The organism is Ruegeria jejuensis (assembly GCF_041537905.1).
In the GTDB taxonomy this organism is placed as follows: domain Bacteria; phylum Pseudomonadota; class Alphaproteobacteria; order Rhodobacterales; family Rhodobacteraceae; genus Ruegeria_C.
Window position 1 is genome coordinate 172,323 of the sequence record NZ_JBGRUO010000007.1, and the last position, 54,588, is coordinate 226,910.

A 54,588-nucleotide genomic window follows, 5' to 3' on the forward strand; every position below is an offset into this window, starting at 1 on the left:
ACGCTCGGGCGCGCCGGCCTTCGGGACACCCGAAAACACCAAGGCCAACATTATTGCAGGACAACTGGCCCGGAGATACGGGATTCCGTACCGTACCTCGAACGCAAATGCCTCGAACTGCGTCGACCTGCAAGCTGCTTACGAGACGATGATGTCCACATGGGGTGCGGTTCTGGGGCAGGCCAATCTGGTTTATCACGCCGCCGGTTGGCTGGAAGGCGGCCTGACGGCATCGTTTGAGAAGTTCATCCTTGATGTAGAAATCATTCAGAACATGAAAGAATTCCTGCGCCCATTGGACTTCTCGGAAGAGGAACTGGGACTGGACGCGATCAAGGCAGTTCCAACCGGCGGGCATTTCTTTGGCGAAGCGCACACAATGGCGCGCTACCAGACCGCATTTTACCAACCGATCCTGTCCGACTGGCAGAATTACGAGAACTGGCAGAAGGCGGGTTCCAAGGATGCTCTGACGCGTGCGACGGAAATCTGGCAGCAGGCTCTGAAAGATTATGAAGCCCCGCCTATGGACGAAGCTGTTCGCGAGGAACTCGAAGCATACGTCATAACCCGCCGCGAGCAGATTGGCACACAGGAACCCTAGGGCGATGAACACGCAAGTCGCCAACACGATTGAAGAGTACAGGAAAGTCTCGCCAAGCAAGCCACAGCATGAAAGGCCGGTGCAGGTGACAATGCTGTTGCTGCCAGGGTTTTCGATGTTGGCCACCAGCGGGTTCTGCGAAACTCTGGCCACAGCAAATCGCATTTTGGGGCGTGCGCAGTTCAGCTGGCTGATGGCGTCTGAGGATGGCGCGCCCGTGCATTCATCCTGCGGCATGGCCATACCAACCAAGCCTATGGCAGAGCGGGTATCTGGCCAGGCCACTTTGATCCTGAGCGGCGCGGGTCCGCAGAATTCCGATGCCAGCGCCAGCTTCTGGATACGCAGCGCTCTGCATCGCTTCGTGCGCCACGGCGGTCGGATCGGCGCCCTAGGTGAGGCCATCGAATTTCTGACCATGGCGGGCTGCACTCAAAACAGAACTATTGCGGTCCACTGGCGCTATCGCGCCGGGTTCACCGAAAAATACCCCGATCAGGATCTGTGCCAGCGCCCATTTGTCGTTGATGAACGGGTGATGTCTGCTGTGGGCGCGACGTCGGGCATCGATCTGGCTCTGTGCTTGATTGAAGAACAGTGTGGCGAGGACATCGTCCGGGTGTGCGCCGACGAATTGTGTTATGCCGCGCAGCAGCGACTGCAACGCCTGACTGAGAGCACGCATCCGGCTCTTTCCCATCTCGGTCATGACAAGTTGCGCAAAACAATTGCCGAGATGGAGAAATGCATCGATGATCCGCCAAGTATCGAGTATTTTGCCGACCTCCTAAGCCTTTCTCAGCGTCAGCTCGAACGTCTGTTCGCACGGTATCTAGACACCTCACCAAAACGCTATTTCGACAACATGCGCCTGGAGCGTGCCCATGAGTTGTTGTTGCAGACCGATATGCGTTTGTCGGAAATCGCGATTGCCACAGGATTTGGATCAAACAGTTTGCTGTCCAAACACTTTCGCCGCCGGTTCAACGCCACGCCGCAGGCATTGCGACAAGGTAATGCAAAGCCTGCGACAGAAAGGGTCACGCGCGCATGATTGAAGCGACATCATCGAAGCGAGCGTCGATTTCGCCTGAGTTGCGCGGACAGATCGTTACAGCGGGATAACACAATGGGTCCAGTTCAATCGTTCCTGACAAACACCACGTATGAGGCGTTACCCGAAGAGATCAAGGTCTGGGCACGGCGCTGGCTGTTGGATTTGCTGGGCGTGGCTGCCGGAGGTCGCGGCACGCAGTTGTCACAGATCATATGCGATCACGCAGCCGCGCAGTTCGGTCCGGGCCATCGCTCGGCGCGCATACTGTTTGATGGCCGCGCCGTCAGTCCTGCAGGCGCCGCATTGGCTGGGGGCATGACGATCGACGCGCTGGACGGTCATGACGGTCACAAGTTGACCAAGGGCCATACCGGCTGCGGTGTTTTGCCCGCGCTGCTTGCCCTGACCGAGGCCGAAGGGCTGGAGGATGACCGCGCGTTTCTGACCTCGTTGGTCATTGGATACGAGATCGGAACGCGCGCCGGGATTGCGCTGCATCGGTCGGCGCCGGATTACCACACTTCAGGCGCATGGATTGCACTGGCTACCGCCGCTCTGGGCGCGCGGATACTGAACCTGACCCCGGAACAAACCCGCCATGCGATTGGCATAGCCGAATATCACGGACCCCGCAGTCAGATGATGCGGTGCATTGATCATCCGACGATGCTGAAGGACGGGTCGGGCTGGGGCACGATGGCGGGCGTCTCTGCGGCCTATCTGGCGCAGGCCGGTTTCACCGGCGCCCCTGCGGTAACGGTCGAAGCCGCCGATCTGTCCGATCTGTGGGATGATCTGGGTCAGACCTGGCGCATTTCGGAGCAGTATTTCAAGGCCTACCCGGTTTGCCGCTGGGCCCAGCCACCCGTACAGGCGGTGCTGAACCTGCGCGCCCAACACGGGCTAAAGTCAAGCGACATAGAACGGATCGACATCACCACCTTTCATCAGTCGCTTCGCCTTGCCACGCGGCACCCGAAATCCACGGAAGAGGCACAATACTCGACCGCCTACCCGGCCGCCGTGGCCGCCGTGCGCGGGGATGTGACACCCGCAGACCTGACGCAGGAGAGTTTCTCCGACCCCGAGATACTGCGGCTGTCCAACACCATGGGCGTCTGCGAAAGCGCAGAGTTCAACGAGGCATTCCCGGCGCGCCGCATCGCCAGCGCGACCCTGACATTGAAGGACGGGCGCACGGTTGTCTCTGGCCCAACCGAAGCCATCGGTGATCCCGAAGCGCCTATCAGTCAAGAACAGGTCGAAGCCAAATTTGACGCCTATGCCATTCCGACCCTGGGGCCTGATCGGGCAGGGGCCATAAAGGCCGCTGTCTCGCGTCTGGGCGAAGGCAGCGGAATCTCCGAACTTATCGATCTCACATCAGCACCTCGAAACATCGCCTAAGCGATCAAGCCCAAGACATCGCAGCAAGGAAGCGACGCGCCATGACTCAGACCAAGACATCAGAAACCAAATTGCCAAGCCATGCGCAGGCTGTCGTCATCGGTGGCGGCGTGATCGGATGCTCGATCCTGTACCACCTCGCAAAACTGGGGTGGACGGATGCCGTGTTGCTGGAACGTTCAGAGCTGACCTCGGGGTCGACTTGGCACGCGGCGGCGAACATCCACGGCCTGCATGACAGCAGCAATATCAGCCGCATGCAGCACTACACGATGTCGCTGTACAAGGAACTTGAGGCTGAGACAGGCCAAAGCTGCGGCGTTTTTCAGCCCGGTTCCCTGTACCTGGCCCAGACCGAGGCGCGCGAACAACAGTTGCGCCTGCAAGAAGCCAAGGCGCGACGCTATGGCATGAACTTCCATGAGGTCAGCCGCGATGAGGCTGAGCGCCTGCACCCGCTCGTTGATTTTGACGGTGTGCGCTGCATCATGTTCGAACCAGATGGCGGGAACGTCGATCCCTCGGGTGTCACCAACGCTTACGCGGTGGGTGCGCGGCAATATGGTGCGGCCATCCATCGTTTCACTCCCGTGACCGGCACCGAACCGCAACCTGATGGCAGCTGGATCGTACGGACCGATGCCGGTGACATTCGCACGCCTTGGGTGATCAACGCCGCAGGGCTTTGGGCCCGCGAAGTCGGCGCGCTGGCCGGGCTGGAACTGCCGCTGCTGCCAACAGAACACCAGTATTTTGTGACCGAAACGATCGACGCGATCGCAGCAATGGATCGTCGTCTCCCGTCGGTCGCTGATCGCGATGGTGAGTATTATCTGCGCCAGGAAGGGCAGGGCCTTTTGGTGGGTGCCTACGAAAAGGATGTACGGTTCTGGGCAGAGCAGGGCACGCCCCAGGGCTTTGGGCATGAGCTGTTCCCCGACGATCTTGAACGGATCGAAGACAACATGATGCGCGCCATCGCGCGCGTGCCCGCGCTTGAAACGTCGGGCATCAAACGGGTGATCAACGGGCCGATGATCTGGTCGCCGGATTCCTCGCTGCTGTTGGGCCCGGTGCCAGAGAAACCCGGCTATTTCTGCGCCTGCGGCATGATCCCGGGATTCAGCCAATCGGGCGGTGTGGGCAAGCTGGCCGCCGAATGGATGGTCGAAGGCGAGCCGACGCTCGATCTGTTCGCGTGGGATGTGGCGCGCTTTGGCAGCTGGGCTGGCAAGGGCTTCACCAAGGCGCGGGTGGCCGATCAATATGCCAACCGCTTCAAGATCCACTTCCCGGGAGAGGAACGCGAGGCCGGTCGCCCGGTACGCGCGCGACCCGTCCACGCCATGCAAAAGGAACTGGGCGCGACCTTTGGTCTGAACTACGGCTGGGAACACCCGCTCTACTTCGATGCCGATACGCCGGATAGTGCCGGGTTTACCCGCCAGCCCTGGTGGGACAGTGTTGGCCGCGAGGCGCGCATGCTGCGGCAGAATGCAGGCATCATCGACATCTCGAACTTTGCCAAATACGAGGTCGCGGGACCGGGGGCCGAAGACTGGCTGAACGCTGTTTTCGCCAACCGGATGCCGCGTCTTCCGGGCCGGTCCTGCCTGACACCGCTGATTGGGCGCCGTGGGGGCATTGCCGGAGATTTCACCGTCACACGTCTGGACGAAGAAACCTTTATTGTGATCGGTTCGGGCATGGCCGAGCGGTATCATCAGGGCTTTTTCCGCGAGGTGCCCCTGCCAGAGGGGACCCGGTTTGAAAGCAAGACCGAGCAGATGGCCGGGTTCAATGTCGCGGGCCCCCAAGCGCGTAGCATACTGCAACGCCTGACAAATGCGGATCTTTCCAACGCAGCATTCCCGTTCTTCCGTTCCCAGCGTATTACGGTCGCAGGTGTGTCTTGCACCGCGCTACGGGTATCGTTTACCGGCGATCTGGGATGGGAGGTGCATTGCGATGTGTCCGACCAGATGACGCTCTATTCGGCGTTGCTGGAGGCAGGGCGTGATGTTGGGGCCGGTCCGGTCGGCAGCCGCGCCCTAATGAGCCTGCGTGTCGAAAAAGGCTACGGGTCGTGGGGACGCGACTATTCACCTGAATGGTGGCCACAGGAATCCGGCCTTGACGGGCTGATCCGCGCTGACAAGGATTTCCTGAACAAGGACGCATGGTTGACGGTTCGCGACCAGCCAGCGCGCGAGGTGATGACCCTGATCGAAATCGACGCAACCACCGCCGACGCGACGGGTGGAGAGCCGGTGTTCTTGCCGGACGGCACGCCAATCGGGCAGGTGACTTCGGGTGCTTTCGGGTATCACGTCGAAAAATCGCTGGCCATTGCCTACCTGCGCCCTGATTGCGTTACACCCGGCCAAGCGGTCGAGGTAGCGGTCCTTGGCAAGGCGCACCAAGCGAAAGTCCTCGGCGACCCGCCGCTTGACCCTGAGGGCACCCGGTTGCGCGGCTAGGGCCGATGGGATCGAAGGTGTTGCGCCGCCGGGTTAACTGAGTGCGTCGTCCACATTTGGAACGCGCGCTCGCAAAGCTTCATCATGCGGCGGCCGATATCGGCCCCGCAGGCCCCCATGCACCAGTTGCCCGTATTCAAGGCGCAAGGAGACTTGTTGGGGCTGCAAGACTTAGGTCGGGCAGGCCTGTTTCAGATCGGATAGCGGGAAGTCGTTGAACATCGCAGGTGCAAGCCAAGTCAGAAAACTGTCGTCATCGATCAGGTCGGCAAACGCGGCGGTCATCATTCCCAGTTGCCGGACGAGACTGGCTTCACGCTCGGGGTTGACCTCTCCATGAGCAAAATCGCGCGGGTTCTCAATCAGTCGATTGGCCATCGCCCGGATGCGTTCGGCCGAGACCGGATGCGTGTTCTCCCGCCGACTTTTTTCGCTTGCCGGATCGTGCCACCAGGCGGCCTGATAGTACCAGAAAATGCCCATCGGATTGCCGCCCAATCTCGCGAAGTGGTTCAGCGCAAACTCATCCGCTTCGGCCTCCTGACGGCGGCTCTCGGCACCGCCGGTTCCAGGTTGGTGCTCAAGCAATAGATGCCCAAGCTCGTGCGCCAGAATGAACTGCACACCTGACGAGTAGATTTTGCCACTGAGGTCGTATGTGTAGTTGTCGGCAAACAACTTTTCACGATCCAGACCAAACGCAATGAGTGGCGCGGGCAGGTCCTCGTCAGCCCGCAGGAGCGCGGCCAGGTAAGTCTGGATATATTCCTGCGGGCAATTGCGGGATTCAAACCATGCGTGGAGGGTCGAGATATCGTCAAAAAACCGCAATGACGTCAACGGAATATAGATTTCCTGCCTGTTCGGCGCTGCATAAAATGACATGGGGCCCGGGCCGCGTTCGGGGAAAATCAGCTGAACGTTTCTGGCGCGATCACGAAACTGGCCTGGCAAACGGGGCACGATATCCTGCCACATAACGTTCTCGATTGTCGGGATTGCCCGGTCACGCACACGCTGCAAATCTGCCGGGCTATAAACAACCTCGGCGGCGGCGGCCGAGGCAAAAAAGATACAAAGGGCAAAGGCTGATTTCAACAACCCGTATGTCTCCCGTCAAAGAACTCAAGAGCCTGTGCGGGAGGGGCGGCACCTTCGGAAGGATTGCGCGCCCAGTTTTCAAATTGAACCCGGTTGCCCCAATCACTGTGCCAAACCTCTTGCATGAGGCGGAGTTTGATTGCCGTCAGATCACTTTGGGCGGGTGCGCGCACAGCGGTTGTGTCTGCAATGCAATTCAGCGTCCATATCTGGTGGCGGGTGCGTTGGCGCGCATAGCTGCTGACTTCGGCCGCGGCCTCCGCACTGGTCTGCGTGCTGACCGATCCGACAAATTGACCAGACAGGTTTTCAGGAACGCTTGCGACCTGATCTGCCGTAATCTCGGACATGGGTGACGCTGCGGTATAGGAAATCGGGTGAGAGAGGCTGACCCATGCGTACAAGATGATCGTCGCAAGTGCGAATACCGGTGTCGATAACGCCATTGACCCTGCAATGCCCAACGGGCCGCCATCCTTGATCGTCACTTTCTGCACGGTTTTCCAAAACCCGACGAGTATTACCAGTGCGACCACAATGACGATACCGGTCAGCAACAGTCGCTCGGACATACGGAAGACAATTATTGGGTTCAAATCTTCGAACATGTCCAAATCCTTTGGCTCGTACCGGAATCATACCACAGCAGGTGGCCACCACCAAAAAATGGCCGACTGAGAGGTTCTGACGGCTTGCACCTTCAGTATCTGTCAGATCAAAAAACAGGGGGGGCCCATTCCCTTGAAACCCCCAACATATTGCCACAAGGCAGGATCTTGATCGAGGGTATGTCGGCAGAGATTTGGGACGCTCCGATCTTGTCGGGCTGATGATCGATTTCAGTAATGCAAGCGGGCCACTTCCAGGCTTGAACCGGTCGGTTGATGTTCTTGACTCTCTGCTTTCCGATGTCCCTGAAGACCAGGTCGAACCGGTCGCGAACCTGCTCATAAACAACATCGGATATGCATATGCCACCCGGGTCGGCCAGCGCTTCCAGCCGCGCGGCAACATTGACGCCGTCTCCCAGAATGTCATCTCCCTCAATAACCACGTCGTCCACATTGACGCCGATGCGAAAGACAATCTGCGTCTCGCGGGCATCTCGCGCCCCCAGCATTCGTTGAACTTCAACGCAGCACGTTACAGCGCCGACGACGCTGGAGAATTCTGCCAGAATGCCGTCGCCCATCAGCTTGACGATGCGACCGTGATGCTGCTTGATCCTCGGTTCGATCAGTCTTTTGCGCAACCTGCGTAGCGCCGCCAGTGTGGCTTCTTCATCATCTCTCACCAACCGCGAATAGCCGACCACATCTGCCGCAACTATGGCTGCAAGTCTTCGCTCCATTTGGCAAGCCTCCCGAGCGGACAGGTCAAAAACAATGTGCGACCGATGAATTGCTGGAGGGTGTCGGTATCGTAGCCTTGGTTGCACCTGTCGCGGCTATGACGAAACAGGCGATCAGGATCGCAGACCGGCCCCGCCTCAAAGACCAGAAGAATTCGCGTCCGAACGTGGCTGAATCTAGTACGCGTAACGCAACAAAAATCTCTGAAAGTCTGTTCAACCGCATCGCAATCACCTTACCGCCAAGGAAGAAATACCTCTCTATTTTCCAGAAGGTTCAGGCAACTTGCGATCCTGCAAACAGCGTATTTTGGCTACTGCACTCGGCGTATTTCTGCTAGAATACAGACTTATTGTTAGTGCTATTGTGGATATGAGATGTTGCAGGTTGCCGATCCGATGGCAGATCTGACATTGCGCGAACGTCAGATCGCCAAGGCCTATGCGTCCGGACAAAGTTACAAGGAAATCGCGCTCGATCTCGGGATCGCACCATCCACCGCGCGCACTCATATCAACACGATTTATCGCAAAGCTGGGGTATCGTCGAAGATCGAATTGCTCCGAAAGATCGAGACCGCAGAGCGGATGGCACAAGTCGCCCAGCCAGGGCCGAGACGGGTGCTTTTTGTTGCCGCCGTAGCAGTGGTGCTCACTATCGTGGTCGCGGCAGTTGTTACCTCGAGATTGCGCGCAATTGGCCCACCGACCAGAGCGCTTCCCTCTGTTGCGGTGCTGCCATTGGAGTTGGGAGGTGGGACCGAGGAACAGACCCACTTCGTTGATGCATTGGCCCGGGATATCGTGACCGATCTGGCGCAATTCAGCGGTTTGGCCGTCATCGCAGCCAATAGCAGCTTCCGGCCGGAGTTCGAAAATGCCAGCCCCCAGCAGATCGGCGAGGCGCTCCGGGTCAGATATGTGCTCTTTGGGGATATCTCGTGGAATGACCAACAGGTGCGGGTCAACATGCAGGTGCTCGAAACCGACACCAACCGAATAATCTGGGCTGAACGGTATTCACCCGACGCAACCGATTTACTGGGCATACGGAGCGATCTTGCAACTCGTGTTGTCGGTGTGATCGGACCGGTCGAGGCCGCCAACGGTCGGTTGCGCAGGGCCGAACTTGCCCGCGTCGCAAAGCTACCGACACGCGACCTGCAGGCCTATGATATGTTCCTCAAGGGTATGGTTCATTGGGAAAAGTTCACGACAGAAGACAATCTGCTGGCCCGTGAAGCCTTTCTGCGCGCCGTCGAGATCGACCCGGGCTTTGCCAAGGCTTATGCGATGGCGGCATGGACCCATGTGACCGATGTCTGGGAGGGCCGTTCAGACAACCCGGATGCAGATTTGCAAAATGCTGCCCGGCTCGCCAACAGGGCGCTCTCCGCCGATCAGAACGAACCCTATGCGCATTGGGCTATGGGTGCAGTCTATCTTTTCCAGCGTGAGCACGAGCTATCGATTGAGGCATATAAACGTGCGGTCGAACTCAACCCGAACGGCGCTGATTTTTTGGTTTATCTCGGCTGGGCGCTCAGCTATCGGGGGCGCACCGATGAGGCGTTGAGCTACATGCAGACCGCAGTCGAGTTGAACCCGTTTCATCCGGGATGGTACCTTTGGGACATTGCACTGGCCCATTTCGTTGCCGGCGATTACCAGAAGTCAATCGACCTGCTCAACGAGCGCAATCCCAAGACCACGGGAACCTATGAGCTTCTGGCATTCAGCCATGCCATGCTTGGAAATGACACTCAGGCGCGCGACGCCATGGAACACGTTTTGAAAGTCAAACCGGATCTCACCATTGCGCGTGTCAGACAGTTGGAACCATTCGAGCATGAAAGGGACCTCAACCGTTATCTCGATGCGATGCGAAAAGCCGGAGTGCCGGAAAGCTGACGGATCTGTTGCAACCTTTCCTGCCCGTCCCGATCCGAGCGCAGCCCCCAACTCGTGGTACTGCGCGAAGTTTCTGTGCCCGGGATGAACGCCAACGTTGATCGCAATGAGCAGCCTCCCGCTATGCACCAGAAACATAAGGGCGCCATTGGTTGACCTCTCGTCTCATACTCTTCACTCTTGGGTGTACCTACTGCTGCGAGGCCGCAATGATCCACAAGAACTTGCTTGCTGTCCTTCTTGCCTGTTTCTGGATCGGCTTGGCCTGCCCTGTCGTTGCTCAAACACAAGGAACCTGTATTGTGACACGCGTGGAAGGGCAGGCGGTTGTTTCTGCCAGAGGCGCAGAGACCCAATCCGCAGTCAACGGTTTGGGCTTAGGGTTGAATGCAAAGCTGCGCACGGAAGCTGAGGCACGGGTCACCATGGCGTGCTCTGGTGGTCTTGAAGTCGTCGTGGGCCCCGAGAGCGAGATCGATGTGCTGGGTCTGCTGGATGGTGATACACGCCCCTTTGGACTTCGCCTGATCGACGGCATCGCAGGGTTCCTTTTTTCCTCGGAAGACGGGAGCGGCGTCCAGGTCAGAACACCATCTGCCGTCGCCGCTGTACGCTCCACTGAATGGGCGATGCAAGTCGAGAGTGGCGCGAGCGCCATTTTCACACGAGAGGGCACGGTCTTTGTTGCGGTAGATGGAGCTGATGCACAACTTGGAGCGGGGGAGGGTGTTGATATATCCTCCTCTGGCGAGATCGGTTCGGTCGCGCATTGGGGACAAGCGCGCATTGAGGAGTTCGACGTGCTTCTCGGGGTGGAATGGTAGCACCGGACGGGTTTCGACGCGAATGGCGCATCACCGGGGCGATCGTAGTGCTGTTGAGCCTGTTGATCGCGATCTGGCATCCCGGAGACCGAAGCCCTTTCTGGCAGGGTGTCGAAGGCCGACTGCTTGACGCAAGATTCCTTTCGCGTGGCCCTATATCGCCCCCGGCGGGGGTCGCAATTATTGCGTTTGACGATGCCGCAATGTCACAGCTCGAAACCTTTCCGCCACCTCGATCAGCATTGGCAGAGGCGGTGTCTGTTGCGACCGAAGCTGGCGCGGCAGCGATTGCGTTGGATTTTCTGCTGATTGGTCCGCGTGCGGGCGACAGTGATCTTGCCGAGGCATTGGCCAGGATCAATGCGGTTCTCGGGGTGGCCGAGGCTCCTGTCGATGCTGAGCTGCAAGACCTCAAGGGTGGCGGCTTTTCAGTCGTGATTGCCCCCGAAATAGACAACCCGCTGCCCGCGTTGGGACCGACTGAGACCCTTCGCAGCATGGCGGCGATTGGCCATGTAAATCTGCGCCACGATTCTGATGGGGCAGCTCGCCGACTTGGCGCGGCGCAGTACCTGGCGACCCAAGGCGGGAACATCTGGTATCCTTCGCTCGCCATGGCGGCCTTGAAGGCGTCAGATTCTGAACTGGATTTGCAGTTGAGGTCATCGCCAACCGGCGGGCGTCTTTCAGTCGGGGAAACACAGATCGCATTAGACGGGCAGGGGGCCATCCCCCTGAACTTCTATGGGCAGGCAGGTACGATTCCGACCTATTCCTTCGCAGAGCTTGCTGATCCGGACCTGCGGGGCAAGATCATATTTGTCGGAGCGACCGCAACCGGGTTTGGAGACAGGCATGCGACCTCGTACGATGCTACCTTTCCCGGAGTTGAGTTGCATGCAACCTTGGCTGCAAACGTGATCGAACAGCGTTTTCTGCGGCACGACGCACTAACGTGGTCATGGGACATCGCATTGGCGCTGATCGCGAGCACGCTCGGGTTCTTCGCGGCGAGGCTGGACCGGCCTTGGCTGGGGGTTCTCGCGACCGCCACAGTATTCATCGCATTGGCCATTGTGCTGCAAGCCGCGTTTGTCGCCGGGTGGTGGCTGGACGGGGTCACGGCGATCTTTTCGTTGCTGCTGGGCACCAGTACCGGAGCCGGGTTGCGCCTTGTGCAACATCGTCGACGCGCGGCGAATCTTGCGCTCTATCAATCGCCGCTGCTCGTTGAACGGCTGGCAGATGCGACTAACCCGCGTTTTGAAGCCTCAGCACGGCCCGCAGTCGTGTTGTTTGTCGATGTCGCAAACTTCACGACGCATTCCGAGAGGCTCGGCCCCGAAGGCACGGCTGACTTCTTGCGGCTTTTTCACGGGCTTGTCGAACAGTCCCTGGAACCGCAGCGCGGTATCATTGCACATTTTGCCGGAGATGGTGCCATGGTCGTCTTTGGCCTGCCAGAGCCCGGCCCGGACGATTCAATTCGCGCGCTACGCTTCATAGAGGCTCTCTACGCGGCGGTTGGCGCATGTTCAGACTGGCCAGGTCTCGGCCTAAGGGTTGGGGGACATGCAGGCCCGGTCAAAACCAGTATCATCGGTGGCAAGCGTCACAAACAACTCGCGGTTAGTGGCGATGTGGTGAATACGGCCAGTCGCCTGCAGGATTTTGCAAAATCGCAAAGCGCAGCCATTGCTCTGTCCAGCGCCCTGCTACTGTCAAATCCGGAAACGCGCGAGCATGCAGAACAGATGGGTTTGCGCCCCGCCGGCCAACACACGCTTCGCGGTCGAGCCGAACCGATCGAAATCTGGATGGGCCCGCCGCCGATCGCGGTCGAACCCTAGCTCGGCACCTGTCAGTTAAATCACAAACCCTACCGCAGACGACGGGTGCCGATAAAACTTATGGCAGTTGCCAATGGTTTGAAGGCAATCCTACTCATCGCGAAACGTCTCAGCGAAGGCATCAACCAGAGGGCGCGACAGATAAGATGCGACCAGACGCTCGCCTGTCGTAATATGCACATTTGCAGGCATGCCCGGCACAAGTTCTTGTCCGCCGAGCCGGGCAAGTTCGGCCTCGCTCAGCATAATCTCTGCGCTGTAATAGGGGTTACCGGTCGCCGGATCCGTGAGTGTGTCGGCAGAAACCGATCTCACCTGCCCCTGCAATTCTGGTGTCTGGCCCAGGTTGAAAGCGGTGAAACGCACGATGGCCTCCTGGCCCGGCATCACTCGGTCGATCTCGGTCACCGGGATGTTGGCGGTCAGGATGGTGTCTTCCTGCACTGGCACGATCTCCATGATCGGTTGCCCCGGCGCGATCACCCCGCCCCGCGTGTGAACCGCCAGGTTGAGGATGCGGCCCTCGCCCGGCGCAGTGACGCGGCTGCGTTGCACACGGTCCCAAAGGCTGGCGCGCCGTTCGCGCAGCTCGCGCAATTGCTGGTCGGTCTCGGCCAGATTGATCGCGATTTCCTCGGCGGTGGTGGCGCGCGCGCTCCGCAACTGGCTGTCCACCTCTGCAATCTGCGCTTGCAGGCTCTTGATCTGCGCCGCGTTACCGGACAGGCCCGCGTCGATGTCGAGCTTGCTGCGGCGCACCTCAAGCAGGCGGGTGACCGGCACCAGCCCCTTGTCATGCAGCGAAATGACCGAGGTCAGTTCCTCTTCGGTCAGCGCCATATCAGCCGTCAGTGAATGGCTCTGACTACGCAGCCCGTCGATCTGGGCCGCCAATGCCTGCCGGCGGGTTTCCAGCAAAGCGGCCTCTGCATGCCGGGACTCGCTGCGATTGCGAAAGAGCCGCCATTCCGCGGCGATAATGGCGCGGGTGGTTTCGGTGATTGCAAGGCCCAGATCGGCAGGTGGAAACTCCGCGCCGTCCAGTTCTGCCGTGAGCCGCGCGCGTCGGACCGTCAGATTGGCGATCTGGCTCGCGGTGGCGTTCAGCTCTGTCTGATCCTGGGTGGTATCCAGCTCAAGCAGCACCTGGCCGCGTGTCACTGCCTGATCCTCACGCACGAGGATGTTGGCGACAATCCCACCTTCAAGGTGCTGCACGACCTGCCGATCGGTCTCCAGCCCGACCATACCCGGCGCTACAACCGCGCCGTCAATGCGGGTGTTCAGGCTCCAGACCACCAGCCCGGCCAGCAAACCGACACCCAGCGCGAGGCCTGTGAAGGTCCAGCCGCCGATGCCTTCGGCTGGTACGGGGTCCAAGGTGTTTTTCGCATCAGACATGGGAGGATTCCTTCATTCTGGTTCCAGCCGCCTTACGGGTCTGGTTCTGTGAGTAGGTATTGAGGATTTCCGCACGCGGGCCAAAGGCGGTCACCTGTCCCTTATCCAGCACCAGCACCTTGTCCGCGAGCGCCAGAGCACCTTGCCGATGCGCGATCAGGACGACGGTTTTGCCCCGTGATTTCAGCCGCTCTATGGTCATGTTCAACGCGGTCATCCCGGCCGCATCGAGGTTGGAGTTGGGCTCGTCAAGGATCACCACGGACGGATCGCCAAACAGCGCGCGCGCAAGCCCGATCCGCTGCTTTTCTCCGCCCGACAGAGCGCTGCCGCCTTCGCCAAGCGCTGTGTCATAGGATTTGGGCAACCCCAGGATCAGATCGTGGGCGTTTGCGCCAATCGCAGCAGTTACAATATCCTCGTCTCTTGCATCACTCTGAAATCGCGCGATGTTTTCGCGTACCGTTCCGTCAAAAAGCTCCACGGTTTGGGGCAGATAGCCAACGGTTTCACGCAATTGCAGCGCGTTCCAATAAGCGATATCGGCGCGGTCGATGCGGACATGGCCGCGCATGGCGGCCCAGGCCCCCGTCACCACCCGCGCCAGCGTTGACTTGCCCGAACCGCTGGGCCCAATGACCGCCAGAACCTCGCCCGCGCTGAGCGACAGGCTCACATTCTTGAGCATCGGCTGATTCTGTCCGGGCGCGGCGGCGTAGACGTTCTTGAGCTCGATGTCGCCCTTGGGCGGCGGCAGCTTGATGCTGGTGCCACGCACCGGGTTGTCGATTAACAAGCTGTTGATACGCTTGCCGGCAGCAACCGCTGCCACGCAATGACGCCAGCCGGATATGGCCTGCTCAGCCGGGGCCAGCGCCCGGCCAACAATCACCGAGGCGGCAATGATCGACCCGGCGCTGAGATCGCCACCAATCGCCAGATAGGCCCCAAGCCCCAGCACGACCGATTGCAACAGCATCCGCACGGTGCGCGACAGCGTTGATAGCGACGAGGCCAGATCTCTGGTCCGGCTCTGCCCGCTTTGGGCCCGGTTCTGCAACAGGCTCCATCGGGAATAGAGGTCGCCGCCCATCTTCATCGCGGTGATCACCTCGCTGTTGCGCGCGATATCGGACATGACCCGGTTCGCGCGCGTCTGATCGGTGTTCACCTCGCGCGCCCGGCGCTGGGTCAGGCTGTTATTCAGCACCCCGACCAGAACCAGAAAGACCACACCAGCCAGACCGGCATAGCCCAGATAGGGATGCAGGACATAGGCGCAGGCCAGATAGATCGGGGTCCAGGGCGCATCAAACAGAACGGCTGGGGTTGGTCCGCCCATGAATTCGCGCATAACATTCAGATCCCGCGTGGCGTCATGCCCACCAGTGCCGCCATCTCGCGCTGTCTGCAAAAGCTGGGCGGTGAACACCCGTTCCTGCAAGCGGTTTGCGACGCGATTGCCCAGCCGGACCAACAGCCGCGACCGGACCAAAGACAGCAGGCCAAAGACCGAATAGAGCCCGATCATCACCACCGAAAGACCAATCAGGGTCGGCACGCTCTGGCTGGGCAGCGCGCGGTCATAAACAAGGATCATGAAGAGCGGGCCGGTCAACATCAGCAGGTTGATCAGCAGGCTGAATCCGCCGGTGACAAACAGGCCCGGCAATATGGCCTTGAGCACCCGGTTCAGATCCGGTGTGTGTGCGGTCTGGGATCGCATCGATGCCTCCATCAAAACAGGAAAAACCGGCGGCGGCCTGTTTCCAGACCGCCGCCGTAACCGCGCTTAGAACAGCACGTTGTCTTCGCTCAGATCAGCGGCCTGAACACCCAGCAGGGTGATCGAGTTGTCGTCGCCCAGATCGATCACCAGATCATCGCCGTTCTGAGTGAACGCATCCGAGACGTCCGCGAAGGTCTCGAAATCGAGATCTGCTGAGCTCAGATCCAGCAAGTCCCCATTGGCGAACGCCTCGAAATCGGTGATGACATCGTCGCCGCTATTGCCTTCGAACAGGAAGGTATCCGAGCCGCGATTGCCTTCCAGACGATCATCTCCGGCGCCACCAATCAGCAGGTCATCGCCCAATCCGCCGCAGATCAGGTCGTTGCCCGCGCCGCCATCCAGAACGTCATCGCCACGACCACCTTCAAGGGTGTCGTTGCCGGTGCCGCCTTCGAGGATATCATCGCCACGGCCCCCATCGAGGTTGTCCGCTCCGGCCCCGCCGACGAGCAGATCGTTGCCATTCCCGCCGATAAGATTGTCGTTGCCCTGGCCACCTTCGAGGTTGTCATCCCCGTTGCCGCCCGACAATTCGTCGCCGCCGCCTTGGCCAAAGATATCGTCATCGCCATTGCCGCCATTGACACTATCATTGCCGCCTCCGGCCTCGATCAGGTCATCACCGTTCCCGGCGTTGATCTCATCCGCGTCGGGCGAGCCGACCAGATCGTCATCACCATTGGTGGGGGTGATTTCGATCACTTCTTCTTCCGCAAAGACGAAGTTTTCGGCAACCAACTCGTTGGGTGCGACATTCTCAAGCGTGACCTGAGTGTCTTCGGACAGAGTGATCACCGTGTTGGGGCCGTCCTGCACGATATCCAGATCGTCGATGCTGGTCACACCGAAATCCGACACATCCAGGAAATCACCACCCTCGGCACCGGCACCGAAATCAGCCACGATATCCGATCCGCCATTGCGACGCAGTTGGAACGTGTCGCGACCGGTACCTCCGATCAGCGTGTCATCGCCGATGCCGCCATCAAGCAGGTCATCGCCACGACCGCCATCGACAACATCGTTGCCCGCGCCGCCGAACAGATCGTCGTTGCCGCCTTCGGCCAGATCGACCACGATGCGCAGCAACTGCTCGTCGCCGCCAGTGCGTGTGAAGTCGCCCTCGGTCGGATCAACAATAGTCCCTGCCGCGGTGGTGCCGCCCAGAATGTTGACCGCGGTGCCATCCGGGTTGCCTTCGGAGCCGTTGAACCCCTCATGCTGGCGCACAACGCCGTTTTCCGCCGTACCCTGATCGCGTGCGGTCTGGTTGAGGAAGGCGGCGTCTTCTTCGGTATTGACCTCGGTGCCCGCATCCAGCACGTCGCTGCCAAAGCGTTCGATGACCAGCGGTCCGGCAAAATTCCCATCCGCATCAAAGATGAAATCCTGCAGGGCATCGTCTGGGGACGCCAGGAAGGCATCGTTTGACGGGATCACCATGGTCGCCCAGGTGAAAAAGCCCTGACCAACCGCGTCGGGATTGACGTTCAGCGTGAAACTGGCGCTTTCACCCGGATCAATCGGACCGGGGGCACCGGCACCGCCGATGATCGTGGCGTCCACGCCGCCATCGCCAACCTCCTGGTTGAACTCTGCCGCGATACCTTCGACGCTGCCATCTTCGGCAATCCGTTCCAAGCCGCCACTGGCGGCCTCACCATCGGTCCAGAGATCGAAGTTTTCGCCATCGTGGAAGCCGAACCAGACCGGTGTCAGGAAAGTACCGCCTTCGCCCAGCGTGTTGGTGACGGTCACGGTGATGGCTTCTCCGTCGCCGATTGCATCGCCCCGGATGACGTCGTCACCTGCGCCACCGCTAATGGTGTCGTCGCCCGCACCACCGGCCAACAGGTTTTCGCCCGCATCGCCAGTCAGGTTGTCGTCATTGGCCGAGCCGGTCAGGTTCTCGATGTTGACCAGGGTATCGGCGACCTCGCCATTGGGACCCTGATAGGTTGCCGTCCCTGCCGAAAGATCTGCCGTGACGGCCGTGCCGATATCTTGGAAATCGGCGGTGTCGATACCTTCGCCACCATCGGTGACATCCGAACCGCCGCCGCCACGCAGCACATCATTGCCTGCGCCGCCTTCCAGCACATCCGCGCCGCCGCGACCCACGAGCAGGTCGTTGCCTTCGTTGCCGGTCAGTGTATTGGCACCACCATCACCAAAGAGTTGGTCGTCATTGGCCGAGCCATCCAGATTTTCGAAACCGTCGAAATTCTCGAACACGGTAACGTTTTCGTTCGGCGCATAAGAGGCGCTGCCCGATCCCAGATCAGCAACCACTTCGGCCCCGATATTGATGAAGCTGTTGGTGTCGATACCTTCGCCGCCGCTCAGCACATCCGTGCCGCCGCCACCGGCAATGAAATCGTCGCCATCGCCGCCTTCGATGGTATTCGGAGTTGCGCCGAGCGCGCGAATATCATCGTTGTTCGAGGACCCGGTCACATTCTCGATGCCCGCGAACTCTTCTTCGATTAGAGGGCCGTTGCCGCCGCCGCCATTATAGGACGCCGTGCCGGAGCCGTCGGCATTCACCACCACGGTCACGCCTGCAATCGTCGGGTCCTGTGCGCCGAGGTTGATGTTGCCGAAATCATTGGTGTCAACACCTTCGCCGCCGTCGATGATGTCAACACCACCGCCACCGGACAGAGTGTCGTCGCCGGCACCACCATTGAGCACATCCGCGCCGCCCAGGCCGCTCAGCACGTCATCACCATCAAGCCCGTTCAGCACGTTGGCATTGCCGTCACCGGCCAGAACGTCACCGTCATTTGAACCATCGAGGTTTTCGATGCTGATCAAGCTGTCGGTCTCGATCACCTCGGCAAAGACGTTGCCGTCTTCTTCGGCCGGGTTCAGCCCGTTGATATCACCACCCGCGTCCTGAACGATATCGGTGATGACCGGACCATTAATGCCGGCGGGAGCGTTGTGCAGATGAATCGCGCTGACGCCTGCGACCGGCAGCAGGTCTGAGGTTGCCAGCCCCGATACGGAAAGATCCGAGCTGTAGGTCACATCCGCGCCATCAATCACGATCACCACGGTCCCCTCGCCTGTTGCCAGCGAGTCGCTGGCATTCTCCGGCTCCTGCGCGGCATCCAGAGCGGCGGTCAGTGTGATGGTGCGAATGCCGTTGGTCGTTTCGTCGCTCTGCAGCAACAACTGACCGCGAATCTCACCACCGGGGAAGTCGTTGGTGTGAATGTTGTAATACAGATTGCCCGCCGCCGCTTCGTCGGCGAGCTCCGAGGGGCTTTGATCAGTGGTCAGCGACGCAAGCGGCTGATCGGTCACGACAACCGAGAACCCCGTTTCGCGGCTTGCGCTGCCTGCGGCCAGATCGGCCTCGACCGGAACATCGATATCGGAGTAGACCGCCGTGTCGATATCCGCACCCCCATCAAGCGTGTCATCGCCTAGGCCGCCGGTGAGGGTGTCGTTGCCACCCAGGCCCTGAATATCGTCGTCCCCGGCGGTTCCGGGCAAGTTATCTGCAACGTCCGTGCCGATGATGGGCTGCATATTGCCGTTTTGAATAGTCATGATTTCATCTCCAGATTTCACTCACGGGCTGGATAGGCACCAACCAAAACTGAACCTGTGATCGGAGGAAAACCGGACAACGCTTCAAATTTGAATGGCTGCGCTTCATGTTGAAGAAACGCCAGGATGCGCGTTACCCGATTGTAAATAATAAAAACTTTTCTTTGTTCACACCGGCACAACTAAATTTGAGTCGCGTTTCACTGGGCTTGGCGTTAGCAAATTTGCATGGTTGGTCCTCAAATTGATGGGGCAACGCAATGGGCATGGCGGGCCTGGATGTGAGCTCTGACATAGCGACAAAACAGAATTGGGATCTCTACCGCTTCTTCCTCGCGGCGGCGCGTTCGGGAAGCATCGCGACCGCCTCGAGTGTTCTTGGGGAAAGCCCCGCAACCGTGGGCCGCAAGCTGCGCAAACTTGAAGCCGAGCTGTCGGCCACTCTGTTCGACCGCAGCGTTTCAGGCGTTAAACTGACGCCAAACGGCGCCTCCATTCTCGCCCGCGCGGAACGGATCGAACGCGAGGTTCTGGCAGCTGGCGAGGCCGTGATGAAGGATGATGACCTGTCGCATGGCACGGTCACGGTGGCAGCACCCAGCGGGCTCGGGCAGACAGTGCTGGCGCCCCGCCTGCGCGACCTGCACAATCAGCATCCCAAAGTCCGTGTTCGTCTCACGCTTTCGACCAGGCGGGTGAACCTGCTCAATCGCGAAGCCGATATCGCGGTTCGGATCGGCCCGCCGGAGCAGGAGCGGCTGATCGCGCGCAAACTGGGCGATATTTGGTTTGGGCTCTATGCCTCGCGCCTGTACCTGGCCGAGCTTCCGCCGTTTGAAAGCACCGCCGATCTGGAGGGCCATAACGTCATTGCCGCCATCGGCGCGCTGCAGAAGACCCAGCAATCACTCGAATTTGCCGAGATCGCCCACCGTTGCAACGTGGCGCTCACCACCGACAACATCTTTGCGCAGCTCGAAGCGGTGAAGAGCGGCCTTGGCCTCGCCCCGTTCCCAAAGTACCTTGGCAGGTCAGATGACGATCTGATCGAGGTGCTTCCCGGCTTGCTGAAAAGCACGGCGGATCTATGGGTTCTGACCCATCCTGACATCCGCGGCTTCGCGCGCATCCGTCTGGTTCAGGATTTCATTTCAAACGTGTGCCGGGAAGCCATCTGCGCCTGCAGCAACGCAGATGAACAGAGCACGCAGGCCGAAGCCTATTGCGCATGACCAGTCTGCCGCCGCACATCCGGCAGACCCGCGCATTGCTCGCAGATTACTGCGTTTCTGCTGCCAGATAGGCCATCAGATTGACCACGTCGCTTTCTTTCTTGAGGCCGGGAAACTGCATTGTTGTTCCGGGTACGACCGATTTGGGCGCCGTCAGGAACGCGGCCATGGTTTCATCCGTCCAGACAATACCCGATTGCGCCATCGCGTCAGAGTAATTGAACCCCGCAACTTGGCCAGCCGGTGCCCCCAGAACAGAATGCAGCGTCGGACCTGCGCCGTTGCGACCTTCTTTGAGCTGGTGACAGGCCTTGCATTTCCGAAACACTTTCTTGCCCGCCTTCACATCGCCCTGAAACGCGACGGTCTCGACTTGCGCGGCTTGTGTCGCCGACGCCTGTTTGCCGTCGCTGTCAAACATGAAGCGCGCGGTGACCGGCACGGTGCGGGTGATGCCGGGCAGCGAGGCAAGCTCCATTAACTTGTCGATGCCAGCGTTGATCCCGGCCTCCTCAACACTCAGAAACACCATACCGTTGGTAGAGACCAGCACCCGCGTCTCGGACAGGCGAGCCACAAACATTTCGGCATCAAAAGCGATCTCGGCACCGACCAGAGACAACACCGCCTCGCTATCGATAATGGCGCTGCCACCCACTGCCAACCCGGAAATCTCGGACATGTCGAACCGCGCTTCAAGCGTGGCAGTGCCCGCGTTCCGGAACACATGCTCGATCATCCGCTCGTTACGAATGTCGATATTGGTTTCGACCGATGCAAGATCGATATCGATACGCGCGACGCCATCATCCGAGACCGTGCCGGACAGGGTCTCAAACACATTGACCTCTCCAACCGCGTTTTTCTTGATCGATCCATAGGCCAGGCTGGACGCGTCATTATCCAGCACCCAGCTTTCGGCAAGGGCCGGTGGTGCCGCCGTCACCATCGCAATCGTGATCATGTTCAACAGAAGTTTCATTTCTTTCCTCCAGAATTTGTGACAGCCAAGTCGCAAGCGTTTGGCCCATGTCTGACAAACACCCAAAGGTCCGGATTTATTCGGTGGATACGGAAATGAGATCAGAACACGCCGTTCGGGCGGCGATCGAAACGCATAAACGAAAGGTGTGGCGATTTGGCCTGGCGTTGTCCGGTGCCGCGGATGTCGCCGATGATCTGTTGCAGGCGACATGCCTGCGCGCGTTGGAACGTCACACGCAAGTGACGTCAGAGGCGCGGCTGGATTCCTGGCTTCTGACCATCTGCCGGTCGATCTGGCTGAACGAGGTGCGCGCCCGCACGATCCGCCGCACCCAATCGTTGGCGGTGACCCCCGAAGTTGACCTGATTGCAGGCGGTCCAGACACAGAAACGAATATTTACGCCGCTGAAGTGTTTACCAAAGTGATGGAACTGCCAACGGTTCAGCGTGAAACGGTAATGCTCGTCTTTGTCGAGGGGTATAGCTATCGTGAAGCGGCTGGTCTTCTGGACGTGCCCATCGGAACCATCATGAGCCGATTGTCGGCGGCGCGGCAAAAACTCAGAACCGTGCTTCAGCATCACGAGGCCGTGACGATGCGGCGGGAAATGAAATGACCTTTTCGGACGAAACCCTGCAAGCGTATCTCGACGGCACTCTGGATAGTGAGACCTGCAAGGCCCTTGAGGCAGCGGTGGAAGCTGATCCGGCACTCGAACATCGCTTGATCACGCTAGACCCGTTCGGACCAGCGCTGAAAGAGATATTCGAACCGCTTCCGGGCGAGGACAGGTTGGGCACCCTTGCCGATCCACCTAAGGTCGAAACCGGGCAGGCATCGCCGAAATACGGGCCTTTGGCCCTTGTGGCAGTCTTGGCGGGGCTTGCCACTTTTGGCCTGACATTCTGGCTGACAAGGCCGGATGCGTTGAACTGGCGGGAACAAGTTGCGATCTATCAGGCGCTCTATTCACCGGAGACCATTTCTCAACTCGACACCACTCCGGATGTGCTGGACGAGCAGTTCGCGCGTGCAGAAGCCAAGCTGGGGCGGTCTCTGCAACGTGAAAAACTCGCTGAATTGCCTGGGCTTGAGCTGAAACGCGCGCAGATATTGTCACTGGGCGGCACACCTTTAGTGCAGATCGTTTTTGCCGATCCCGAAGGGCTGCCCATCGCATTCTGCATCCTACAAGGGGATGCCTTATCTGCCAAAAAGGGCGTGATCCGAGGAACCCTGAGCGGTCTGGCAACGGCACATTGGGGAGATGGCAAATACGGCTACATGCTGGTTGGCGGTGATAGCGATGCTGACCTGGAACAGAACCTTGGCGTTCTGACAGGCTTGTTTCAGAGTTGAATTTCCCGTCTGAGATCGCTCTGCGCCAAACATAAAGGCGTCCCCGAAGCGAAAGTTTCATGAGTGCCTCAACCGTCAACCTGGGGCAAATCTCCGGCACCCATCAGGCAATTTTGGCCGGGACACCAAGCGGTTCTGACCCGGGACGGTCCTTACCGCTCTTGCATGGCCAGTCGAATGCCGAGAGCGCAATAGATGCTGCCCACAACTTTACGCGCATGCATCCCTGGCCGAAAACAGCGCAAGACGGCCGTCAGATATGACAAACGCCGCTACAGAAGGCGCAACCGTATCGAGATCATGTTCGCCGGGCTCAAGGATTGGTGGCGGGTGGCGACCCGATACGACAGGCGCTCGAAGGTCTTCCTCTCCCCGATCGCCCTCGCGGCGACCGTCATCGATTGGCTTTGAAATTTAATTAGTCCAGACCCTAGAACGCTTTCCCGATCACCCGAAGTCCAGCCCCAGATCAATCGTTCGATAAGAATGGGTCAGCGCGCCGGAGGAGATATAGTCAACCCCGGTGGCGGCAATTGCGGCTACCGTCTCGCCGGTGACATTGCCCGAGGCCTCGGCGATCAGCCGCCCGTCGATCATCGCAACCGCCTCGCGCAACGTGTCGGGTGACATGTTGTCGAGCAACACCACCTCCGCGCCGCCGACCTGCAACACCTCGGCCAGTTGATCCAGCGTGTCCACCTCGATCTCGACCTTCACCATATGTGAGGCCTGCGCCTTGGTGGCCGCCATCACTGGTGCGATGCCCCCGGCAGCAGCGATGTGGTTGTCCTTGATCAGGATCGCGTCGGACAGTGAATGGCGGTGGTTGAAGCCGCCCCCATGCAGCACCGCCTGCTTTTCGACAATGCGCAGGCCCGGCGTGGTTTTGCGGGTGCAGGTGATGCGCGCTTTGGCGCCCTTGGTCTCAGCGACCAAAGCAGCGGTTTGGGTTGCCACCCCGGTGAGGCGGCCCGCGAAGTTCAGCGCCACCCGTTCAGCCGACAGGATCGAGGCAGCGCTGCCCTGGATCTCCATCAGCGTATCGCCTTTCCGGCAGGGCTCGCCATCGTTGATCAGCGTGTTCACATTCAGGTCGCTATCCATCAGGCGGAAAGCCAGCCGCGCCACCTGCATGCCCGAGACAACAGCGTCTTCGCGGGCATTCAGACGCGCAGCATAGGTGGTGGTGGCGGGGATCACCGTGCGGGTGGTGATATCGCCATTGGTGCCGAGGTCTTCTAGCAGCGCTGCGCGGACCATCGGTTCCAACACCAGATCGGGCAGGGGGGCTTGGGTCATGTCATGTCCTTTGCGATCTGGTCGCGCAGTGCCAGCGCATCGCGCAAATGCAGTGGGGCGCGGCGGCCCGGCCCGTCTTCGGTCTGGGGGAAGTCTGACCGGCAATGCGCGCCCCGGCTTTCCTCACGCAGTAGCGCAGCGGCGGTGATCAGGGTGGCGGTGGCGGTCATGTTTTTGAACGCGTCGCAGGCCGGGTGGTCTTGTTCCAGCTTCGCAAGTATCGCCAGCGCGCGGCGCAGCCCGTCGCCGTCCCGCACAACGCCCACATGGTCGGTCATGGTCTGGCGCAGCTCTGTGACAGCCTTGGGGTCGGCGCTCTGACCGTCCGACTGGAAATCAAGGTCGAGCCGCGGGGCGCTATCGGGCAGGGGGGTGTTTTTCGCGATGTCCTGCGCGCAGGCGCGGGCAAAGACCAGCGCTTCCAGCAACCCGTTCGAGGCCAGACGATTGGCACCGTGCAACCCGGTCGAGGCGGCCTCGCCACACGCCCAGAGACCATCGAGCGTAGCACGCCCGTTCAGGTCGGTGGCAACTCCGCCCATATGATAATGCGCGGCGGCGGCTACAGGGATGGGTTGCGCCACCGGGTCCAGCCCGTTGCGGGCACAAGCCTGAGCCACGATGGGGAACTCGGTCAGGATGCGGGGGCCGATCGCGGCGCGCGTGTCGAGCATCGGACGCAGTCCGGCCTGTGTTTGGGCATAGATGGCGCGGGCGACAACGTCGCGCGGCGCAAGCTCGGCTTCGGGGTGCAGATCGGTCATGAAGCGGGTACCGTCGCGGTTGATCAGTACCGCGCCGTCGCCGCGCAGCGCTTCGGTGGCGAGCGGCGCAGGGTCCTCACCCACATCAATGGCAGTGGGGTGGAACTGGACAAATTCCGCATCCGCGATGGCGGCCCCGGCGCGGGCGGCCATGCCGATCACCTGGCCGCGAATGCGCGGCGGATTGGTGGTCAGCGCATAAAGCCCGCCAGAGCCGCCGCCCGCCAACAGGATTGCTGACCCGCGCAGCAGAACAGGTTGCGATCCGGCCTCATCGGAGCGGGTCAGAACCACGCCGGTGACGCGATTGCCGTCACTTTCCAACCGCACCGCCTGGGTGCCTTCCAGCACCTGCACCGATTGTGTTTCCCGCAATTCGGCGATCAGCGCGCGCATGATCTCCGCCCCGGCCTGATCGCCCTTGACCCGCACCACGCGGGCCATGGAATGCGCCGCTTCGCGCGACAGCACGTAGCCGCCATCGCTTGTGCGATCAAAGCCGGTGCCCAGATCGGTCAGGTCCAGAACGTGGTCGCGCGCCGCACGGGTGACGAACTCGGCCACCGCCGCATCCACCGCGCCTGCGCCTGCGCGCACCGTATCAGCGGCGTGGGCTTCGGGGCTGTCATTGGGATTCATCGCGGCGGCAACGCCGCCCTGCGCCCAGGCTGAACTTGCGCCCACGCCCAACGGATCGGGCGAGATCATCACCACCGGACGGGGCGCGAGTTTCAGCGCCGCGTAGATCGCGGCCAGCCCGGCGCCGACAATGACCACCCGATCGGTGGTAAGCAGTTGCATGGAGCTGGCTCAGATACCGAGCTGACGGCTGAGGTCAATCATCCGCTGCACCGACAGGCGCGCCTTGTCGGCCACGGCAGGGTCAACCTCGACCTGACCGGTCATGGTGTTGAGCGCATAAAGCACCTTCTCCAGCGTGATCTTCTTCATGAAGGGACACATGTTGCAGGGGCCGACGAAATCGACCTCGGGCAGTTGGTCCGAGATGTTCGAGGCCATCGAACATTCGGTGATCAGCAGCGCCTTTTCCGGCTTTTCATCGGTGACGTATTTGATGATGCCGCTGGTGGAGCCGGAGAAATCGGCCTCGGCCACCACATCGGGCGGGCATTCGGGATGGGCGATCAGGCGGGTGCCGGGGTTCCATTCCCGGAAATCGCGCAAATCCTTGGCCGAATACTGCTCATGCACGATGCAGGAGCCTTCCCACCAGACGATGTTTTTCTGCGGGACCTCCTTGGCCACGTTTTGCGCCAGATACTGGTCCGGCGTCATGATCACAGTGTCGCTCTCTTGCGCCGCGACGATCTGAGCGGCGTTGGACGACGTGCAGCAGATGTCGGAGGCTGCTTTGACCTCGGCGGTGGTGTTCACATAGGTAACCACTGGCGCGCCGGGATAGCGGCGGCGCATTTCAGCCACGCCTTCGGCGGTGATGGATTCGGCCAGCGAACAGCCTGCCTCCATATCCGGCATCAGGACGGTTTTTTCGGGGCTGAGAATTTTTGAGGTCTCGGCCATGAAATGCACGCCGCATTGCACGATCACATCGGCCTCGACCTCGGTTGCCTTGATAGCAAGCTGCAGGCTGTCACCGCCGAAATCCGAGATGCCGTGAAAAATCTCTGGCGTCATGTAGTTATGGCCCAGGATCACTGCGTTGCGCTCTTTCTTGAGCGCATTGATCGCCTTGACGTAGGGCGCATAGATCGCCCAGTCCGCGGGCGTGACCACCCGGCTCATGCGGTCATAGATATGGCTCAGCTCAGCCGCGATCTCGGGCGAGGGCGCAAGATCGTATTTGTCGGAAAGCGAGGCGCGAAGCGTTGGCAGATCGAACAAGGGAACAGCCCCCAGTTTGTTGAGTCCGGGGTGCATATAAGGAGTTTCGCCCAGCTTGGCCACCAGCAAGGCCCCCGCGCCAGCGCTAACGTGACGGTTTTTTGACAGATTCTTTCCGTTCCGCTGTCCTGGTGCGTCTTTCGGACACAGGGATTTGCAATCCAGAGTAAAAAACTCGGGTTGACTATCCCGATTAAATTACTCAGTTATGGCGCGTCTTTCTGAGTCTCATCCGGGGGACAGGACGGGACCAAAGCTGAACAAGGGATATTTCAGATGAGAACTGCGCTTCTTTCGACCGCGTTTGCAGCGATTGCGCTGAGTGCGCCAGGCCTGGCGTCAGCCGATGTCAGCAAGGCTGATGTGCTGGCCAACTATTCGAACATCGCGGCGGCGAAATATGGCGATAGCGTTGCAACCGCAAAGCTGCTGCAGGCGGCAGTGGATGCGCTGATAGCGGCCCCGTCGGCGGAGACGCTGCAGGCGGCGAAGGCGGCGTGGCTGGTCTCGCGCGTGCCCTATCAGCAGACCGAGGTCTACCGCTTCGGTAATGCGATTGTCGATGACTGGGAAGGCAAGGTAAACGCCTGGCCGCTGGATGAAGGCCTGATCGATTATGTGGACGCCTCCTATGGCGGGCCCACCGACGACAATGAATTTGCCGCTCTGAACGTGATCGCAAACCCGAATTTCGCCCTGTCCGGCAATGAGATCGACGCCAGCGAGATCACGCCCGAACTGCTGGCTGACACCCTGCATGAGGCGGACGGGATCGAGGCGAACGTCGCCACCGGCTATCACGCCATTGAATTCCTGCTCTGGGGTCAGGACCTGAACGGTCATGGCACTGGCGCAGGCAACCGGCCCTGGACCGATTACGCTCGGGATGACGCTTGCACCAACGGCAATTGCGACCGCCGCGCGGCCTATCTGAAGGCGGCAACCGATCTGCTGGTAAGCGATCTGGAATGGATGGCGGCACAATGGGCCGAGGGTGGCGAGGCGCGCGGCGCGCTGACCGAAAACGAGGATGCGGGCGTTGTGGCGATCCTGACCGGCATGGGCTCGCTGTCTTATGGCGAAACCGCCGGTGAGCGCATGCGCCTTGGCCTGATGCTGAACGACCCCGAGGAAGAGCATTCCTGTTTTGCCGACAACACCCATAATGACCACTATTATGATGGGCTGGGCGTGCAGAACGTCTATCTGGGCCAGTATGTCGGCGCTGATGGTACGCTGGTTTCTGGCCCGAGCCTCAGCGATCTGGTGATCGCAACCGATCCGGCGCTGGATGCCGAGATGAAGCTGAAACTGGCCAACACGATGCTGGCGCTTGGTCGCATCAAGACTGCGGCCGAGGCAGGCTTTGCCTATGACCAGATGCTGGAGCGCGGCAATGCGGCGGGCGAAGCGCTGGTGATGGGCGGCGTGGCCGGTCTGGTCGATCAGACCAAGAGCATCGAACGCGTGGTCAGCGCCCTGGGCCTGGATCAGGTGGATTTCGAAGGCTCCGACAGCCTGGATAACCCGGATGCGGTTTTCCAGTAACGAGTAACTGCCGGGCGCACCCCGCGCCCGGCCCGTTTTGATCAGGATGTGAACATGATCGTCTGTCACTGCCAGAATATTTCGGACACCGAGATCGACGCCGCCATCGACTGGATGCGCGCCTCGGACCCGCGGGCCCTGATCACACCCGGCAAAATCTATCGAGCACTTGGCAAGGCCGCGGATTGCGGCGGCTGCATGCCACTCTTTTTGGACTCCATGAGAAAAAACGATAACTTGGAAATACCCGTTCAACTCCGGTCCCTCAGGGGCGGAGCAACAAAGGAACCCAGCGAATGCAAGGCGACAGCAAAGTCATTGAATACCTCAACGAGTCTCTCCGGCACGAACTAACGGCGGTCAGCCAGTACTGGCTGCATTACCGGTTGCAGGATGATTGGGGCCTGGGCCACATGGCCAAGAAAAGCCGCGAGGAATCCATCGAAGAGATGGAGCATGCCGACAAGCTAATCGAGCGGATCATCTTCCTGGAAGGCCACCCCAATCTGCAAAAGCTGAACCCTCTGCGGATCGGTCAGACACCCAAAGAGACGATGGAATGCGATCTGGCCGCCGAACAGGAAGCGCAGGCGCTTTATGCCGAGGCGCGCAAATACTGCCAGTCGGTCGGGGATTTCGTCTCGATGGCGCTGTTCGAGGGGTTGCTGGCCGATGAAGAGGGTCATATCGACTTTCTCGAAACCCAGCTGGAACTTCATGACCGGATCGGTGCGGAAAACTATGCGCAGCTCAACGCGTCTAAAATGGATGAGGCTGAGTAGCCTTGTCATGCTGGCCGGGCTGATCGGCCCGGCCGCTTTTGCGGCCGAGACGGAAACCGCGCCGCTGCGCGACCGCCATCTCAACAGTCTGCCCCGGACCGAGGAAGAGAGGGCGCGGATCGCCGCCGTCACCGCCCCGGCCACGGATTTTTTGCAACCCCAGCAATTCGAACACCTCTCTGCTGGCGCCGCCACCGTGCGGTCGCGTAGCGACGCGGATGCGTTCTCGCAACCCTCGGCCAATCTGAGCTTTGAGCAGGAGCTGGATTTCCGCGTCGGCAATGGGCTCTTCAAGAAGATCTGGGTATCGTCGCCCTCATCGACCCTGGCCTCGGACGGGTTGGGGCCGCTTTACAACGCACGCGCCTGTCAGCGCTGCCATATTAAGGACGGACGCGGCCATCCGCCGCTTTCGTCCGATGACAGCCCGGTCTCGTTCCTGCTGCGGATATCAGTGCCTGGCGAGGCGGGCGCGGAAGCGATCGAGGGCTATCTGGCGACGCAACCCGACCCGGTCTATGGCGAACAATTGCAGGATTTCGCGCTGCCGGGGCATCCGGCGGAATACACGTTGCGGATCACCTACGAAGAGATTGATCTGCCGCTGTCGGACGGAGAACAGGCGACATTGCGCAAGCCGATCTATCACGTGGATGACCTCGGCTATGGCCCGCTGCATCCGCAAGCCATGCTCAGCCCACGCGTGGCGCCGCAGATGATCGGGCTTGGCCTGCTCGAAGCCATTCCAACGGCGGATATTCTGGCCGGTGCCGACCCCGAGGATGCGGATGGCGATGGCATATCGGGCCGCGCCAATATCGTCTGGTCGCTGGAGCAGGGCCGCCCGATGCTCGGCCGGTTCGGGCACAAGGCGGGTCAGCCCACCGTAAGCCAGCAATCGGCGGCGGCGTTCTCGGGCGATATCGGGATATCCTCGCCGCTCTTTCCCGCACCTGCGGGCGATTGCACCGAGGCGCAGATGGATTGCCTTGTTGCGCCGCACGGCGATGATCCGGTGCGCGTGCATGAGGTAGATCAGGTGGCGCTGGACCTCACCAGCTTTTATAGCCGCAATCTGGGCGTGCCCGCACGGCGCGATGAGGACGACCCTGAGGTGCTGCGGGGCAAACAGGTGTTCAACGAGACGGGTTGTGTCGCCTGCCATACCCCGGCCTTTGTCACCCACCGGCTGGAGGATCGTCCCGAGCACAGTTTCCAACTGATCTGGCCCTATACCGACATGTTGCTGCATGACATGGGCGAGGGGCTGGCCGACAACCGCCCCGAAGGCCGCGCCACCGGGCACGAATGGCGCACGCCGCCGCTCTGGGGGATTGGCCTGACCGAGCAGGTCTCGGGCCACACCCGGTTCCTGCATGACGGGCGCGCGCGGTCGCTGCTTGAAGCGGTGCTGTGGCATGGTGGCGAGGCGCAGGCCCAGCGGGATGCGGTGATCGAGATGCCCAAACGTGACCGTGACGCCCTGATCCGATTTCTGGAGAGCCTGTAGATGATGCGTATCCTTGCCCTGTGCCTGATGGCCCTGCCCGGCGCGACCCTAGCTCAGACGCCTGTGCGGCAGGTGGTCGATGGCCATATCCTGCCAGGGTTTCAGACGCTGGCGCAGCGGACCGAGGAGCTGAAAGCAGCAAGCGCTGAGGGCTGCACGGGTCTTGAAGCTCCCTATCACGACACGTTTGATGCCTGGATGGGCGTGTCACATCTGCGCTTTGGCCCGACCGAGACGCAGGATCGCGCCTTTGCCATCGCCTTCTGGCCTGACACCAAAGGGTTCACGCCCAAATCACTGTCTGCGCTGATAGCGGATCAGGACCCGGCTGTGAAAAACCCGGCGGAATTTGGTGAGGTGTCCGTCGCCGCGCGCGGCCTCTTTGCGTTGGAATTTCTACTGTATGACGCGCAGCTTTCGGCCGCGGGGGATGAGGCCTATCGCTGCGATTTGATCCGAGCAATAGCCGAAGACATGGACCGGATCGTGGTCGACATCCTGTCTGACTGGACACCACATTATGCCGCGCTGCTGACCGCGCCCGGCCCCGACAGTCGCTATCGCAGCGACGAGGAAGCGGCGCAGGAACTGTTCAAAGCGCTCACGACGGGGTTGCAATTTACCAGTGATACGCGCCTGGGACGCCCGATGGGCAGTTTCGACAAGCCGCGCCCGAACCGCGCCGAAGCCCGCCGCTCGGAGCGGTCGCTGCGCAACGTGATCCTGTCGCTGGCAGCGCTGCGCGATCTGGCGACGCTGCTCTCGCAGGGGCATCCGGGGACGGCAGCGGAGCTTGATGCCGCATTCGACCGCAGCATTGGCCTGGCCAAACGGTTGGAGGACCCGGTTTTCGCTGGTGTTGCCACGCCGCAGGGTCGGTTCCGGGTCGAGGCGCTGCAAAACAGTATCGACGAAATCCGCGCAATCACCGCAACCCAGCTTGGCCCGCAACTTGGCGTCGCGGCGGGGTTCAATTCGCTGGACGGAGATTGAGATGACCACACGGCGCCGCTTTCTAGCCGGTCTCGCGGCAACAAGCGCATTGCCCGCCGCCGGCTGGGCCGAGGCGGGTGCACCGGACTATCTGGCCGCCGCCCTGTTTCCCGATGGCTCCTATCGGCTGGCCGGGCTGCGTGCCTCGGGTGAGATGGTCTTTGACCTGCCCCTGCCTGGCAGGGGCCATGCCGCGGCCGCCCATCCTGTGCAGCCCGAAGCCGTGGCGTTTGCCCGCAGACCGGGCCGGTTTGCACTGGTGATCGATTGTCTGACAGGTCAGCGCATCGCCACGCTAGACGCACCCGAGGGGCGGCATTTCTACGGCCATGGCGTGTTTTCGCGCGATGGCCGGACGTTGTTCACCACCGAGAACGACTATGATGCGGGGCAGGGGGTGATCGGGCTCTGGGATGCCACGCGGGCGTATGCGCGGATTGGCGAGATGTCCTCGGGCGGGGTCGGGCCGCATGACATGATACTGATGCCCGATGGCGAAACACTGGCCATCGCCAATGGCGGCATCGAGACCCATCCCGATACCGGCCGCGCCAAACTGAACCTGCCTTTCATGGAGCCAAACCTGAGCTATATGACGCTGGAGGGCCGCCTGCTGGAACAGGTCGCGCCGCCGCCGGGGCAGCACAAGAACTCCATCCGCCATCTGGCACTGCGCGGCGATGGGCTGCTGGGCTTTGCGATGCAATGGCAGGGTGAGACAACCAAGCATCCGCCCCTGCTGGGCTTGCACCGGCGCGGCTCCGACCCGGTGTTCCTGGCCGCGCCCGAGGCGCAGCAGGCGCAGACCCAAGGTTATGCGGGCAGCATTGCCTTTTCACACGATGGCACGCGGGTGGGGATTACCGCGCCGCGCGGCGGCGCTCTGCATGTGTTCGATGCGGATGGTCACAGTTTTGCCGGGGCGCATGAGATTGAGGATGTCTGCGGCCTCGGCGCGGGGCCATCGGGGTTTTTCTTCACCGCCGGGACCGGCCTGACCGGACGGCTGGGGCAGGGGCGGCCTGCTGGACTGGTGCATTCGGGGTGCCAATGGGACAATCATCTGGTTCCGCTGGCTTGAGCAGCGGAGCCATTGCGGGCGGATCAGATACAATTGCCGTTCAGCTGGTCATGGGAACCTCGGCGCACAAGCTGACACGTCATCTGTGCGCGTTGGGACGGGCAGGCATTTTGACGCGCTCGTACGCGGATCCGCCCTCGATAAGTTATCGGCTGGGGAAGCGGAGCCTGGGTTTCCGGCTACGCAAACTTGCCAAGGCCACGATCCAGCCTCTAGGTTAGGGGCAGTTCCCTTTCTTTTAAGACAATCACAAGAGGTATTGCCATGGCATCAGAGCATTGGACGGTCGGGTCATACCTTGCGCGGCGCTTGCAGGAGGCTGGAATCAGCGACTATTTCGCAGTGCCTGGGGATTACAATCTGGTGCTGCTCGATGAGTTGCTGGGCAATCCGGACCTGCGGATGATCAGTTGCTGTAACGAGTTGAACGCAGGCTACGCTGCCGATGGCTATGCGCGTGCAACCGGTGGCCCCTCAGCGGCGGTGGTCACCTTCTCGGTGGGCGGGCTGAGCCTGCTGAATGCGGTGGCGGGGGCCTATGCCGAAGACCTGCCGATGATCGCCATTTCCGGCGGCCCCAACACCAATTCCGAGGCCGAGTGGGAATATCTGCATCACACTCTGGGCGAGGTCGATTACGGCTATCAGCGCGAGATTTTCGACCGGGTCACCGCCGAGGCGGTGCGCATCCATCACCCCTCGCTTGCCCCGGTAGCGATCGACCGGGCCATCGACACCGCGATGCTGCGCCGCAAGCCGGTGTATATCGAGATCGCCTCGAATATCGCAAATGCGCCCACCTCTGCGCCGATTGCCCGCAGCTTTGCCCGGCAGGTCACCAGTGATCCGAGTTCACTGGCCGCCGCCGTCGATCACGCGGCCACGGTTCTGAATGCCGCCGCACGCCCGGTCTTGATCGCGGGCAGCAAGACCCGCGCGGCGCGAGCGGAACCGGCCCTGCGCGCCCTGGCCGATGCTTGCGGCTATGCGCAGGCGGCAATGCCCAATGCCAAGAGCTTTCTTTCCGAGGCGCACGAGAATTACATGGGCATCTACTGGGGCCCGGTCAGTACGCCGGGTTGCGGTGAGATCGTCGATGCCGCCGACGCGCTGCTTTTTGCCGGGCCGGTCTTTACCGATTACACCACAACGGGTCATCAGCTTGGGTTCGAAACGTCCAAGGCGGTGATTGCGCATCCCATCTCGGTCCAGTTGGGCGAGACAAGGTACAGCAATGTGCGCATGGACGAGTTTCTGGAAGCGCTGAGCGGTAGGCTGACCCCGAGTGACGGCGCGGTCAAAGCCTTTGAGCGGGTCCGCACCCCGCGCCATGTACCTGCGCCCGGCGTGGCCGAGACGCCGTTGACCGTACGCCAGCTTTTCGCGCGGATCGAGAGCCTGCTGGAAGGCGACAGCACCCTGCTGGTCGAAACAGGCGATTCCTGGTTCAACGGCATGGATGTTGCGTTGCCCGACGGGGCGCGGTTCGAGATCCAGATGCAATATGGCTCAATCGGCTGGTCGGTCGGTGCAACGCTGGGCTATGCACTTGGCAAAAGCGGTGGTCGGTTGATTTCCTGCATCGGTGACGGTTCGTTCCAGCTAACCGCGCAGGAAATCTCGACCATGATCCGCTATGATGCAAACCCGATCATCTTTCTTATTAACAATGGCGGCTACACGATCGAGGTGGAAATTCATGATGGCCCCTATAACACGATCAAGAACTGGGACTATTCCCGGCTGATCGAGGTGTTTAGCGCAGGCGAGGGCAAAGCCTGGGGGACACGGGCAACCACCGAGGGCGAGTTGGATGAAGCGGTCGCCGAGGCGCAGAGTCGGGACGGTTTGTGCTTCATCGAAGTGGCGATCGACCGCGACGATTGCAATGTCAACCTGCTGCGCTGGGGCAATCAGGTGGCGCGCAACAATGGACGCCCCAATCGCTGCAGGTAAAGTCATGGGCCGCAGAGGTTTGCGCATTATCTGGATCTTGATCGGCCAGCTTGCCGTGCTTTCGCCCGCCCTGGCGGCGCCCTATCCCGAGAATCCGATGGTGTTCGAACTTGACATCCCGTTGATCTCGCCCTCGGAAGGCGGGTTGTTTGCCCATGACCTGACAGGGGATGGCAATATGGATTTCCTCATAACGGCGCCGGGCCATATAGCGGCCTATTCGAACAAGGGCGCGCCACTCTGGCAGATACAGGACAACATCAACCTGGGTCAAAGCGCACAGGGGTTTCCGTTTCCGGGAAGCCATGGACCGGGAGCGATTGCAGGTGACATGGATGGGGACGGTGCCGAGGAACTGGCCTATCTGCGGCCCGATGGCACGTTGGTCATCCGCGAAGGCGGGACCGGTCAAATCAAACGGAGCTATGACTTTCCGGGGGCGCAGGGATTGGCGATCGCCGATTTTCGCGGCACCGGTGATCGCGATGCGGTGCTGCAATACTCGCAAAACGAATTGCGGGCTATCAGCTTGGAATCCGGTGAAACGCTTTGGCATGTAACCGATTGGCAGGGGGTGGAGCACGGCATCGTTCGGGTGCTGGACCTGGATGGCGATGGTCGCGACGAAGTGCTGGGGCCGATCCTGCTGGACTCCAGGGGACAGGTGCTGCGCTCTGCAGCGCGTGAGGGCACCAAGATGAACAGTTTCGACAGTCTTGCGGTGGGTGATATATTGGCCGCGCCGGGGTTGGAGATTGCGCTGGCAGAACAGCATGGCAATGATGAAACGATCGTGATGGGTGTCACTGGCCCGGGCTGGTGGCGGCATCATGAACCGGGTGGCATCTGGGCCATTGGCGAATGCCGCCGCAGGGAAGACCCCGATAAGTTGGCGGTGGGCGAGTTCGATCCGGATCAACCCGGCCAGGAGGTCTTTGCCCGTTCCTCCTGCGGCAACCATCCATGGGTGATGGCCGGGGACGGCACTGTGATCGCGTCTTGGTCGGTAAGCGACACCGCTCCGCCGGGCTGGTGTCATGTGGGCGATTGCCGCGCCGACCCGGAGGCGAATTTCCTCCAGCGGCTGAACGACCGTATCAAGGTGGACCTGCGCGGCGGGCGCAGCCCGCGCCGCGGTGAATACGGGATCGACCTTGTGCGCCCGGTGCATTGGGACGGGACCGGGCGGCAGCTGTTGTTTGTGACCGAGCGCCATATCGACGGCCAAATCGCGCTGGTGGATGCGCTTACAGGCGATTTCCTGCGGGTCTGGCCGACCGAGGCAGCGCGGACCTACGCGGCCGACGTGACCGGAGATGCAAGGGAAGAGCTTATCGTGCTGGAAGCCCGTCCCGAGGGGTCGGCACTTAAGATATTCTGGAACGACGAACCTGCCGAAATTGTGACGCAAGACCGGCTGTGGCAGGACCGCGCGTATCGCCGGGGGCGGCAGAATTGGAATTATTACTCGCCCTGAGGCCGGCACTTGGTGATTGCGAATTTTCAGGAATGTCTTCGTGTGGACTGCATGGGCATAGAAAGAGATACCGGAACAGATTCGGCTCCAACTTGTCCACGTACCCCGTTTCCCTCGCGCGTTTTTGTTGCGACATCGGCCCCAAGCGAAAGGCTTCCCGGACTTGGTTTCCAGATGCGGCATGCGCGTTTGTGCTGATGTCGGCAACGGCGCAGTAGCGAGAGCAGGACAATGCGGGTCGATCATCAATTTGTTCGTGCTTGGCATGCCGATGCTGGGCTTTTTGATGCGGACCGTTCAGGCGGTGGGCGACCTCGCCTCTAGCCTGCGCGACCTGAATGGCTGACCGGGTCGGTGCACCGGCCTTGCAATCGCCGGAGATCGCCGCTCTGCCACCCGCCAGTTGAGCTGAGTCTTGGGTTTGTTTCTGTCGACTTCCCCTGTCGCTGCGGGACCAGATCGTGCTGCTTGATAGCAGGCTTCATGCGGTGGCGAATCTCGGCCGCGACGGCGACCCTGCAACAGGCAAACATGTCTCGGCGCCTGAAAAGAGGTTTGATGTAAACACAGCGATTGGACGCCCCCTATCTTCTTCAGGACAATGAGATCAGCATCTCGCAAACCGGTTTCGGATCATAGCGGTCCATGAGGTCGGGGCCGGAAAGCGCCAGGGGCAGGCAGGGAATGGCGAACCGCGCTTCGACCTCTTGTCGCTGGTCCGCAGGCGTGGCCTCGGTATCGCAGATCACAGCGGAGAGCAGCGTCTGGATCGGGCAGTCGGCGCCCGCATCGGTGCGCAGGCAAGCCAAGAGGGTGGCGACCTGATCGGGCAGGGTCATCCCGAGGCACTCGGGGTCGTGGCCAAGGCTGGGCAGGTAAATCTTGGGCACATCCCGCGCCGCGATTGCCCGTCCTGTCCCGTGAGGCAGCAGATTGGCCAACACGCTGGTATAGAAGCTGCCGGGGGGATAGCAGATCAGGTCTGCGCGGTCGATCAGGCGGCGGTTGCGTTTGGGCAGCGGCACCGAATTCGCGGCAAGGCGCATGCCGCCACGGGTCAGGAACAGCTCCCGGATAGGCGCCGTGATGGGCGCGGTTTCCTTGCCGGTCAGGTCTCGCTGGCCGAGTACGATCTGACCATCTTCCAGCTCCGCTCCCAGACCCAGCGTGTCATCGACGATCGCCCGCACCGTGCCGCGCACATCGACCATTTTGGACATCAGAAACAGCACCGGTTCCAGCGCGCGATCATGGCTCAGGTAACCGCCTGCAAGGATGAGATTGCCGGTGCTGGCCCCGGACAAATCGAAACCGTCGGGGCGGTGTTCGGCGAAGCTGCGTAGCTGTGACAGGATCAGACGGCGCATAGGTTGGGTAATGGCGCGCATCAGCCGATGCTCACCGGAGAGCAGCGCGCGGAATTCCTCCTCTTGCGCCGTGGCGCCAGCGTCCAGGGGAAAGCGGTAACTGAACAGGCGGAAGATGTCGGGCTGACCCAGCTCTGTCTCGTCGGCCAGTGCCATCAAGCGACTGCGCAGGTCCCCTACGGCGGGCATGTCAAAGGCCTGCCGCAGCACCTGCGAACTGCCGCCGCTGTCGAACGGCGTGATCAGGTGGATCGAGTTATGGGTATAGAGCTTGAGCCGTCGTGCAATGTCGTTGAGCGCGCTGCCGCCGCTGAGAAACAGCAACCGCGGCCCCAGATGGGGCAGGCTTCTGGCGCGCGCTACACGCAGCGGGTCCGGGATATCGGCGCTGCGCGAGATCAACAGATCTGACACCGGCAAAATTCTCCCACATGTTCACATTCGGCTATAGCAGCAGGTGGCAATAGCGGCCAGTATTGGCACTACTCAGCGCAGCCAGCGTCCAACCAGGGGCGCGCCGATGATCACCGTGATCAGCCGGGTCAGGTGGTGGGTGACCACATAGGCCACATCCGCCCCGGCAATCAGTGCGATCACGGCCATTTCAGCCTGCCCGCCGGGAGAGAAGGCCAGGATAGCGTCGACCGGGTCCGACAGGCCCAGCAGGATCACGATCTCCATGAAAATCACGGACAGCAAAGCCAAGACCAGCGTGAACCCGAGTGCAGCGACAACGATCCGGCGCAGTTCTGCCACCGTCAGCCCGACATAGCGGACACCCACCACGATGCCGATGAAGAACTGCGCGACCAGGATCGCCTCGGCCGGGGGGCGCTGGTCGATCAGCCCGGCAAGGCTGGCGATGGTGGTCAGGATCATCGGGCCGAGAATGGCCGCGCCGAACATTCCGATGGCGGCCGCGATGCGCCATCCGGCGATGGCGATGACGGCCATCAGGATCAATTGCTGATAGGGCACATCGGCCAGCGGCTTGCCGGGCGGGTTCGATAGGTCCAGATCGAAGATCTCAGTCAGAAACAATGGCAGCAGGCTGACGATAACCAGAACGCGGGTGGCGTGGACCAGGCTCAGAACCCGGGCCGAGCCGCCCGCTTCTTCGCCAAAGACCAGCATGTCCTGCAATCCGCCGGGCATCGCGGCGTAATAGCTTGTGGCGGGGTCAAAACCCCAGAGCTTGCGAAAATACGGATAGCCAATCAGCCCGATCAGCAGGATGAAAGGCGGGATCAGAGCGATGGATGCGGCCATATCGGGCAGCCGTGCCACGACAGCGGGCGTGATAGAAGCCCCCACCGCTACGCCCAGGATCGTGCGCATCCCGGCGCAGATCCGCTCCGGTGCGCGCAGATCGACCCCCAGAAGTGCTGCGGCCAGACAGGCGAACATTGGCCCCAACAGCCAGGGCAGGGGCAGGCCGATCCCGATAAAGATGGCGACACCGATAAGTGCTATGACAAGCGTACGCAGGATGGGGGATGTCATGGCGATCTCGGCATGATGAGCTAATATTTGTATACTGTTGCATACCAAATTGTGCAAGCCGAAAACCTGTCGGTTCAAAGCCTATCGCGAACCTGTGCCCATGCGTCAAGGATGGCCATTGCGACCGGGTTGGCATCGGGCACGGCGGTGGCCTCACAGATCACCGAAAGACGCAGGACCCATTGGTCGCGCCATTTGGCACCGCCTGCGAACAAGGCGCCCTGCTCGCGCAGGGTTTCAATGACCTGCTCGGTGGCCAGGTCGCAGCCCGTGCCCGCGCCAAAGCGCAGGATGATCTGGTTGAGGTTAACGTCGTTCAAGATCGTGATGCCTGGCTGACTCGTCAAAAGGTCAGCGATCTGGCGGGCAATTTCGCAGTGTCGCGCCACCATGTCCGCGACGCCCTGTCGGCCCAGGCTGCGCAGCATTGCATAAGTCGGCACGCCGCGCGCGCGGCGTGACAGTTCGGGCACCAGAAACGAGGGGATCCTGTCATGCGCGACGCGCTCGGGCAGATAGCTTGCATCGATGCCCATCGCGGCTTCCAATGCGGTACGGTCGCGCACGATGGCATATCCGCTGTCAAACGGGGTTTGCAGCCATTTATGCCCGTCCACGGCCCAGGATTGCGCGCGCGCGATGCCGTGGGTCAGGGCTCGGTAGTCCGGATGCGCTCGCGCCCAGAGGCCAAAGGCCGCATCCACATGCAGCCAGGCGTCATGCTTGGCTGCGATATCGGCAATCGGGTCAAACGAGTCGAAAGCGCCGGTATTGATCTGACCGGCTTGTGCGATGATCACTGCCGGGCCGGGCTGCTGCGCCATCTGCCTCGCCAGATCACTTGGGTCCATCCGGCCTTGATCGTCGGTGGCGATCCGCTGCACCCTGCGGCGGCCAAAGCCCAGATATCCCAGCGCCGAAAAAACCGAGGTATGGGCGTCGTCACCCAGAAACACCGAAACCGGCGGCGCTCCGAACAACCCGTCCTGATCGGGGTCCCAGCCGTGTCGGCGCAATAGCGCGCCGCGCGCCGCCGCAAGGGCGGTGAAGTTGCCCACCGTCGCGCCAGTGACAAAACCCACCGCCGCTTCGCGCGGCAGGTCGAGAATGTCGAGCAGCCAACGTTCGGCCACCTGCTCCAGCGCCGACACTGTGGGCGAGCTGGTGTGAAAGGCGGCGTTCTGACCCCAGGCGCTGACCAGCCAGTCTGCGGCCACCCCCACCGGGGCCGAGCCGCCCAGCACCCAGCCGAAAAAGCGCGGATGCGCCATCGGCGTCAGGCCCTGCGTGGCGGTTTCGGCCAGATCGCGGATGACATCCGCGCCCGGTTCTCCGATCTCGGGAAGGGGCGCGTCATAGAGGGCGAGCATCTGCGCGTAATCGCGTACCGCATTGCATGGGGCGTCAGGCAGACCCTGTCGATAGGACAGGGCCTGCGCGCAGGCCAGCTCCAGTTCTGCGAGAGGGACGGACATGTCAGGGCATGTGATAACCGGGGGTCGAGGTCGAAATTTCGATCTCTTCCTCGGTCATCTCCTCGGCGATGTCGTCAAAAAGCGGGGTCGACAGATAACGCTCGCCGGTGTCGGGTAACATGCAAAGGATGGTCGAGCCCGGCTCGGCCTTTTCGGCCACTTCCATGGCAATGGCAAAGCTGGCCCCGCCGGAGACACCGGTCAGGATGCCCTCTTGTGCTGCCAGTTTCTTGGCCCATTCCACACCCACCATGCCTGCGACGGGGCGCAGGTCCTGGTAGTAGCCGCCATCAATGGCCTCCTGCAGAACGGCGGGGATGAAATCGGGGGTCCAGCCCTGGATCGGATGAGGCTCAAAGGCCGGGTGGCTGGCAGCGGGAGCATCGTCGGCACCCCGTTCCTGCACGTGACCGCTGCCGATCAGTTGCGCGTTGGCGGGTTCGGACAGGATGATCTTTGTCTCGGGACGCGCCTCGCGCAGCACCCGGCCCACGCCTGCGACCGTGCCGCCTGTGCCATAACCGGTGACAAAATAGTCCAGTCGCTTGCCGTCGAAGTCGTTCAGGATTTCCTGCGCGGTCGTGGCGGCGTGAATGTCGGCATTGGCCTGAGTCTCGAACTGACGGGCCAGCAACCAGCCGTGTTTTTCGGCCAGTTCCACCGCCTTGCGGTACATCCCAAAGCCCTTTTCAGCGCGCGGCGTCAGAATTACTTTGGCCCCCAGCATCCGCATCAGTTTACGCCGCTCGACCGAGAAACTGTCGGCCATGGTGACCACCAGCGGATAGCCCTTCTGGGCGCAGACCATCGCCAGCCCGATGCCGGTATTGCCGCTGGTCGCCTCGACCACGGTCTGGCCGGGTTTCAGCGCGCCGCTGCGTTCGGCGGCCTCAATGATGTTGATCGCCAACCGGTCCTTGACCGAGCCTGCCGGATTGAACGCCTCGAACTTAACGTACATATCGACATGGTCGGGGGCGATATTGTTGACCCGAATGGCAGGTGTGTTGCCGATCGTGTCCAGCACACTGTCATAGGTGTGGCCGTGGCCCTTGGTGGTTCTGACGGTTTCGGTGGTCATAATGCGCCCCTTCTTTGGCTTTCAATAAATTTCTAAACGGGTCCGCGTCTGACGTCCCGAGGCCCGGTTTGTTGCTCCAAGCTATGCGCAGATAGCGGCGATGTCTTGAGGGCCGTCTGGGGAAAGCTTGAGGAAACGTGGAAAATTCCGATGGCAGGCCTGGTTATTCGATCCCGTGTTTGCGCAGCGCCTCGGCGATCCGTGCCCGATAGGTCTCGTCGCGAAACGGGAAGGATCGGAAGAACTGCGCTTGTGTAATTTCCTGCCGTTGGCTCAGCAACCGTTCGGCGCGGACGGAGGCAACACTGGGTTTGCCCGCCATTTCATTGAGCGCCACCGCAATCGCCTGGATCAGGTAATGCGCGCCGGGCGCATTGGCCGAACGTTCGATCCATTTGGCCGCTTCATAGTCACGGTTCTGTTGCGACAGGCTGATCGCCCGGGTGCCCAACATGGCATAGAGCATCGGGTCCAGCGGGCTAAGCGTGCGCGCCTCATCCGACAGGCGGCGGCCGGTTTCGCTGGCGCCGGACACGATCTCGGTCCAGGCGCGCGCATAGAGGCCCTGCGCGAAACTGGGGCTGAGCGAGGTAGCGCGGTCCAGCCAGCTTTGCGCGCCCGACAGCTCATCAATCAGCCAGAGCGAGCGGCCCATGTTGAAATTGGTGAACGGGTCCATCGGGTCCAACTCGATCCCGCGCTCAGCAGCACTGCGCGCGGCGTTCACCGCAATATCGCGGTCGCTGCCGTAATGCATGAAGGCAGTCTTGAAATGGGCAAAGGACAGCGCGGCATGAGCGCGGGCAAAGCCGGGGTCCATCGCAATGGCCTTTTCGAAATGGGCCATGGCGCGGGCATTGTCGTCCTGATCAAAACGGTAGAGCGATTGCAGGCCCAGATGATAGGTCGCCCAGACATCTATATTTTCGGGCGATTGCAGCCGCGCCTTGGCGGCCTCGCTGAGCGGGATCTGCATTTCGACCGCAAAGATCACCTGCGCCACGATGGTTTCGCGGATCTGGTGCACATCATCCAGCGCGGACTGGAACCGCTCCGCCCAGATCACCTGACCGTCCGAGGTTTCGGCCAGTTCCACGCTGATGCAGACCTGCCGCCCGATCATCTCGACCGAGCCGGTCAGGCAGTAACGCACACCCAGTTTGGCCCTGATCTCATCCAGATTGCCGTGGTTTGACCGGAACCGGAAGGACGAGCCGCGCGCGATCACCGAAATCCAGCGCAGCCGCGAAATGGCGGCGATCAGTTCATGGGGGATCGCCTCGCCAAGCGTGGCGGCGGTCATGTCACCGCCCAATACATCAAAAGGCAGGATTGCAAGAGAAGGGTGACGCGAGGCCTGGGTCCAGTCCTCGTCAGGCTGGTCCAGGTCGGTCTGGGTGTTCGGTTGCGTTGTGGTCGGGGCGGGCTCGATTTCGGCGATCCAGCGCAGGCCCTTCCCATGCACCGTCTTGATCGCCGCCTGCAGCGTGCCGGAATCCCCCACCGCGCGGCGGGCGGATTTGATACAGGTCGACAGCGCCGCATCCGACACCGCCCGCCCGTCCCAGAGCACATCAAACAGCTCATCCTTGCCGACCAGCCTGTCACGATGTTCGATCAGGTGCTGGATCAGCGCCAGTGCCAGTGGTTCAGCCTCGACAAGCGCATCGCCGCGGCGCAATTCCTGCCGCGCGATATCAAATGAAAACGCCCCAAACCGATAAATCATCGCCAGATCATAACAGCAAATACAGTTCTGTCTAAATCCTGTGCCGCTCAGTCGAAGACATGGCCATGCTGGTATTGTTCATCCTGCCCGGCGGCGGCCGTCAGGGCGGCAACATTGTCCTTGGTGAAGAAGCCATCATATTTGTGGCAGCGCTCGATATATTCGGTGATCAGCAACGTGTAGCGCGAATGCTTCGAGAAGATCTGTTTCAGGTTTGGATCGTCTTTGCATTCGCCCACCACATGCGCCAGAAACGGCACGCCTTTGTCCTTTAGCGTGTTGACCACGAAATCGACGTTCTTTTCGCCGCCCGCATGGTCGCCATCCTTGATCTCGACCGCCATGTGATGCAGGCGACGCCCGAAATTGCGCACGAAATCCTCGGTCGGCATCGGCAGCCGGTCAAATGAATTGACGAAGGAGGGCGTGTTGTTGGCGGTGAAGACCTTGGCAGGCGATTTCTTGTCGTCATCCACATGCGGGTTGCGGTTGACATTGGTGGACGAGTTCATGTCCGAGATATTGTAGGCCCCCCAGAAATAGTATGGCACCATGGTCAGGAATTCGAGGATCGCGTCCTCGCGCTCTCCGGCCAGAATACGGGTGGCCATATGATCCAGCCCCAGCATCAGCGGCGAGATATTGCTGTCCGCGCCAAAGGCGGCGGCCTGATCCAGACGGGCGCGTTCCTCGGCGCTCAACTCGATCACATCGCCGAGGCCCAGGGAATTGGGATTGTTGAAATCCAGGTTGGAATATCCCACCCGATTGGCGGTGAAATCCGAGGGCGTGGTGAACAGGAACCCGTTGCCGGTATAAAACGGGTTTTCCGTGTCGCCCGCATATTCGAACCGCATGTTCTGATCCTCCAGCGTGTCACGCAGGAATTTCAGATCACTCGCCGCATAGATTTCGCCCACATACCGGGTCTGCGGCATCTTGCGCGCCAGCGGGTACATGCGGTTGATGCGGGGAATGAAATCCTCGAACGCATCGCTGAGCGGCGCCATCAGGATCAGGGCTGGATAGTCGGGATGCGAATGCAGCACCGAGAAGCGATGCGTGCGGCCCAGATAGCTGGCGGTATGCCGGTAAGGCGTCATGACATAGAGCTCGACAATGGTGTCCAGTATCGCGTCCGGCTCGACCTGCTGCACCACGGCGCGCATATTGCCGACCTGATCGGCAATGCCGGAGGATTGGCGGCGTTCGTAGATGCGCGGCAGGTACTCGGTAAAGAAGTCCGAGTTCTTTTTGTCTCCACGGGGCTGATAGCTCATCAGGTCGAATGTCATCATGCGTCTCCGGTTGCGAAGTCTGTGTAGTGCGGGGTCCAGAATTTGGCTGCGATCGCTGCCTGCAGCTCGTCTTTGGTTGTTTGCGGGGCAACGCCATCGGCCTGTGCGGTCAGCCCCACAGCCAGTGCGATCTGACGGCTGACATCGCGGATATCGGACACATCCGGCAGCAGGCTGGCGCGGCGGTCGGCCTGTGCGGGCGAGAGCGCTGCCAGAGCCTCGGCGGCGGCGATGAACATGGTTTCGGTCACTCGCGTCGCGCCTGCGGCCAGCACGCCCAGCCCCATTCCGGGGAAGATGTACGAGTTGTTGCATTGGGCGATGTGATGGCTGTCACCCTTGTAACTGACCGGGTCGAAAGGGCTGCCGGTGGCGACAATGGCTTTGCCGTCGGACCAATGGATGATCTGTTCCGGCGTCGCCTCGATCCGCGAGGTCGGGTTCGACAGCGGTAGCACGATGGGATGATCGCAGCTTGCGGCCATGGTACGAATGATCTCTTCGGTGAAAAGTCCGGCCTGACCGCTGACACCGACCAGAATGTTGGGTTTGGCCTGGGTGATCACGTCGAGCAAGGAAATGTCGCCTTCCGCCCATCCGCTCACTTTGGCGGTGGGCTGCACCAGCGTTTGCTGGAAGGGCAGCAGCCCCGTCATCGCGTCGGTGATCAACCCGTGCCGGTCGACCATATAGACCCGGTCGCGAGCATCCGCCTCGGACAACCCTTGCTTGACCATCAGCTTGATCAGTTCCTCGGCGATTCCCGCCCCGGCCGATCCGGCACCCAGAAAGGCGATGCGCGATTCCTTGAGCGGCACCCCGGTCACATTGGCTGCGGCCAGCAGCGTGCCTGCGGTGACGGCAGCGGTGCCCTGAATGTCATCGTTGAAGGTGCAAAGCTGGTCACGATACTTGGCCAACAGAGGCGCGGCGTGCTGCTGGGCAAAATCCTCGAACTGCAGCAGCACATGCGGCCATTTCCGTTTCACCGCCTGCACGAAGAGATCGACGAACTCAAAATACTCCTCACCCGAAACCCGTTCATGTCGCCAGCCGATATACAGCGGATCGTCCAGACGTTCCTGATTGTTGGTGCCGGGATCGAGCAGGATCGGCAATGTCACCGCCGGATCGACACCACCGGCACCGGAATAGAGCGAGAGCTTGCCGATCGGGATGCCCATGCCGCCCGCGCCCTGATCGCCCAGCCCCAGAATGCGCTCGCCATCGGTGACCACGATTGCCTGCACATCGGATATGATGGCGTTGTCGAGGATCTGTTCCATCTGATCGCGCTTGGGGTAGGGGATGATAAGCCCGCGTGGATGGCGGTAGATCTCGCTGAACTGTTTGCAGGCATCACCTACCACCGGTGTATAGATGATCGGCATCATCTCGGGCAGGTGACGGATCAGCAGGGCATAGAACAGGGTTTCGTTATCATCCTGCAGGTTGCGCAGATATATATGTTGCTCGATTGGCGAGGTCTGGGAGAGGAACGCGGCATAGGCGCGGTCGATCTGTTCGTCCAGCGTCTCGATATGCGGTGGCAGCAGTCCGGTGAGGCCAAGTTGGTCGCGTTCCGCCTGCGAAAAGGCGGTTCCCTTGTTCAGCAGGGGGTTGGCCAGATAGTGCAGATTGGCGGGGCCGGTCTGTGTCATCTCGGGGTCTCCTGACGTAAACATCGCCTTGCGTGTGATACACCATGCACATCGCGGGTGCGTTGGGGAAGCTTGGAGTGCACTCAAAAACCAGCTATTTTGCGGGTTTAGCTGTCGCAGGCATGCGCGATAGCCGTACGGCATGAGAAGGAGCGGTGCGATGTCCGGGCAAGCACAGACCCGCAGGTTTTTCGAGGTGATCGGCGAGGATTCTGCCTGCAGGCTCAGCCCCTATTGTTGGCGAATCCGGATGGCACTGGCCCATAAGCGGCTGGAATATGACCTCCAGCCCTGGCACATCACCGAAAAGGACCGTATCGCCGCCTCCGGTGGCATAACCGCGCCGGTCCTTGTGGAGGACGGGCAGTGGGTGCGCGACAGCTGGCAGATCGCGCTTTATCTTGATGAGGCCCACCCTGAACACCCGCTGATGCCCGGTCCCGCTGCCCTGTCGCGCTGCCGGTTCCTGAACAGCTGGGCCGACAGCGCGCTGCATCCGGCGCTGTTTCGCGCGGTGATCGCCGAACAGTTCCCGCTGACCGCCGAGATCGACAAATCCTATTACCGGGAACGCACATTGACCAAGTTCGGCCAAAGCGTCGAGGAGATCGGTGCAAACCCCGAGCCCGCAGCCGCGCAGGTCTGCGCGGCACTGGCCCCGGTGGAGGATGCCCTGTCGCTCGCGCCGTATCTGGGCGGCGATGCGCCCGACTACGGCGACTATATCCTGTTTGGCACGTTCCAATGGGCGCGGGTGGTCAGTCAGCGCCACTTCTGGACGGAAGGATCGGCGCTGGAGCGCTGGTTCGGCACGCTTTTGGATGCCTTTGACGGCATGGGCCGAGCACAGCCGCCACGCGCCCATTGGGACCTGCCGCCGCTTACCTGAGCAGGGCCGCGCGGTTGTCGCTGATATGTTTGGCGGTGCGGAACACCAAAGCGGCCAGCGTCGCGGTGGGGTTCACGGCGCCGGGGGTTGGAAACAGGCTCGCGCCTGCCAGAAACAAGTTCTCGACATCATGGGTTTGCCCATAGGAATTGGTCACCGAGGTTGCCAGATCATCCCCCATGATCGTGCCGCCGATCATATGCATGGGCGCGCGCTTGCCCGCCCAAGGCTCGCTGACCCCGGCCGCCTTGAAGATCTTGAGTCCTTCGGCCTTGGCCAGACCAGAGCGTGCCGCGTTATCCTTCGGCAGGGTGTTGGTGACCTTTGCTGCGGGCAGTCCAAAGCGGTCTTTCTGGCTGTCCAGCTCGATCCGGTTTTCCGGGATGCTGGTTTCTTCGCAGAGCACGGTCATGTTGCCGTAATGCCGGGCGGCGCGGCGCATATAGTCATCCAGCGCTGCGCCATATAGCTCGGGCCGGGCCAGCGCCAGCCCCAGCAGATCGTTGGGTTTTGTGGCCTGCGCTGCCAACCAGGCGCGGCTGCCAAAGGCACCGTTTGCGGGAGTCTTGTCGTCATAGCCCTCAAGACACAGCGTATTGGCTCCCGTCACGCCCAGATAGGGCTCTGTCTCGTCCGGGAACAGCCCGTGGATTGTGGTCAGCGCATGCGAGGTGAAATGACGGCCCAGCAACCCGCTGCCATTGCCCAACCCGTCCGGGTGCTTGTCAGTGGCCGAAAGCAGCAAAAGCCGCGCGTTCCAGATCGTGTGACAGGCCGGGATCACGATTGAGGCAGGTTGCAGATGCCGCGCGCCGTCGGCGTCGAGATATTCGACACCGGTGGCGCGCCTGCCCGCCGGGTCGGTGGTGATCTTGCTGACATAAGCATGGTGGCGCAGCTTGGCTCCGGCCTTGAGCGCTTTGGGCCATTGCAGCACCAGCGGATTGGCCAGCGCGCCGATCGGGCAGCCCGCATCGCACCAGCCGTCCAGAATGCAGCCCGCCCTGCCGTCATAGCTCTGGCTGTTGACTGCCAGCGAGTTGGGCACCAGCGACAGCCCCACCGCGTCAAACCCTTTCTTCAGCGCCTGCGACTGGCGCGAGAGCGGCAGGGGCGGCATCGGGTAGGGATCGCTTTGCGGCGACCATTGATCGGTCTTTGCATCTCCCGAGACGCCAAAATAGGCCTGCGCATGGTCGTACCAGGGCCGCAGATCGTCATAGCTGATCGGCCAGTCCAGGCTTTTGCCATGCAGCGTCCTGACCCGGAAATCATCCGGGTGTAGCCGGTACCAGTTGGCATACCAGTGCAGCCCCGCACCACCCGTGCCCCAGCCCATGGCAAAATTCGCGGCGCCCACCAGATCGCCAGTCTCGATCACTTCCGGCCCTGCCCATCGCAACCGACGCGACCAGATTTGCGAGCTGACCATCTCGGACAGTTTGCGCTCGGGGCCTGCCTCCAGCACCAGAACCGAGAAGCCCGCCTCGGCCAGTTCGGCGGCCATGGTGCTGCCCGCGATGCCGGACCCGGCGATAACCACGTCTACAGGATCATGGATGTGATCACTCATGCGTTCACCATGGCTTGGGCGGGGCGATATGGGCCAGATAGGGAATGTCAAGCTGGGCAAACCCGGCCTCGGTTCCATAGACCATATCCACCGCGTCGCTGCGGGATATGAAGTAGAAGAAATTGGGGTCGGGGGTTGTCCAGGCTTCGGTCTTCGACCCGGCCGCCGCCGCCACGATCTCTGCGCTTTGTTGTGGGTCCAGCCGGGCGAAACCCATGGCGAACCTGTGCTGGCTTTCCTGTTCTATCCCGGCGATACCGCCGCGATAGAAAGGCAGCATCGCGCCGCTGTCGAGATAGCGCAGCAGCAGCATGGAGTCGCTGAACCCGCCTGAGACATTCTGGTCAACATAGCGTGCCACCCCGGCCCGCGCCGCGCCGGGTGCCAGCAGATCGCACCATTTCGACAGGGTCTCAGCCTCGGGTTCGGTGAGTGACATACGTGGGTCCCCTTCGTGGCTTTGGCCAATCACCATGCGCGGTGCCGCGCTGATCAGCGCGGCGGTGCGGAGAATATTGGCGATGAAGCGTCTGCGTTTCATCCTGTCAGTACCCCTGTACAGCGGGTTGTCCCCAGTCTAGGCGATTTCGGGGTGTTCGGTCCAATCCTGCCGTCCCCAAACGCATCGGGGCCTTGCCGGATCGCGCCTGCTACCCTCCAATGGCGAGATATCAGAGAGGTCATGCCATGCACGTCTTTGAAATTCTGTGGATCGTCCTGCTGCGGTTTCGCCCGCTGCCCCGAATCTGGGCGATTTGCCTGATTGCGGTCAATCTGGCCGCGCTGTTCTTTCTGAATACACCTTACGGCAAGTTGGCCCTATTGGCGGCGCTGATGGGCATCGCGGTGATGATGGTACTCTATACGCGGCTGGGTTTCGTGCGGCTCTTGGGCATCGGCCATGTGTTCTGGATACCGATGTTGATCTGGTTCGCGTCAGCAATGCCAGACCAGCAGGCCAATCCGGCGCTTTATTGGTGGGTGGTGATGCTGATTGCTTTCAACACCACCTCACTGGTGGTAGATGCGACAGATGTGATCCGCTACCTGCGGGGCGAGCGGGCACCGCATTATCGCTGGCCCCCGTCCTCATAGCAGTGTCTTCTGCGCAGGGTCAGTCGGCCTTGGCCCGGAAATACCCGCGCGACTGCCGCACGGGCCTTTCGACGCTAACAGCCGCCCGAATATCCGAATGGTGAATCCCGCGCCACATCTTGGCAACACCGTTGGGCTCTTTTGGGGAGCGCAGTTCCGGTTTGACCGGTTGGAAACGCGTGATAAAAATTGCTCAAGGGCGTCCGATGAACCGCTGGCGGCCATAACAGAGCGAGGCGAGGATGAGCGACGATCCCTATTCCGTGCTGGGCGTTTCGAAAGACGCCTCTGACGCCGAGATCAAGAAAGCCTACCGGCGCATCGCCAAGGAATGCCACCCGGATCTGAAACCCGGCGACGCTGAGGCCGAGGCAAAGTTCAAAGCCGCTGCCGCCGCCTATGACCTGCTCAAGGATGCCGAAAAGCGGGCGCGGTTTGATCGGGGTGAGATTGATGCCTCGGGACAGGAAAAGCCGCAGCAGCACTATTATCGCGACTATGCCGAGGCGGCGGGAAACCCCTATCGCACAGGACCCAATTTTGGTGATCAGCCGGATATGTCCGACATCTTTTCGGAATTCATGCGCGGGCGCGGCCAGAGCGGATTCGGGCAACGCGAGGCCTATGAGTTTCACGCGCCCGGCCGCAACCGCCAGTATACTCTGCAAATCTCGTTTCTGGATGCGGTCTATGGTGCCAGCCAGAAGCTGACCCTGCCCGATGGCGACCGGGTCGAGGTTAAAATCCCCGCCGGGATCACCGATGGCCAGACCATCCGGCTGCGCGGCAAGGGCGATGCCGGCATGGGTAAGGGCGCGCCGGGGGATGCCTTGGTCACAATCAGCGTCGCGCCGCATCCGCTGTTCCAGCGCGAGGGGGATGATATCCGCATCACTCTGCCGATCTCGCTCGATGAGGCGATCCTGGGCGGCAAGGTTCCCGCGCCTACGATCGACGGCAAGGTGAACGTCATGGTCCCGCCCGGCACCAGCAGCGGCCGCATGTTGCGACTACGTGGCAAGGGGGTCAGGAAACGCGGCGGTTCGGACCGGGGTGATCAACTGATCGAGCTGACCGTGACGATGCCGAAAGAGGTCGACGAAGACCTGAAACAGTTCATGGAGACGTGGCGCGATGTCCACGGCTACGATCCACGCGCGGGGATGCCGTCATGAGCCGCACCTATACCGAAACCCAACTCGTTGCGACGATCACACGGCTTACGCCCGACCGGCTGACCGAATACCTCGCGGCGGAAATCGTCATCCCGACGCAGTCCGATCAGGGACTGGTCTATCAGAGCCTTGACGTAGCGCGGCTGGAACTGGCCTGTGAATTGCACGACCAGTATGAGATGGAGGCGGATGCGCTATCAATGATGATCTCGCTCATCGACCAGATGCATGGGTTGCGCGCAGAGCTGCGAGAGGTACTCGGGGCGGTGCAAGCGCAGCCCGACCCGGTGCGTCAGACGCTGATCGAGGCGATCGGCGTGGCACGGTTCAAGCGCTAGGGCTTAGCCCGCGCGCTCCATCTCTTCGATCATCTTGCGGGCGCGTTTGCATTGCAGCTTGTCGCGCAGCGGGCTGTCAGGGTCGACATCCTTCTGGCAGACCACGCATTTATCGGCGCCCGAGATCGCGTTCAGCCCGCCACAACTGCCCTTGATGGTCTTGCCCATCAGGATCACGCCCAGCGACATGCCAACCATCACCAGCGCAAGCAGCACAAAGGCAAGAATGAAAGTGCTCATGATCCGTCTCCGTCACTGGCCCGCGAGAATCTCGGCAAAGGCGCTGCTTTGCTCGACAATATAAGGTTCGGTGCCGTCCTGTGCAGCCCTGCTGATGAAGAACACGGCAAGTTTACGCTCTTCTGCGATCTTCAGGCCCTCTTCGGCCCCAAGAACCAGCATCGCCGTGGCCCAGGCATCAGCCATCATCGCGTCGTCAGCCACCACCGTGACCGAGGTGGTGCGATGGGTGATCGGACGCCCTGTGGTGGGGTCGATGATATGCGAGTAGCGCACGCCGTCCGTTTCAAAGAAATTACGGTAATCGCCTGAGGTGGCGAGGCCGTGATTGCTGACTGGAACGATCAGTTCCAGCGCCTGCACCGCAGCATCGGGTCGTTCGATCCCGATGCGCCAGGGCTCGCCCTTGTCATTCTCGCCGCGCGTGACCAGATCGCCGCCGATCTCGACCATGTAGTTCTCGACGCCGAACCCTTCGACTGCCGCTGCAACCGCGTCGACGCCATAGCCCTTGGCGATGGCGGCCAGGTTGATTCCCACCGCTGCGTCAGATTTCGCCAGTGTGCCCGCGCCAGGGTCGAGCAGCAGCAACCGGTCCTGCCCCACATGATCGAGCGCTGCAGTGATGGCTTCATCGCTTGGCACCGGATCCTCTGGCTTGCGGGGGCCGAAGCCCCAGAGCTCGATCAGCGGCCCGAGTGTGACGTCAAACCGTCCGTTGCTTTGCGCATGCACCTCATTCGCCGCCGCAATCACCGTGGCAAATTCGGCCGACACCGCAACCGGTTGCGTGTCACCAGAGGCAGAAAAGACCGAAACTTCGGAATTCGGGTCCCAGTTCGACATCTTGGCGTTCGTGGCAGCGAGGCTTTCGGTCACCGCCACGGCCATCGCCTCCTCGTCCAGATCCTCGCCCACAATGGTGATGTTGTAGGTCGTACCCATGGTCTCGCCCGACAGGCGCACCACCTCGGACTCCTCATCGAACAGGCACCCCACAAGCGCCGCGGGCAAGAGCAGAGGGAACCATCTCAGCATGGGAAAACTCCGGTCGGATATCATGGGCGGCATATGCCAGCGGGTTCGGAGGGAGTCAAACCTTGCTCAGACCTTGAGCGGCAGAAACCCCAGCGCCAGCAGGCCAAGTGCCGCCGGGACGCCGAATAGCCAGGCGCGGCGCTGCCAGCCCGGCGCCTGATCCTTCCAGGCCAGCCGGAACCGGTGGCCGCAGACCACCACCGCAAAGACGATCAGCGCCCCGGTCACCGGTGTGAGATACAGTTCTTCGCCCATTTTCGTCGCTCCGATCCTGCGGTCTGGTGTCCCGCGTCCAAATTCCCTCTTCCGGGATCGCCATCCCGCGTTAAAGTGACATTAGAACAGAGTCACATCCGCAGAAGGAATTCAGCCTATGGCCCCAAGCTCTTACCAAGCGCCCAGCCGTGGCGACAAGGCCGATAAGAAGACCCATAGCCAATCGGTGGAGTCGAACCTGTCGCATTCGCTGACCACCGTGGCCAAATTGCTGGAGGGTAAAGGAGACGCGGTATTTTCCCTGCGCCCCAATGATACGATCAGCCATGCGGTCCAGATCCTGAAAGACAAGCATATCGGCGCATTGATGGTCACTGACCAGAACGGCAAGTTGCAAGGCATCCTGTCGGAACGCGACATCGTGCGGCGCATGGCGGAAACGCCGGGTCAGACCCTGCCGCAGGAGGTCTCGGCACTGATGACCAGCGATGTGGTGACGTGTGCGCCCGATGATGCCTTGATGGATGTGCTCAAACGCATGACCGAGGGCCGCTTCCGTCATATGCCGGTGGTCGCGGATGACAATCTGTGTGGCATGATCACCATTGGCGACGTTGTGAATTTCCGGCTCAAGGAATTGGAATACGAGGCGCTGCGCATGAAGCAGATGATCGTCGGCTGATCGTCTGACCTTGGGCGGGCGAGCCAGGAGGGGTATTTGTTTGGGGTTTTCCGCACCGGACCCCTTGCACATGTCCCGGACCTTGGCTACATCCGCCCGCAACGGGTGATTAGCTCAGTTGGTAGAGCGCTTCGTTTACACCGAAGATGTCGGGAGTTCGAGTCTCTCATCACCCACCACTGCATCACCTGCAAATACAGTGACTTGGCGTGCGTTGTCGCGCGCATGTAGTTACCACACCCGTCATCTGCTGCAAATTGGCTGCACTCACGCCCACAAACCAAGTGGAGCAAGTGAGATATGGCATCGATCAACAAACGGGCGAATGGCAAGTGGCAAGCGCAGGTCCGCATAAATGGCACAAGTCGCAGCAAGTCGTTCACAAAGCGTGCTGATGCGGTAGCGTGGGCACGCGAAACCGAATTGCAAGCCGAACGCGGGGAAATGGTGGACAAGCGGGCACTTTGCAATGTGGTGCTTGGCGACGTATTGCGACGCTACGCCGATGAAGTGTGCTCGCAGAAGCAAGCAGGCAAGAATGAGCAATACGCGCTTAACAAATTGCTGAGAGACAAGCGCATTGCTAATGCGCGGCTCGACAGATTGAGCGAGCGCATAGTGGTTACCTCTAAGGACCAACATCACGGTAGAGCTTAAATCACCAAGTGGAGACCCGCATTTGCAGGTTTTTGACAGTTCACACGAACTCGTCGCAGAGAACGACGATGACCCACACAACTCAGGGTCCTTGGATTCTAGAGCTACAATCGCCTTTCTTAGAGGCTATTACTTATTGCGCATTAGGTCGCTGCATACAGATGAAAGCTTGGCCACCCTGTCCATTGATTTGACGGAAGATCGTCAGGTGTCGGGCCGTTGACACCATCGCTCCTGGTGACCTGAGCCCCTGAATCTCCTCCAGCTTTGTGTAGAGTCCGCCCAACTAAAGGACGGACAAATGAAGACGAGGTTCTCCGACGAACAGATCATTCAGATGATCAAGGAACAGGAGGCTGGCGAGAAGACGGCTGACGTGTGC

The 54,588-nt window shown here is 61.0% G+C and carries 48 protein-coding genes, 1 tRNA gene and 1 pseudogene (1 of these 50 cut by a window edge); 28 read left to right on the forward strand and 22 right to left on the reverse strand.

Features of this window, described 5'->3' with window-relative positions; genetic code table 11:
• The 4 genes from AB1E34_RS10715 to AB1E34_RS10730 form a co-directional block, all read left to right on the forward strand.
• Positions 1–604 carry the 3' end of a trimethylamine methyltransferase family protein gene (locus tag AB1E34_RS10715; protein WP_372572337.1) on the forward strand. 935 nt of this gene lie to the left of the window's left edge, so 604 of the gene's 1,539 nt are visible here — the last part of the coding sequence; its start codon lies off the left edge, out of view; the stop codon is at positions 602–604.
• A 4-nt stretch (positions 605–608) separates the two neighbouring features.
• A complete protein-coding gene (locus tag AB1E34_RS10720) occupies positions 609–1,658 on the forward strand; it encodes a GlxA family transcriptional regulator (protein ID WP_372572338.1) in 1,050 nt (349 codons plus the stop codon).
• A 75-nt stretch (positions 1,659–1,733) separates the two neighbouring features.
• Positions 1,734–3,068, forward strand: a complete 1,335-nt coding sequence (locus AB1E34_RS10725; protein WP_372572339.1) for an MmgE/PrpD family protein — start codon at positions 1,734–1,736, stop codon at positions 3,066–3,068.
• Between the two features lie 41 nt (positions 3,069–3,109).
• Positions 3,110–5,548 carry a GcvT family protein gene (locus AB1E34_RS10730; protein WP_372572340.1) on the forward strand — a complete coding sequence of 813 codons (2,439 nt, stop codon included), beginning with the start codon at positions 3,110–3,112 and terminating at the stop codon, positions 5,546–5,548.
• A gap of 171 nt (positions 5,549–5,719) precedes the next feature.
• Here the strand turns inward: AB1E34_RS10730 and AB1E34_RS10735 are convergent, their stop codons facing one another.
• The 3 genes from AB1E34_RS10735 to AB1E34_RS10745 all read right to left on the reverse strand — a co-directional run bounded on the left by AB1E34_RS10735 (position 5,720) and on the right by AB1E34_RS10745 (position 8,000).
• A complete protein-coding gene (locus AB1E34_RS10735; protein WP_372572341.1) occupies positions 5,720–6,433 on the reverse strand; it encodes a phage exclusion protein Lit family protein in 714 nt (237 codons plus the stop codon).
• Positions 6,434–6,642: 209 nt separating this feature from the next.
• On the reverse strand, positions 6,643–7,257 hold the full coding sequence (locus AB1E34_RS10740; protein WP_372572342.1) for a hypothetical protein: 615 nt from the start codon (positions 7,255–7,257) through the stop codon (positions 6,643–6,645).
• A 107-nt stretch (positions 7,258–7,364) separates the two neighbouring features.
• Entirely contained in the window at positions 7,365–8,000 is a 636-nt protein-coding gene (locus tag AB1E34_RS10745) for an adenylate/guanylate cyclase domain-containing protein (RefSeq protein WP_372572343.1), read from the reverse strand.
• Between the two features lie 399 nt (positions 8,001–8,399).
• On the opposite strand from AB1E34_RS10745, the gene AB1E34_RS10750 reads away from it, so the two are divergent.
• The 3 genes from AB1E34_RS10750 to AB1E34_RS10760 all read left to right on the forward strand — a co-directional run bounded on the left by AB1E34_RS10750 (position 8,400) and on the right by AB1E34_RS10760 (position 12,585).
• Positions 8,400–9,911, forward strand: coding sequence for a tetratricopeptide repeat protein (locus AB1E34_RS10750; protein ID WP_372572344.1), 1,512 nt, complete (start codon positions 8,400–8,402; stop codon positions 9,909–9,911).
• A 209-nt stretch (positions 9,912–10,120) separates the two neighbouring features.
• Positions 10,121–10,735, forward strand: a complete 615-nt coding sequence (locus tag AB1E34_RS10755) for a FecR domain-containing protein (RefSeq protein ID WP_372572345.1) — start codon at positions 10,121–10,123, stop codon at positions 10,733–10,735.
• Positions 10,729–12,585 (forward strand): CHASE2 domain-containing protein, encoded by a 1,857-nt coding sequence (locus AB1E34_RS10760; protein WP_372572346.1) that lies wholly within the window; start codon positions 10,729–10,731, stop codon positions 12,583–12,585. Before AB1E34_RS10755 ends, AB1E34_RS10760 begins: the two co-directional genes overlap by 7 nt.
• A 90-nt stretch (positions 12,586–12,675) precedes the next feature.
• Here AB1E34_RS10760 and AB1E34_RS10765 read toward each other — a convergent pair whose 3' ends face one another.
• The 3 genes from AB1E34_RS10765 to AB1E34_RS10775 form a co-directional block, all read right to left on the reverse strand.
• Entirely contained in the window at positions 12,676–13,986 is a 1,311-nt protein-coding gene (locus AB1E34_RS10765) for an HlyD family type I secretion periplasmic adaptor subunit (RefSeq protein ID WP_372572347.1), read from the reverse strand.
• Entirely contained in the window at positions 13,979–15,712 is a 1,734-nt protein-coding gene (locus tag AB1E34_RS10770) for a type I secretion system permease/ATPase (protein WP_372572348.1), read from the reverse strand. The genes AB1E34_RS10765 and AB1E34_RS10770 overlap by 8 nt, the downstream gene beginning before the upstream one ends.
• Before the next feature lie 66 nt (positions 15,713–15,778).
• Complete coding sequence (locus AB1E34_RS10775) at positions 15,779–19,339, reverse strand: spondin domain-containing protein (protein ID WP_372572349.1); 3,561 nt, start codon at positions 19,337–19,339, stop codon at positions 15,779–15,781.
• Positions 19,340–19,599: 260 nt separating this feature from the next.
• Here AB1E34_RS10775 and AB1E34_RS10780 point away from each other — a divergent pair, with 260 nt between their 5' ends.
• Positions 19,600–20,571: a LysR family transcriptional regulator gene (locus AB1E34_RS10780; protein WP_372572350.1), complete on the forward strand. Its 972-nt coding sequence runs from the start codon at positions 19,600–19,602 to the stop codon at positions 20,569–20,571.
• Between the two features lie 46 nt (positions 20,572–20,617).
• Here AB1E34_RS10780 and AB1E34_RS10785 read toward each other — a convergent pair whose 3' ends face one another.
• Positions 20,618–21,553 carry a c-type cytochrome gene (locus AB1E34_RS10785; RefSeq protein ID WP_372572351.1) on the reverse strand — a complete coding sequence of 312 codons (936 nt, stop codon included), beginning with the start codon at positions 21,551–21,553 and terminating at the stop codon, positions 20,618–20,620.
• Positions 21,554–21,648: 95 nt separating this feature from the next.
• Between AB1E34_RS10785 and AB1E34_RS10790 the strand changes: the two genes are divergently transcribed.
• The 3 genes and pseudogenes from AB1E34_RS10790 to AB1E34_RS10800 all read left to right on the forward strand — a co-directional run.
• On the forward strand, positions 21,649–22,173 hold the full coding sequence (locus tag AB1E34_RS10790) for an RNA polymerase sigma factor (protein ID WP_372572352.1): 525 nt from the start codon (positions 21,649–21,651) through the stop codon (positions 22,171–22,173).
• Positions 22,170–22,916 (forward strand): anti-sigma factor family protein, encoded by a 747-nt coding sequence (locus tag AB1E34_RS10795; protein ID WP_372572353.1) that lies wholly within the window; start codon positions 22,170–22,172, stop codon positions 22,914–22,916. Before AB1E34_RS10790 ends, AB1E34_RS10795 begins: the two co-directional genes overlap by 4 nt.
• Before the next feature lie 210 nt (positions 22,917–23,126).
• A pseudogene (locus AB1E34_RS10800) lies at positions 23,127–23,327 on the forward strand (transposase); the annotation flags it as partial.
• Between the two features lie 36 nt (positions 23,328–23,363).
• Here AB1E34_RS10800 and nadC read toward each other — a convergent pair.
• Genes nadC through nadA form a run of 3 tightly spaced genes read right to left on the reverse strand, consistent with a single transcriptional unit; the run spans position 23,364 to position 26,842 of the window.
• A complete protein-coding gene (gene nadC, locus AB1E34_RS10805) occupies positions 23,364–24,215 on the reverse strand; it encodes a carboxylating nicotinate-nucleotide diphosphorylase (RefSeq protein WP_372572354.1) in 852 nt (283 codons plus the stop codon).
• The gene (locus AB1E34_RS10810) at positions 24,212–25,780 is read right to left on the reverse strand and encodes an L-aspartate oxidase (RefSeq protein WP_372572355.1); all 1,569 of its coding nucleotides are present in this window, start codon (positions 25,778–25,780) and stop codon (positions 24,212–24,214) included. Before AB1E34_RS10810 ends, nadC begins: the two co-directional genes overlap by 4 nt.
• Before the next feature lie 9 nt (positions 25,781–25,789).
• On the reverse strand, positions 25,790–26,842 hold the full coding sequence (gene nadA, locus AB1E34_RS10815; protein WP_372572356.1) for a quinolinate synthase NadA: 1,053 nt from the start codon (positions 26,840–26,842) through the stop codon (positions 25,790–25,792).
• 276 nt (positions 26,843–27,118) lie between these two features.
• On the opposite strand from nadA, the gene AB1E34_RS10820 reads away from it, so the two are divergent.
• From AB1E34_RS10820 to AB1E34_RS10860, 9 genes are all read left to right on the forward strand, one after another.
• Complete coding sequence (locus tag AB1E34_RS10820; protein ID WP_372572357.1) at positions 27,119–28,390, forward strand: imelysin family protein; 1,272 nt, start codon at positions 27,119–27,121, stop codon at positions 28,388–28,390.
• Between the two features lie 54 nt (positions 28,391–28,444).
• On the forward strand, positions 28,445–28,744 hold the full coding sequence (locus AB1E34_RS10825; protein ID WP_372572358.1) for a (2Fe-2S)-binding protein: 300 nt from the start codon (positions 28,445–28,447) through the stop codon (positions 28,742–28,744).
• Positions 28,687–29,172 carry a bacterioferritin gene (bfr, locus tag AB1E34_RS10830; protein ID WP_372572359.1) on the forward strand — a complete coding sequence of 162 codons (486 nt, stop codon included), beginning with the start codon at positions 28,687–28,689 and terminating at the stop codon, positions 29,170–29,172. Before AB1E34_RS10825 ends, bfr begins: the two co-directional genes overlap by 58 nt.
• Positions 29,159–30,682, forward strand: a complete 1,524-nt coding sequence (locus AB1E34_RS10835; protein WP_372572360.1) for a di-heme oxidoreductase family protein — start codon at positions 29,159–29,161, stop codon at positions 30,680–30,682. Before bfr ends, AB1E34_RS10835 begins: the two co-directional genes overlap by 14 nt.
• Positions 30,683–31,675 (forward strand): imelysin family protein, encoded by a 993-nt coding sequence (locus tag AB1E34_RS10840; RefSeq protein WP_372572361.1) that lies wholly within the window; start codon positions 30,683–30,685, stop codon positions 31,673–31,675.
• A gap of 1 nt (position 31,676) precedes the next feature.
• A complete protein-coding gene (locus tag AB1E34_RS10845; protein ID WP_372572362.1) occupies positions 31,677–32,756 on the forward strand; it encodes a DUF1513 domain-containing protein in 1,080 nt (359 codons plus the stop codon).
• Between the two features lie 264 nt (positions 32,757–33,020).
• Entirely contained in the window at positions 33,021–34,712 is a 1,692-nt protein-coding gene (locus tag AB1E34_RS10850) for a thiamine pyrophosphate-binding protein (RefSeq protein WP_372572363.1), read from the forward strand.
• Positions 34,687–36,189: an FG-GAP-like repeat-containing protein gene (locus tag AB1E34_RS10855; protein ID WP_372572364.1), complete on the forward strand. Its 1,503-nt coding sequence runs from the start codon at positions 34,687–34,689 to the stop codon at positions 36,187–36,189. Before AB1E34_RS10850 ends, AB1E34_RS10855 begins: the two co-directional genes overlap by 26 nt.
• A gap of 181 nt (positions 36,190–36,370) precedes the next feature.
• The gene (locus tag AB1E34_RS10860; RefSeq protein WP_372572365.1) at positions 36,371–36,535 is read left to right on the forward strand and encodes a hypothetical protein; all 165 of its coding nucleotides are present in this window, start codon (positions 36,371–36,373) and stop codon (positions 36,533–36,535) included.
• Positions 36,536–36,782: 247 nt separating this feature from the next.
• Here the strand turns inward: AB1E34_RS10860 and AB1E34_RS10865 are convergent, their stop codons facing one another.
• The 7 genes from AB1E34_RS10865 to AB1E34_RS10895 form a co-directional block, all read right to left on the reverse strand.
• Positions 36,783–37,970: a GAK system CofD-like protein gene (locus tag AB1E34_RS10865; RefSeq protein WP_372572366.1), complete on the reverse strand. Its 1,188-nt coding sequence runs from the start codon at positions 37,968–37,970 to the stop codon at positions 36,783–36,785.
• A gap of 72 nt (positions 37,971–38,042) precedes the next feature.
• Positions 38,043–39,059 carry an AbrB family protein gene (locus AB1E34_RS10870; protein ID WP_372572367.1) on the reverse strand — a complete coding sequence of 339 codons (1,017 nt, stop codon included), beginning with the start codon at positions 39,057–39,059 and terminating at the stop codon, positions 38,043–38,045.
• Between the two features lie 74 nt (positions 39,060–39,133).
• Positions 39,134–40,534 carry a pyridoxal phosphate-dependent decarboxylase family protein gene (locus tag AB1E34_RS10875; protein WP_372572368.1) on the reverse strand — a complete coding sequence of 467 codons (1,401 nt, stop codon included), beginning with the start codon at positions 40,532–40,534 and terminating at the stop codon, positions 39,134–39,136.
• A 1-nt stretch (position 40,535) separates the two neighbouring features.
• Complete coding sequence (locus AB1E34_RS10880; RefSeq protein ID WP_372572369.1) at positions 40,536–41,615, reverse strand: PLP-dependent cysteine synthase family protein; 1,080 nt, start codon at positions 41,613–41,615, stop codon at positions 40,536–40,538.
• 163 nt (positions 41,616–41,778) lie between these two features.
• Positions 41,779–43,344, reverse strand: coding sequence for a winged helix-turn-helix domain-containing tetratricopeptide repeat protein (locus tag AB1E34_RS10885; protein WP_372572370.1), 1,566 nt, complete (start codon positions 43,342–43,344; stop codon positions 41,779–41,781).
• 47 nt (positions 43,345–43,391) lie between these two features.
• Positions 43,392–44,639, reverse strand: a complete 1,248-nt coding sequence (locus AB1E34_RS10890; protein ID WP_372572371.1) for a hypothetical protein — start codon at positions 44,637–44,639, stop codon at positions 43,392–43,394.
• Complete coding sequence (locus AB1E34_RS10895; protein WP_372572372.1) at positions 44,639–46,303, reverse strand: NAD-dependent malic enzyme; 1,665 nt, start codon at positions 46,301–46,303, stop codon at positions 44,639–44,641. The genes AB1E34_RS10890 and AB1E34_RS10895 overlap by 1 nt, the downstream gene beginning before the upstream one ends.
• A gap of 160 nt (positions 46,304–46,463) precedes the next feature.
• On the opposite strand from AB1E34_RS10895, the gene AB1E34_RS10900 reads away from it, so the two are divergent.
• Entirely contained in the window at positions 46,464–47,192 is a 729-nt protein-coding gene (locus AB1E34_RS10900) for a glutathione S-transferase N-terminal domain-containing protein (protein ID WP_372572373.1), read from the forward strand.
• Here AB1E34_RS10900 and AB1E34_RS10905 read toward each other — a convergent pair.
• Positions 47,185–48,765, reverse strand: coding sequence for a GMC family oxidoreductase (locus AB1E34_RS10905; protein WP_372572374.1), 1,581 nt, complete (start codon positions 48,763–48,765; stop codon positions 47,185–47,187). The genes AB1E34_RS10900 and AB1E34_RS10905 overlap by 8 nt on opposite strands.
• 4 nt (positions 48,766–48,769) lie before the next feature.
• Positions 48,770–49,306, reverse strand: coding sequence for a gluconate 2-dehydrogenase subunit 3 family protein (locus AB1E34_RS10910; RefSeq protein WP_372572375.1), 537 nt, complete (start codon positions 49,304–49,306; stop codon positions 48,770–48,772).
• 146 nt (positions 49,307–49,452) lie between these two features.
• On the opposite strand from AB1E34_RS10910, the gene AB1E34_RS10915 reads away from it, so the two are divergent.
• From AB1E34_RS10915 to AB1E34_RS10925, 3 genes are all read left to right on the forward strand, one after another.
• Positions 49,453–49,860 (forward strand): hypothetical protein, encoded by a 408-nt coding sequence (locus AB1E34_RS10915; RefSeq protein ID WP_372572376.1) that lies wholly within the window; start codon positions 49,453–49,455, stop codon positions 49,858–49,860.
• Positions 49,861–50,102: 242 nt separating this feature from the next.
• Positions 50,103–51,035, forward strand: a complete 933-nt coding sequence (locus AB1E34_RS10920) for a DnaJ C-terminal domain-containing protein (protein ID WP_372572377.1) — start codon at positions 50,103–50,105, stop codon at positions 51,033–51,035.
• Entirely contained in the window at positions 51,032–51,373 is a 342-nt protein-coding gene (locus AB1E34_RS10925; protein ID WP_372572378.1) for a hypothetical protein, read from the forward strand. The genes AB1E34_RS10920 and AB1E34_RS10925 overlap by 4 nt, the downstream gene beginning before the upstream one ends.
• A 3-nt stretch (positions 51,374–51,376) precedes the next feature.
• Here the strand turns inward: AB1E34_RS10925 and nqrM are convergent, their stop codons facing one another.
• The 3 genes from nqrM to AB1E34_RS10940 all read right to left on the reverse strand — a co-directional run bounded on the left by nqrM (position 51,377) and on the right by AB1E34_RS10940 (position 52,906).
• The gene (nqrM, locus tag AB1E34_RS10930) at positions 51,377–51,613 is read right to left on the reverse strand and encodes a (Na+)-NQR maturation NqrM (RefSeq protein WP_306196211.1); all 237 of its coding nucleotides are present in this window, start codon (positions 51,611–51,613) and stop codon (positions 51,377–51,379) included.
• A gap of 12 nt (positions 51,614–51,625) precedes the next feature.
• Entirely contained in the window at positions 51,626–52,651 is a 1,026-nt protein-coding gene (locus AB1E34_RS10935; RefSeq protein ID WP_372572379.1) for an FAD:protein FMN transferase, read from the reverse strand.
• A gap of 66 nt (positions 52,652–52,717) precedes the next feature.
• Positions 52,718–52,906 (reverse strand): hypothetical protein, encoded by a 189-nt coding sequence (locus AB1E34_RS10940; protein WP_372572380.1) that lies wholly within the window; start codon positions 52,904–52,906, stop codon positions 52,718–52,720.
• A gap of 118 nt (positions 52,907–53,024) precedes the next feature.
• Here AB1E34_RS10940 and AB1E34_RS10945 point away from each other — a divergent pair, with 118 nt between their 5' ends.
• The 4 genes from AB1E34_RS10945 to AB1E34_RS10960 form a co-directional block, all read left to right on the forward strand.
• Positions 53,025–53,549, forward strand: a complete 525-nt coding sequence (locus AB1E34_RS10945; protein ID WP_372572381.1) for a CBS domain-containing protein — start codon at positions 53,025–53,027, stop codon at positions 53,547–53,549.
• A 103-nt stretch (positions 53,550–53,652) separates the two neighbouring features.
• Positions 53,653–53,728, forward strand: a tRNA-Val gene (locus AB1E34_RS10950).
• 121 nt (positions 53,729–53,849) lie between these two features.
• The gene (locus AB1E34_RS10955) at positions 53,850–54,206 is read left to right on the forward strand and encodes a hypothetical protein (protein WP_372572382.1); all 357 of its coding nucleotides are present in this window, start codon (positions 53,850–53,852) and stop codon (positions 54,204–54,206) included.
• Positions 54,207–54,507: 301 nt separating this feature from the next.
• Positions 54,508–54,588: transposase (locus tag AB1E34_RS10960; RefSeq protein ID WP_372572385.1), on the forward strand; the 81-nt coding region annotated here is incomplete at its 3' end.

Excerpts from the sequence above, each read along its gene's own strand:
- AB1E34_RS10740 (WP_372572342.1), bottom strand. The coding sequence starts at position 7,257 with ATGTTCGAAGATTTGAACCCAATAATTGTCTTCCGTATGTCCGAGCGA.
- AB1E34_RS10760 (WP_372572346.1), top strand. The coding sequence starts at position 10,729 with ATGGTAGCACCGGACGGGTTTCGACGCGAATGGCGCATCACCGGGGCG.
- AB1E34_RS10900 (WP_372572373.1), top strand. The coding sequence starts at position 46,464 with ATGTCCGGGCAAGCACAGACCCGCAGGTTTTTCGAGGTGATCGGCGAG.
- AB1E34_RS10905 (WP_372572374.1), bottom strand. The coding sequence starts at position 48,765 with ATGAGTGATCACATCCATGATCCTGTAGACGTGGTTATCGCCGGGTCC.
- AB1E34_RS10770 (WP_372572348.1), bottom strand. The coding sequence starts at position 15,712 with ATGCGATCCCAGACCGCACACACACCGGATCTGAACCGGGTGCTCAAG.
- AB1E34_RS10945 (WP_372572381.1), top strand. The coding sequence starts at position 53,025 with ATGGCCCCAAGCTCTTACCAAGCGCCCAGCCGTGGCGACAAGGCCGAT.
- AB1E34_RS10765 (WP_372572347.1), bottom strand. The coding sequence starts at position 13,986 with ATGTCTGATGCGAAAAACACCTTGGACCCCGTACCAGCCGAAGGCATC.
- AB1E34_RS10780 (WP_372572350.1), top strand. The coding sequence starts at position 19,600 with ATGGGCATGGCGGGCCTGGATGTGAGCTCTGACATAGCGACAAAACAG.
- AB1E34_RS10870 (WP_372572367.1), bottom strand. The coding sequence starts at position 39,059 with ATGACATCCCCCATCCTGCGTACGCTTGTCATAGCACTTATCGGTGTC.
- AB1E34_RS10935 (WP_372572379.1), bottom strand. The coding sequence starts at position 52,651 with ATGCTGAGATGGTTCCCTCTGCTCTTGCCCGCGGCGCTTGTGGGGTGC.
- AB1E34_RS10820 (WP_372572357.1), top strand. The coding sequence starts at position 27,119 with ATGAGAACTGCGCTTCTTTCGACCGCGTTTGCAGCGATTGCGCTGAGT.
- AB1E34_RS10775 (WP_372572349.1), bottom strand. The coding sequence starts at position 19,339 with ATGACTATTCAAAACGGCAATATGCAGCCCATCATCGGCACGGACGTT.
- AB1E34_RS10910 (WP_372572375.1), bottom strand. The coding sequence starts at position 49,306 with ATGAAACGCAGACGCTTCATCGCCAATATTCTCCGCACCGCCGCGCTG.
- AB1E34_RS10875 (WP_372572368.1), bottom strand. The coding sequence starts at position 40,534 with ATGTCCGTCCCTCTCGCAGAACTGGAGCTGGCCTGCGCGCAGGCCCTG.
- AB1E34_RS10840 (WP_372572361.1), top strand. The coding sequence starts at position 30,683 with ATGATGCGTATCCTTGCCCTGTGCCTGATGGCCCTGCCCGGCGCGACC.
- AB1E34_RS10745 (WP_372572343.1), bottom strand. The coding sequence starts at position 8,000 with ATGGAGCGAAGACTTGCAGCCATAGTTGCGGCAGATGTGGTCGGCTAT.
- nadC (WP_372572354.1), bottom strand. The coding sequence starts at position 24,215 with ATGACCCAAGCCCCCCTGCCCGATCTGGTGTTGGAACCGATGGTCCGC.
- AB1E34_RS10850 (WP_372572363.1), top strand. The coding sequence starts at position 33,021 with ATGGCATCAGAGCATTGGACGGTCGGGTCATACCTTGCGCGGCGCTTG.
- AB1E34_RS10940 (WP_372572380.1), bottom strand. The coding sequence starts at position 52,906 with ATGGGCGAAGAACTGTATCTCACACCGGTGACCGGGGCGCTGATCGTC.
- nqrM (WP_306196211.1), bottom strand. The coding sequence starts at position 51,613 with ATGAGCACTTTCATTCTTGCCTTTGTGCTGCTTGCGCTGGTGATGGTT.
- AB1E34_RS10915 (WP_372572376.1), top strand. The coding sequence starts at position 49,453 with ATGCACGTCTTTGAAATTCTGTGGATCGTCCTGCTGCGGTTTCGCCCG.
- AB1E34_RS10835 (WP_372572360.1), top strand. The coding sequence starts at position 29,159 with ATGAGGCTGAGTAGCCTTGTCATGCTGGCCGGGCTGATCGGCCCGGCC.
- AB1E34_RS10955 (WP_372572382.1), top strand. The coding sequence starts at position 53,850 with ATGGCATCGATCAACAAACGGGCGAATGGCAAGTGGCAAGCGCAGGTC.
- AB1E34_RS10795 (WP_372572353.1), top strand. The coding sequence starts at position 22,170 with ATGACCTTTTCGGACGAAACCCTGCAAGCGTATCTCGACGGCACTCTG.
- AB1E34_RS10845 (WP_372572362.1), top strand. The coding sequence starts at position 31,677 with ATGACCACACGGCGCCGCTTTCTAGCCGGTCTCGCGGCAACAAGCGCA.
- AB1E34_RS10750 (WP_372572344.1), top strand. The coding sequence starts at position 8,400 with ATGGCAGATCTGACATTGCGCGAACGTCAGATCGCCAAGGCCTATGCG.
- AB1E34_RS10720 (WP_372572338.1), top strand. The coding sequence starts at position 609 with ATGAACACGCAAGTCGCCAACACGATTGAAGAGTACAGGAAAGTCTCG.
- AB1E34_RS10790 (WP_372572352.1), top strand. The coding sequence starts at position 21,649 with ATGAGATCAGAACACGCCGTTCGGGCGGCGATCGAAACGCATAAACGA.
- AB1E34_RS10725 (WP_372572339.1), top strand. The coding sequence starts at position 1,734 with ATGGGTCCAGTTCAATCGTTCCTGACAAACACCACGTATGAGGCGTTA.
- AB1E34_RS10925 (WP_372572378.1), top strand. The coding sequence starts at position 51,032 with ATGAGCCGCACCTATACCGAAACCCAACTCGTTGCGACGATCACACGG.
- AB1E34_RS10860 (WP_372572365.1), top strand. The coding sequence starts at position 36,371 with ATGCGCGTTTGTGCTGATGTCGGCAACGGCGCAGTAGCGAGAGCAGGA.
- AB1E34_RS10810 (WP_372572355.1), bottom strand. The coding sequence starts at position 25,780 with ATGCAACTGCTTACCACCGATCGGGTGGTCATTGTCGGCGCCGGGCTG.
- AB1E34_RS10855 (WP_372572364.1), top strand. The coding sequence starts at position 34,687 with ATGGACGCCCCAATCGCTGCAGGTAAAGTCATGGGCCGCAGAGGTTTG.
- AB1E34_RS10920 (WP_372572377.1), top strand. The coding sequence starts at position 50,103 with ATGAGCGACGATCCCTATTCCGTGCTGGGCGTTTCGAAAGACGCCTCT.
- AB1E34_RS10730 (WP_372572340.1), top strand. The coding sequence starts at position 3,110 with ATGACTCAGACCAAGACATCAGAAACCAAATTGCCAAGCCATGCGCAG.
- AB1E34_RS10895 (WP_372572372.1), bottom strand. The coding sequence starts at position 46,303 with ATGACACAGACCGGCCCCGCCAATCTGCACTATCTGGCCAACCCCCTG.
- AB1E34_RS10785 (WP_372572351.1), bottom strand. The coding sequence starts at position 21,553 with ATGAAACTTCTGTTGAACATGATCACGATTGCGATGGTGACGGCGGCA.
- AB1E34_RS10880 (WP_372572369.1), bottom strand. The coding sequence starts at position 41,615 with ATGACCACCGAAACCGTCAGAACCACCAAGGGCCACGGCCACACCTAT.
- AB1E34_RS10885 (WP_372572370.1), bottom strand. The coding sequence starts at position 43,344 with ATGATTTATCGGTTTGGGGCGTTTTCATTTGATATCGCGCGGCAGGAA.
- AB1E34_RS10890 (WP_372572371.1), bottom strand. The coding sequence starts at position 44,639 with ATGACATTCGACCTGATGAGCTATCAGCCCCGTGGAGACAAAAAGAAC.
- AB1E34_RS10735 (WP_372572341.1), bottom strand. The coding sequence starts at position 6,433 with ATGTCATTTTATGCAGCGCCGAACAGGCAGGAAATCTATATTCCGTTG.
- bfr (WP_372572359.1), top strand. The coding sequence starts at position 28,687 with ATGCAAGGCGACAGCAAAGTCATTGAATACCTCAACGAGTCTCTCCGG.
- AB1E34_RS10755 (WP_372572345.1), top strand. The coding sequence starts at position 10,121 with ATGATCCACAAGAACTTGCTTGCTGTCCTTCTTGCCTGTTTCTGGATC.
- AB1E34_RS10825 (WP_372572358.1), top strand. The coding sequence starts at position 28,445 with ATGATCGTCTGTCACTGCCAGAATATTTCGGACACCGAGATCGACGCC.